37 protein-coding genes are annotated in these 41,203 nt (G+C 39.3%); 9 read left to right on the top strand and 28 right to left on the bottom strand.

Features of this window, described 5'->3' with window-relative positions:
* Positions 1-334: 334 nt before the first annotated feature.
* From G622_RS24880 to G622_RS0116850, 13 genes are all read right to left on the bottom strand, one after another.
* The gene (locus tag G622_RS24880; RefSeq protein ID WP_155831536.1) at positions 335-1,234 is read right to left on the bottom strand and encodes a PrsW family glutamic-type intramembrane protease; all 900 of its coding nucleotides are present in this window, start codon (positions 1,232-1,234) and stop codon (positions 335-337) included.
* A gap of 95 nt (positions 1,235-1,329) precedes the next feature.
* Entirely contained in the window at positions 1,330-2,268 is a 939-nt protein-coding gene (locus G622_RS23425; protein ID WP_049945924.1) for a glycoside hydrolase family 43 protein, read from the bottom strand.
* A 143-nt stretch (positions 2,269-2,411) separates the two neighbouring features.
* A complete protein-coding gene (locus G622_RS23420; protein ID WP_081675382.1) occupies positions 2,412-4,946 on the bottom strand; it encodes a glycoside hydrolase family 2 TIM barrel-domain containing protein in 2,535 nt (844 codons plus the stop codon).
* Positions 4,947-5,120: 174 nt separating this feature from the next.
* Entirely contained in the window at positions 5,121-5,276 is a 156-nt protein-coding gene (locus G622_RS25930; protein WP_155831535.1) for a hypothetical protein, read from the bottom strand.
* Between the two features lie 136 nt (positions 5,277-5,412).
* On the bottom strand, positions 5,413-5,883 hold the full coding sequence (locus tag G622_RS0116890) for a PaaI family thioesterase (RefSeq protein WP_026511685.1): 471 nt from the start codon (positions 5,881-5,883) through the stop codon (positions 5,413-5,415).
* Between the two features lie 108 nt (positions 5,884-5,991).
* On the bottom strand, positions 5,992-6,324 hold the full coding sequence (locus G622_RS0116885) for a hypothetical protein (protein ID WP_026511684.1): 333 nt from the start codon (positions 6,322-6,324) through the stop codon (positions 5,992-5,994).
* Positions 6,325-6,383: 59 nt separating this feature from the next.
* Positions 6,384-6,647, bottom strand: coding sequence for a hypothetical protein (locus G622_RS0116880; RefSeq protein ID WP_044957945.1), 264 nt, complete (start codon positions 6,645-6,647; stop codon positions 6,384-6,386).
* Between the two features lie 10 nt (positions 6,648-6,657).
* Positions 6,658-7,947, bottom strand: a complete 1,290-nt coding sequence (dinB, locus tag G622_RS23415) for a DNA polymerase IV (RefSeq protein WP_044915151.1) — start codon at positions 7,945-7,947, stop codon at positions 6,658-6,660.
* Positions 7,948-8,327: 380 nt separating this feature from the next.
* Complete coding sequence (locus G622_RS0116870) at positions 8,328-9,374, bottom strand: M42 family metallopeptidase (protein ID WP_081675381.1); 1,047 nt, start codon at positions 9,372-9,374, stop codon at positions 8,328-8,330.
* A gap of 174 nt (positions 9,375-9,548) precedes the next feature.
* The gene (locus tag G622_RS0116865) at positions 9,549-10,703 is read right to left on the bottom strand and encodes an MFS transporter (RefSeq protein ID WP_026511681.1); all 1,155 of its coding nucleotides are present in this window, start codon (positions 10,701-10,703) and stop codon (positions 9,549-9,551) included.
* A gap of 13 nt (positions 10,704-10,716) precedes the next feature.
* A complete protein-coding gene (gene sdaAA / locus G622_RS0116860) occupies positions 10,717-11,595 on the bottom strand; it encodes an L-serine ammonia-lyase, iron-sulfur-dependent, subunit alpha (RefSeq protein WP_026511680.1) in 879 nt (292 codons plus the stop codon).
* A gap of 17 nt (positions 11,596-11,612) precedes the next feature.
* The gene (gene sdaAB / locus G622_RS0116855) at positions 11,613-12,281 is read right to left on the bottom strand and encodes an L-serine ammonia-lyase, iron-sulfur-dependent subunit beta (RefSeq protein ID WP_026511679.1); all 669 of its coding nucleotides are present in this window, start codon (positions 12,279-12,281) and stop codon (positions 11,613-11,615) included.
* A 31-nt stretch (positions 12,282-12,312) separates the two neighbouring features.
* Positions 12,313-13,164 carry an alpha/beta hydrolase gene (locus G622_RS0116850; protein WP_026511678.1) on the bottom strand — a complete coding sequence of 284 codons (852 nt, stop codon included), beginning with the start codon at positions 13,162-13,164 and terminating at the stop codon, positions 12,313-12,315.
* 489 nt (positions 13,165-13,653) lie between these two features.
* Between G622_RS0116850 and G622_RS23410 the strand changes: the two genes are divergently transcribed.
* The 7 genes from G622_RS23410 (at position 13,654) to G622_RS0116815 (ending at position 18,521) form a co-directional block, all read left to right on the top strand.
* Positions 13,654-13,971, top strand: coding sequence for a hypothetical protein (locus G622_RS23410; protein ID WP_044915127.1), 318 nt, complete (start codon positions 13,654-13,656; stop codon positions 13,969-13,971).
* 79 nt (positions 13,972-14,050) lie between these two features.
* On the top strand, positions 14,051-15,091 hold the full coding sequence (locus G622_RS0116840) for a metal ABC transporter substrate-binding protein (RefSeq protein WP_026511677.1): 1,041 nt from the start codon (positions 14,051-14,053) through the stop codon (positions 15,089-15,091).
* A 104-nt stretch (positions 15,092-15,195) separates the two neighbouring features.
* Positions 15,196-15,876, top strand: a complete 681-nt coding sequence (locus G622_RS0116835) for a metal ABC transporter ATP-binding protein (RefSeq protein ID WP_026511676.1) — start codon at positions 15,196-15,198, stop codon at positions 15,874-15,876.
* Positions 15,877-16,719 (top strand): metal ABC transporter permease, encoded by an 843-nt coding sequence (locus G622_RS0116830; RefSeq protein WP_026511675.1) that lies wholly within the window; start codon positions 15,877-15,879, stop codon positions 16,717-16,719.
* Positions 16,716-17,303, top strand: coding sequence for a hypothetical protein (locus G622_RS23405; protein WP_049945923.1), 588 nt, complete (start codon positions 16,716-16,718; stop codon positions 17,301-17,303). The genes G622_RS0116830 and G622_RS23405 overlap by 4 nt, the downstream gene beginning before the upstream one ends.
* Positions 17,304-17,451: 148 nt before the next feature.
* A complete protein-coding gene (locus G622_RS0116820; RefSeq protein ID WP_026511674.1) occupies positions 17,452-17,829 on the top strand; it encodes a CidA/LrgA family protein in 378 nt (125 codons plus the stop codon).
* A complete protein-coding gene (locus G622_RS0116815) occupies positions 17,829-18,521 on the top strand; it encodes an LrgB family protein (RefSeq protein WP_026511673.1) in 693 nt (230 codons plus the stop codon). The genes G622_RS0116820 and G622_RS0116815 overlap by 1 nt, the downstream gene beginning before the upstream one ends.
* A 26-nt stretch (positions 18,522-18,547) precedes the next feature.
* On the opposite strand, the gene G622_RS0116810 is transcribed toward G622_RS0116815, so the two are convergent.
* From G622_RS0116810 to G622_RS0116800, 3 genes are all read right to left on the bottom strand, one after another.
* Positions 18,548-19,441: a hypothetical protein gene (locus G622_RS0116810; protein ID WP_026511672.1), complete on the bottom strand. Its 894-nt coding sequence runs from the start codon at positions 19,439-19,441 to the stop codon at positions 18,548-18,550.
* 182 nt (positions 19,442-19,623) lie between these two features.
* Positions 19,624-20,772, bottom strand: a complete 1,149-nt coding sequence (fucO, locus tag G622_RS0116805; protein ID WP_026511671.1) for a lactaldehyde reductase — start codon at positions 20,770-20,772, stop codon at positions 19,624-19,626.
* A gap of 155 nt (positions 20,773-20,927) precedes the next feature.
* Positions 20,928-21,485, bottom strand: a complete 558-nt coding sequence (locus G622_RS0116800) for a TetR/AcrR family transcriptional regulator (protein WP_026511670.1) — start codon at positions 21,483-21,485, stop codon at positions 20,928-20,930.
* A gap of 258 nt (positions 21,486-21,743) precedes the next feature.
* Here G622_RS0116800 and G622_RS23400 point away from each other — a divergent pair, with 258 nt between their 5' ends.
* Positions 21,744-23,138, top strand: coding sequence for an endo-1,4-beta-xylanase (locus G622_RS23400; RefSeq protein WP_049945922.1), 1,395 nt, complete (start codon positions 21,744-21,746; stop codon positions 23,136-23,138).
* 116 nt (positions 23,139-23,254) lie between these two features.
* On the opposite strand, the gene G622_RS0116790 is transcribed toward G622_RS23400, so the two are convergent.
* The 12 genes from G622_RS0116790 to msrB form a co-directional block, all read right to left on the bottom strand.
* Entirely contained in the window at positions 23,255-25,159 is a 1,905-nt protein-coding gene (locus tag G622_RS0116790) for a lysozyme inhibitor LprI family protein (RefSeq protein ID WP_026511669.1), read from the bottom strand.
* Positions 25,160-25,210: 51 nt separating this feature from the next.
* A complete protein-coding gene (locus G622_RS0116785) occupies positions 25,211-26,227 on the bottom strand; it encodes a pyruvate kinase (RefSeq protein WP_044957943.1) in 1,017 nt (338 codons plus the stop codon).
* Between the two features lie 432 nt (positions 26,228-26,659).
* Positions 26,660-27,130 (bottom strand): hypothetical protein, encoded by a 471-nt coding sequence (locus tag G622_RS0116780; RefSeq protein ID WP_026511667.1) that lies wholly within the window; start codon positions 27,128-27,130, stop codon positions 26,660-26,662.
* Positions 27,131-27,374: 244 nt separating this feature from the next.
* The gene (locus G622_RS0116770) at positions 27,375-28,238 is read right to left on the bottom strand and encodes a patatin-like phospholipase family protein (RefSeq protein ID WP_330363629.1); all 864 of its coding nucleotides are present in this window, start codon (positions 28,236-28,238) and stop codon (positions 27,375-27,377) included.
* 191 nt (positions 28,239-28,429) lie between these two features.
* On the bottom strand, positions 28,430-30,415 hold the full coding sequence (locus tag G622_RS0116765) for a glycoside hydrolase family 127 protein (protein WP_026511665.1): 1,986 nt from the start codon (positions 30,413-30,415) through the stop codon (positions 28,430-28,432).
* Positions 30,416-30,423: 8 nt separating this feature from the next.
* Positions 30,424-31,257, bottom strand: a complete 834-nt coding sequence (locus G622_RS0116760; protein ID WP_026511664.1) for a carbohydrate ABC transporter permease — start codon at positions 31,255-31,257, stop codon at positions 30,424-30,426.
* A 1-nt stretch (position 31,258) separates the two neighbouring features.
* On the bottom strand, positions 31,259-32,284 hold the full coding sequence (locus G622_RS0116755; protein ID WP_081675379.1) for a carbohydrate ABC transporter permease: 1,026 nt from the start codon (positions 32,282-32,284) through the stop codon (positions 31,259-31,261).
* 98 nt (positions 32,285-32,382) lie between these two features.
* Positions 32,383-33,693, bottom strand: a complete 1,311-nt coding sequence (locus G622_RS0116750; protein ID WP_026511662.1) for an extracellular solute-binding protein — start codon at positions 33,691-33,693, stop codon at positions 32,383-32,385.
* Between the two features lie 272 nt (positions 33,694-33,965).
* Positions 33,966-35,096, bottom strand: a complete 1,131-nt coding sequence (locus G622_RS0116745) for an ABC transporter substrate-binding protein (RefSeq protein ID WP_196814233.1) — start codon at positions 35,094-35,096, stop codon at positions 33,966-33,968.
* Positions 35,097-35,208: 112 nt separating this feature from the next.
* Positions 35,209-36,681, bottom strand: a complete 1,473-nt coding sequence (locus G622_RS0116740) for a response regulator transcription factor (protein WP_026511660.1) — start codon at positions 36,679-36,681, stop codon at positions 35,209-35,211.
* Positions 36,682-36,798: 117 nt separating this feature from the next.
* Complete coding sequence (locus G622_RS0116735) at positions 36,799-38,604, bottom strand: cache domain-containing sensor histidine kinase (RefSeq protein ID WP_049945921.1); 1,806 nt, start codon at positions 38,602-38,604, stop codon at positions 36,799-36,801.
* Positions 38,605-38,938: 334 nt separating this feature from the next.
* A complete protein-coding gene (gene msrB / locus G622_RS0116730) occupies positions 38,939-39,865 on the bottom strand; it encodes a peptide-methionine (R)-S-oxide reductase MsrB (RefSeq protein ID WP_026511658.1) in 927 nt (308 codons plus the stop codon).
* Positions 39,866-40,397: 532 nt separating this feature from the next.
* Between msrB and trhA the strand changes: the two genes are divergently transcribed.
* Positions 40,398-41,045, top strand: a complete 648-nt coding sequence (gene trhA, locus G622_RS0116725; protein ID WP_026511657.1) for a PAQR family membrane homeostasis protein TrhA — start codon at positions 40,398-40,400, stop codon at positions 41,043-41,045.
* Positions 41,046-41,203: the final 158 nt, after the last annotated feature.

Here is a 41,203-nt window from a genome sequence, read left to right as displayed (position 1 = left end):
TGCTACACTGCTGCAAACGACGGAGAAAATCTGATTGTTCTTGAGTTCTTCGCCGTCGGTGATTAACCGTCAGCAGTTATTTTTTGTGCTGTCAAGGGTGGCGTCCGGCTACCTCAATCTAAATATCTGCATTTTTCAAGGTTCATCTGAGCCTATTTTTTTGACCCAGTTTTTTCATAGATTATTTGACACTATCTTCGTTATGCTGTTCGTGAAACTTACTTTAGCTAAACAAATTATCAGTTTTTTCTACAAAACGATTCTTCGATTTTGTATTTTAAATCACGTTGTCCAACAAATGTCTAACAAATATGAAAAGAAAATATTATCTTCATTATACCGGCTTATCTTCGTGTGCAAATTTTTTAATGTTTTTATATGCATTGACATTAAGTACACACATAATTACCACAAGAGCCAGCAGGCATGAGTACATGAGTAATTCATTACTGCTGTCACTGCAAATCATGGCAACAGAATCATAAATTCCATGAATCATAATGGCTGTAAGAATACCTTTGCGCCTCATTTTTGCTGAGCCTCTAGCATCACCCATAAGTTCAAGACTCTTAGCATGCCCGTAATAGTATCCCATGTATATTCCAAAAATGCAGTGTCCAGGAAAAGCCGACCGCAAATATGCCGTACTGGCATCTGAATCAAAAAGATAGAGCAGGTTTTCAACTACTTCGAATCCAATTGCAACTGTGGTAGAATAGACCACTCCGTCAAAACGGAAATTAAATGCCGGATGCTTCCAGGTAAACTTTTTCAGCACAGCATATTTACATATTTCTTCAGTAAAAGCTGCAACCAAAAACGCATCCAGAATATTGAACATTATAGTTCCCTGGTCAGCTATCACACTCACCCCAGCCTCGATGATATTCTCGATAATGGTTGCTACTATAGGCACTGCCAGGGCTCCCCACAAAAACAGCTTCAAAAGAAGAGAAACCGGCTCCGGTTCGATCCTGTCAAGTCTGTAAATAAAGAAAATCAGGATAATCGCCTGAATGAAGGAAATTCCCATGGCAACCGTCATGCTTCCGGACTCCATGGTAAAAGATGTAATGATAAGTCCCAAAGTCAAAAGCACTATCATTATCATCGGAAGTTTCCTGACATAAAAGGTATCCTTCTGTTCAATATGTTCCCCGGGAACCATCGTTCCGCATTTACCGCAAAATTTCTGTCCCTTTCTTATCACGCTACCACAGTTTGTACAATTCAAAACTCATCCCTCCTCACAATTAAGCATTCTTTCCTTTATCTATAATTAATCGGTGTGGATGTGTCAATATGTATCAATACAAAATTTGCAATTCTTCACTTAACTATATCCAAAGCTCTGAAACTGTCGCATTTATCAATCGTATCAATTGATCCGTCTTCATTGTAGGAAAACTCTGCCACGCATACGCTTCTGTGGAAGAGGCTTCCTCCCGGCAGATCACCGGTGTGATAAAAGAGGTAAGAGTGTCCCTTGAAATCAGCAATACCGGGGTGATTTGTAAAAACTCCACCTTCCTCTGTCATCAGAACACCGCCATATTTCCATGGTCCTGTAGCCGAATCTGATACAGAATATGCAAGATGCTCATTCTGCTTATCAACCCCAAATGCTGCATAAACCATATAATATAACCCATTTCTCTTATAAAACCATGGTCCTTCACCGTAAGAGGTTCCTGTATCATGGCTACCCTTTGCAAAGGACTCCTCTGTCATCGGAACTTTGACTATTCCCACTTCTTTATCATAAGAAATCATATCCTCATTCAAAAGTACATATCTAAGTTCCGGGTTCCCAAAGTACAGGTATGCCTGTCCATCATCATCTATAAATACAGTCGGATCAATATCATTCCAGTCTCCCTCATCCACAAGCGGATAACCAAGATCCTTAAACGGTCCTGCCGGATTGTCAGATATACCAACTGCTATAGCCATCCCTCCGTCTTTTTTGTGCACCGGGCAGTAGAGATAAAATTTCCCGTTTCGCTCCACTGCCTGTGGCGCCCACGCCCTGTCATCGGCCCAGCTTATATCATCAAGTGAAAAAATCACTCCATGATCTTCCCAATGTGCCATATCCTTTGTAGAAAAACATCTCCAGTCCTTCATTGTATAAAAATCATTTATCAGTTCATCCTCGTCATGAGTTGTATATAAATACAATGTATCTCCATATACCATTGGCGCCGGATCAGCTGTATAGATATCTTTTATTATTGGATTTTTTACAAATTTAATTGATTCTTCCATTAGTCTCATCTCCTTAAAATCTGATTATAAAATTATACAAATTAAAAGAGCAGTCTACTCTTCACAAATGAATGTAAACTGCTCAGTTAGTGCTAATCTTGCGAAGTGACACTGATTTTTGATGAAATCATCTACGTGTCAGTTCACTGATCCAAATAAGCCATATTCCCGATAGTGAATTGCGGTATATCGTCACTATCATTTTTATATTGGCTATCCAACTCAAAATCCTCTTGAACACTATCAAGTCCGTCGGCTGATACCTTAAGGATCACCTTTCCTTTGGAGTATCCGGAGCGCAGTATTGCCATTGCACGTCCGCGGAAGCTTTCTGATTCTCCGTCTGTGTAATTATCCTCGGTCTTAGGATTTCCTGAACCAAAACCGGCAAGTACTGCGCATCCTGAGACTTCAGCATTTATTTTAAGTTCTCCGCAAGGCACCACATTGCCTTCATTATCAGTTATTTCAATTCCAACGTAGATAAGGTCATGACCATCAGCTTTAGCTGTCTTCTTTTCAGGAATCAATCTGATCCTGGCAGGCTCTCCGGTTGTTACCAGAATGTCTCTGCTGACCTCTTTACCGCCTGCGTAGCTTACGGCTTCTACCTTTCCTGGTGCATATTCAGTGTCAAAATATGCAGAATTTGGCATCGGACGTTCCATATTAACAGGCTTTCTTCCGATTGACTTACCATTTACAAACACCTCGACTTCTTCTGCTTTTGAGAATACAACCAGGCGAACAGGCTTATTCTCCCATCCTTTATAGTTCCAGGTCGGTGTAATAGCAGGGAATCCCCACATTGTCATGACTTCAATCTTTCCAAAATACTCGGGATGAAGTGTAAAGAGATATGTCTTTTCATTCCCCCAGACCACGCTTCTGTAAGCGCCCTGTGGCATCAGATGTCCCAATATGTCATAGTCCGCATCATTAGCGCATCTCCAGGGATACGGTGATCCTGCACTTGGCATGAGAGCCCATCCGTTGGATTTAACAACAGGATCATTTTCATCTTCTATGTAGGCTGCTTTTCCAATTCCTGCCTCTCCGAGGTAATCCCAGGCTGTCCAGGTGAAATCTCCTATTACATAGGGAAGTCTTTCCACGAGCGGCCATCTGAATCCTATCTCCTTGGGGAAATTCTCAGATCCCAGCATAACTCTCTCCGGGAATAACTCATGGTCTCTTTCATATAATTCTTCCATATAGTTATATCCGACAATATCAAGACCATTGGTAAATGGCTCAGTGATTGTCTCCCAACTGGTATTAATAAGTCCTTCAGATGAGTTCTGCATCTGACTCTGTCCTTTCATAAGCTCATCATCAAGGCCACTCCACAAGGAACATATTCCATTGCTTACCGGTCTTGTTCCATCCAGTTTTTTGATTGTATCTGCAAGTTTGGTGGCTATGGCATATCCATCGTTTAAGCCTCCCCTTTCGGGAATCTCATTACCTGTTGACCAGATGATTACTGACGGATGATTTCTGTCTCTTCTTATAAATGCAGTTAAATCCTTCTCCCAGTCGTTATCAAAAAACTGACTGTAATCTCCTCCGCGCTTAGCAATTCCCCAAGCATCAAAAGCTTCATCAAAAATATACATGCCCAGTCTGTCACAGGCTTCTACAAGCGCTGCTGAAGGCGGGTTGTGAGCTGTTCTTATAGCATTAAAGCCTGTTTCTTTAAGCTTTTTCACTTTTCTTGCTTCAGCTTCATACAATGAAACCGCTCCAAGAAGACCATTGTCATGATGAAGACATCCACCTTTAAGCTTTACTGTCTCACCATTTATTCTAAGACCGCGCAGAGCATCAGCTGTTATAGTACGCACTCCAAAAAGAGTCTCGGAAATATCAAAAGCCTCCGCTTTTTCTGAAATAATGTGCGTGCGATATGTTCCAATACTCTCGACCCTCGCTATAACCTTGTAAAGATTAGGATGTTCAACATCCCATAATTTAGGGTCTTTGAGGTTTATTGCAATATCAGCCTTCTGAACCTTTCCTGCATTTATCTGAATGACACGCCCTGATGAACTAAGAACATCATCCGAACCTTCCTCACAGATTGACACAGTAACCTTGGCAAGCCTGTTCTCCGTCGTAGAATTTCTAATCTCCACTTCCGCCTCCAAAAAGGCATAACCATCTGATACCTCTTTTGTGCGCACAAAAACTCCATCAGGAACTATATTCACTTTGGGACCATGGCAGAGCATCACACCTCTGTATAAGCCTGATCCTGTATACCATCTCGAATTCACATACATACTTGTATTACAGTTAATCGTAATTCTGTTTGTCTCTCCGAAAGTCACATAATCAGTTAAATCAACATAAAATGGTGCATAGCCATAGTGCTGGCTTCCTACCTTGCATCCATTGATATCAACGGTTACGTTCATCATAGCCCCGTCGAACTTAAGACCGACACTTTCATTTTCCCATTCCTTGGGTATATCCACATATTTTGTATAATTTGTAAGTCCTCCGACGAAATATCCACTGTCAGATTTTGCCGGAGCAGCTGCCTCAACCTCAGTACCTATCATCCCATCATGAGGGAGATTTACCTCTACCCCGGGATCTTCATTTAACATCCCAAGAGAATCCACAAATCCTCTTCTGAATATCCACTTGTCATCAATACATATGTTTTCCATAGTTTTTCACCCCTATATATGCTACTTTATATCTGACTCTGTCCAATCGGATACAGATACCGTAAGCGCCCAAAGGACATACGCTACTGGTAACCAACTCCAATATAGATTATATATACAAAAAGAGCAGTCTACTATCCATAAATGAATGTAAACTGCTCATTTCATGCTTTTTTATAAAGTTGCATTCATGCTTCCAAGTCTATAGCCTTTCAGATCCAATGTCACAAACAGAAAACCTATTTTCTTGAATTTCTCATAAATCTTTTCTCTCATCGTATCTTCTGCAAGCTTCATGATATCCCGTGCAGGCACTTCTATTCGCGCCATTTTTCCATGCATTCTCACACGCTCTTCCAAAAAACCGTTGTGTCTTATAATTTATTACTTCTGGACAAAACAGGGAATATCCCGCAATCCCTCTGATTTGCAGGATATTCCCCTTGCGACCATATTCCTGATACGATTATTTGGCAGATGACTGCCCGAATTTCAGATTACCGTCAAGCACAGCAACCTTGCTGGCATAAAATGAGAATTCTCCGCTATCCAACAGATTCCCTTCATCATCCGTTACTCTGATATCGAATACCAAAATATGCTTACCGGTCTTAAGTTTCATACATTCGCAGTAAATGTACTCCGTATTGACAGCAGGGAGCAGGAAATTAAGATTAGCAGACACTGTTGTTACATAGTATCCGCTCATACTTCCCGTTGCACCTGCCATAGCATCGACAAATGAAAGAAGTGCTCCTCCATGAATACTTCCATATGTATTGTGAAGCCTCTCATCACATTTTATCCTTGATTTGCTGTATGTCGGACTAAGCTCCAATACCTCAAAGCCAATAAACTTGTTGTATTCATTTGCATATAATTCAGAGAGCATCTTCTCTCTGATAGCATTTTCTTTCTCTGTTCTTGCCTTTCTCATTGAACAAAAAATCTCCTTTTTAAATACTATTATTTCGCTTTTTTATATACTCTAATGATTGCAAGAGTACATATTATCTGTCCTATATATTAAAATAAGATTCAATGTTCAAATTATACCACCTGCGCACATATTATATGAAAAGATATTGCAAGCCCTGTCATCAATATAGACATCACAGGTAATCTTCCTGGAATTAGATCCGTACTTTTCAACAATCTCCGGCAGATTATCATTAATTGCATCAAAGTTCAGTCCATTTTCTCTGCAGAATTCAATTGCTTTTGCAAGTGGTTCTCCTGCTCTGCAGGTCCAGAGTATCAACTTATCGCCTTCATTTTGTTTCCTTATAAGAAAATCGATAAGCACTTTATTTGCAGGTCCCACTTCCGGCCAGATGCCAAAACTCAACGTACCATCAAAATCTATTGCATATATCATAATCAGCCCTCACTTTCCGGCTTTTATAGCTTTCTAAATTTCTTCAGAAATTCTTAATCCTATGCCTTTGATTCAAGAAACCACTTTGCCCCTGAAGGACAATCCTCAAAATACAGATGAATCTCCTTGCCATCAACTATGCATGTATAAAGAAGACCTGCTCCTCCGGCTCTTCTGCTTGCCCCGGGAACACAGTTTTTAACCCTGGTGATCTCATATCTCGTCCCATCCTCCCATTCTATGGAAAGCGGTCTGACAATGCCTTCATCCGAAAACTCAACTATAGTATCAACATATACTTTATGTCCTATCCTCTTAGCCATAATTTCTTCTTTATCCTTCCTTTTCGCCAAGAACATTATTGCCGTTTTGAAAATATCCCACCGGATGTATCATGTGGTCATCAGCCTTGGCATCAAGCCCTGACAGGACCTTGTCATAGTACATGATTCCCCTCAGCACAGCATCATAACCAAATCTGCGCCTTAGATCTGTCACAGCAATGTCTGCTTTCAAATATTTTTCCCGAATCTCCTCACTTAAGAAAATATCTGTCTGGTGCGGAGATGTATCCGGTACAAGATTTGATACCCTCACGCCAACACTTCGTATCGGATGCTCCCAATTGTAGTTCTCCTTAAACAGTTGCCAGGCATAACCTGCTATTTCCTCTGAAATGTTAGTAGGTATTTTTACTCTGTGCTGCCTTGTGAAACTGTAAAGTCCATTATCCCTGATGCTTATTCCTATGACATCACCTATGAAATGGTTCTCCCTGAGCCTTGCTGCCACACTCTCTGAAAGAAGATATAAAACCATCCTCACATCGTCATCACTAACAAGGTCTCTTGGCGTTGTAGTACTGTTACCGATACTTTTTATCGGTGCATAATCTCCTATTGCTGAAACAGGCGTATGGTCTTCGCCTCTTGCAAATGCAGACAACACATATCCTATTTTTCCAAAAATATCATGAAGAAATTCCGGATCTGCCTGCGCAAGATCACCAATAGTAAGAATCCCGTATTTTCTCAGCTTAAGACTTGTCCGTCTTCCTACATACAGAAGATCGGATGCAGGACTTTTCCAAAGGATGTCTCTGTAGTTGTCCCTTGTTATCGGGGTGATTGCATCAGGCTTTTTATAGTCAGATCCGAACTTGGAAAAGATCTTGTTCCATGAAACTCCGATTGAAACTGTGATTCCAAGCTCTGCCTTTATCCTGTCTGAGATTTCTCTTGCGATGGACATTCCATCAGAAGTCTTTAGCATTTTTGCCGCATCAGTAATGTCAATCCATGATTCATCAAGACCATATGGCTCCACAAGATCTGTGTAATCACTGTATATTTTTCTGGCTTTTCTTGAAAACCTGATATACTCGTCGTAATGCGGAGAGACAAAGACAACATCCCTGCAGGCTTCCCTTGCCTGCCAAAGCGCCATTCCGGTTTTGACTCCGCGCCTTTTTGCTATATAGTTTGCCGTAAGGACAATCCCATGTCTTGCTTCCGGATCTCCTCCAACTGCCATAGGAACGTCCCTCAACCCGGGATTATGCAGCATTTCCACGGCAGCGTAGAAACAATTGCAGTCCGAATGAAGTATAATCCTCTCTTCCACATAATCACCACTTTCTATCTCATATCTAAAGGACTGGCAGTCAAAATCTGTTTGCAAACATATGTTCTTTGTGCTTTACATTATAAGAACGTTTGTTCTAAAATGCAACCACTAGATATTGTTATGTACATTTTATTGGACATTAAATCTCAAATCCCTTTTTGCAGTTGGGCTTATGGCATCTTCATTTATACATATCCCGAACATTCATTCGCTAGATGTTGTGTGATTAATTTTTCTCCTATATTATTGATATACTTTGCTTAATCACTATATTAAATTCATATATCAGCGTTTTCCAAAGAAGCTCTATTTAAACATGAAAAAAACTGACAACCCGTTACAAGTTGCCAGCTTCTTAGTATGCAAAGCTATCATCATTATATTGCGTATTGAATCAGGAGTCTGAGCACATTCTCAGCACCGTCTCTATGACTTCTTTCATATCCGTGAGAAGCATATACTCCTGCACCTATAAGACCATGCTTAAGATCACTTCCTGCGGAAAGTGTTGCCTCAACATCACTTCCGTAATGCGGATAAATATCTATAGCATAATCAGCCCCACTGTCTCTTGCTGCCTGAACAAGCCCCTGAACCACAGGATAGCTGTAAGGGCCGCCGCTGTCCTTTGCGCAGATGGAAACCTGCTTTTCAGTACAGGTAAGTCCGTCTCCAACACAGCCCATATCCACTGATATTGCTTCTGTACATCCCTCCGGAACATTGCCGCAACCGCCGTGTCCAACTTCCTCAAAAACGGTGATATGTGCATATAATGCTCTTTTAGGAGTTAATTTCTTATCCTTTATATACTTTGCAAGCCCAAGTAATATACCTACACTAAGCTTATCATCCAAAAATCTTGACTTGATATAACCGCTTTTGGTAACTCTTACATTCGGTTCAAAGCAGACTATATCTCCCACTGATATTCCAAGCTTTTCGGTATCTTCCTTTGATTTAACATCCTCATCAAGTACTACTTCGCAGTTTTCCCATGTTCTTTTTGTGTCGTTGTATTCACCATTTACATGGATTGAAGCATTGTTTAACTGGAACGTTCCTTCATATATTCCGTCAAATTTAGTAACGACTCTTACATTTTCTGTTTCTGCATTGTTGGGATTCATTCCGCCCAAATTGGTAAGCTGAAGTCTTCCGTTATCCTTAATTGTTGCAACCATTCCTCCAAGAGTATCGGTATGAGCCTCTAATAATAAGCCGTTATCTTTATCCTTTCCGGTAAGGTTTACAACTACGCCGCCCTTATTTGTAAGAACCGCTTCATATCCAAGCGCCTCAAATTCCTTCTTAACCCATGCAGCCGCTTCCTCAGTGTAGCCCGTGGGAGAATCGATATTCAGAAGCCTGGTTGTTTCATCAACAATAAAGTCCGTGTATTTTGTCAGATTTTCTTTTTTCATTTTGCTTTCCTTCTTTCATGGTCCTAATGGGTACCGCTTGCGGTGGATCCCTTAGGACAGTTCACAATTTTCATAACTTACTTTACACTACCCAAATAAAATATATAACAGGACACGCCCCTCGTTTAGTCCGATACGCTTTCCGTTTTCCTAAGAAAAATGGAAATTCACCAATTAACTAATATGCTTACTTCCTCTTTCAGTCATAAGTATCATCAATACCACAAAGGTACACAGATAGAATGGATACATGAACATACCAATGTAATCACTGATAAGCCCAAAGATCTTAGGCGCAAAGGTCGAGCCCATATAAGCTGCAGCCATTTGAATGCCAACCAGTGACTGAGAATTTTCTTTGCCGAATCTGTCAGGTGTCGAGTGAATTATACTCGGATAAACCGGTGCACAACCAAGTCCAACTAATACCAGAGAAAACTTGGACGCGGTGAGATTGTTTGAAAACATAAGGATTATTACACCTATGACAATGATAAATTCGCCAATCCTTATCATGTTCTGATCACCCATTCTGTTGGATATAAATCCGCTTATAGCCCTTCCGATGGTAATACCAAGATAAAAAAGCGCTCCAAGTCCGGCTGCTTCTGTGGCGCTTATGCCTTTCTCCGTAACGAGCCAGCTGGGAGCCCACAGACCGGTTGCCATTTCCAGAGAGCAATAACAGAAAAAGGCCACAAGTATTGTTTTTGCTCCCGGCAGCGCGATGGCTTTTCGCAAACTTAGAACATTTCGTTTTTCCTCATCACTTTCCGCATGGGATTCTGTTTTCCACATGGGAATCGATATAATAAGAATAACAGTCAGTATCACCTGCAAAAGGCTGATTGTTCTGTATCCGCTGGGCCATCTGAGTCCGTTTGTAAGACATAATGACATTATCCACGGTCCGACTGATGCACCAACTCCCCACATACAATGAAGCCAGGACATATGCCTTGAACTGTAATGAAGCGCCACATAATTATTAAGAGCCGAATCAACTGCGCCTGCTCCCAATCCGTAGGGGATACACCATGCTGCCATCATAAGATAACTTGTGCACGTTGAAAATCCAAACAGCGCAATAGCAGTCATGGCAACAGAAAAAGCTGTCACCTTTGCCGTTCCGAATTTGTGAATCACCTTATCTGCCATAAGACTTGATATGATAGTACATCCGCTTATTAGCATTGCCAGAGTTCCTGCACCTGTAATTGTAGATCCCAGGTCAGAATACATGCTTGGCCAGGTACTTCCAAGAAGTGAATCCGGTAATCCAAGCGATATAAATGAAAGATAAATAATAAAAATTAAAAGAAATGCCATAATACCCCCAGTCTCACACCCTCAATACTTTCTTTTTGAGCTTTAAGCCTGTGGGCGTAGTTGCAAGTCCGCCTCCTGCAGTCTCCTTGAGGGAACTTGGAAGCGCATCCCCGACTTCACGCATGGCATCTATGCACTCATCAACAGGAATTTTAGCTTTAATCCCTGAAAGAGCCATATCTGCACTGGAAAACGCAATCATAAGTCCTGACGCATTCCTCTTGATACAAGGAATTTCCACGAGTCCTGCAACAGGATCACACACAAGTCCCATCTGGCTTGTCAGCGCCATAGCGCAGGCATGTCCGCACATAGCGGGAGTTCCTCCCATTACCTCTACAAGTGACGCAGCTGCCATACCTGCCGCACTTCCGCATTCGGCCTGGCAACCGCCCTGCGCACCGGCTATACTCGCCCTTTGTGCTATAACAAGTCCGAAGGCTCCTGCCGTAAACATAGACATTATTATATCCTTCAAATCAAAGCCCCTGTCCTCATATAAAGACACAAGGCATCCCGGTAATATACCACAACTTCCTGCAGTTGGCGCAGCCACTATCTTACCCATTGAAGCGTTACACCCTGCAACAGCCAGTGCTCTGGAGATAGCTCTTGACATGAAGGGTCCGCAGAGACTCTCTCTTTTGTCCGCGTACTCTTTCATCTTATAGCCTTCACCACCGGTAAGCCCGGACATGGATCTCTGGTCCTTTTTCTGCCCTTCTTTTACAGCATCGCTCATTATGAAAAAATCCATTTCCATTTTTTCATATAACTCTGTTTCACTTTTTTCCATGCTGATGGCATGGTCCTTAAGAACTATCTCACTGATCTTTTTATTCTCTGCCTCCGCTGCCTGTATAAGCTCAGCGATTGAATCGTATTTAAGCATTTTTTCTCCAAAATATATTAAAGTCTTCTGATAAGAAGAGCGTTTGAAACATTCTCCAGCTCTCTGATATCTTCTATAAGGGTCTCCGGAGGAAGCGAATCTATTTCTATTGTCATGATCGCATTTCCGCCCTTTTCTTCCCTTGACAGATGAAAATTTGAAATATTCAGCTCTGCATACTTCCAGTGCATCACATTCGTAACACTTGCTATTACACCGGGTTTGTCCTCATGCATCACGAGAATAGTATTATTATCCCCGTTAAAATCGACGTTCATTCCGTTTATCTGATTAACAAGTATATTCCCGCCACCTACACTGGCTCCCTGCATGAAACCTATAGTTCCATCATTAAGCTCATAATGAATAACAGCTGTATTTGGATGTGCGCCTTTTATGTTCTCTTTTTTAAAGCTGTAATTAATGCCTCTATCGCTTGCTATCTTCAAAGCATCTCTTATCTCCGGAGAATAGCTGTGATAACCCATAATTCCTGCAAGAAGTGCCCTGTCAGTCCCATGTCCCATGTAAGTCTGGGCAAAAGACCCGGAAAGTGTAATCTCCACTTCCTTTGGAATATTGCCATCCATTAATTTATTAACAACCCTGCCAAGTCTCACAGCTCCCGCTGTATGAGAACTTGAAGGACCTATCATAACAGGTCCGATAATGTCAAAGACATTCATATTAAATGTCAGTCCTCCGAATAACTAAAAATCATTCCTTGAAAAAAATCTGTAAAGCATGATACAGATGCAACTGCCACGCTTTTATGTCGTGGACACCTCCGGGAATTATATAAAAATCATAGTTCTTTCCCGGAACAAGAAGATCTGTCTTGCTAACAGCTTTTTCCATTATATCCTTGTGTTCTTCGAATGCAATGTCCTTATCCCCATTGCAGCAGAACATAAATCCAAGTTCATATCCCTTGGATTTTCCATCCTTTAATGTATTGCAGATTCTTTCAACTTCTATATCATGATCTCCGAAGGGTCCGCAACAACCTGAAAACGGTCCATACCATGCAAAAAGATTAAAGTTGTTATAAAATGCCGCGCGATATGTTGTCATAGAGCCAAGAGAAAGTCCTGCGAAAGCGCGATGGTTTCTGGTTTTTATAAGATTGTCTTCAGATACGTCACCGTCTGTATAGCATGCATATTTGCTCTCTATAGCCGGAATAAGGTCATTTTTCAGTTCATGCATAAAGTTCTCACATCTTGACTCATCATGAACATGCTGATCCTCTTCGTCATGATAAAAAGTCGGAGTAACTATAATGCATGGATCACAAATCTTTTTCTCAATCATATTATCCAGGATAGTTACTGTATCAGGAAAATCCTTGAACCAATAATTGTGATTGCATCCACCCCCATGAAGAAGATATAAAACATTATATTTCGCAGATTTATCATATCCGTAAGGAAGATATACCAGCGCCGTTTTACGAAGTGGTCTCTCATCCTTATCATAAGTCTGTGAATCATATTCTATCGGTTCGACATGTCCCCTTTTGTTAGTCTCTGCCAACATTTCTGCCGGCATTTCATAAATGTAATTCATGCCATTCCTCCTCTTTGTGTATTGGCACGATTACTTCGTAATCCTGCCCTATCGGTCGGAACCATTCCGAATCATGACTTCGTCATGATGGTTCCTCCTCGTTGTGTATTGGCACGATTACTTCGTAATCCTGCCCTATCGGTCGGAACCATTCCGAATCATGACTTCGTCATGATGGTTCCTCCTATAAATGTTACATTCAGAAATTTTTTCAAAACCTTTTTCATTCAATTATTATACAGAAAAGAGCCGCATTTTGCCTACAATTACGTATAGAAAATTGAATTTCTTCAGAAATTCGATTCTCATATTGAACCAGGTCCTCGCAAAGCGAGGGACGTATCCTGCCGAAGGCATGATTCTTGAACGCTTTCTCCTTATTGCGTTCAAGAAATCATGAAATTATTGTAACAATAAATAACTTTAATAATTGACATTTACAAACTACTCGCTATATAATGGTCGCAATTTTGAAAGGGAAAGCACTGCATGCAAACAATTAGTGGAAAACATAATTTCATTGTTAATTTCCTCGTTGCCATACTGGGTATGACAATGGTTTTTGTTGTGCTTTTTTCTGCTATCTTTGTGGCGACTGAGTCGCTTCATGATTGTACAGGCGATGAGTGTCCTGTCTGTGCAATACTTCATCAGTGTGAAAACAATCTCAATCAGTTAGGCGATGGCATAATCGCTCTGGCTGTAGCTTTGATTGTCATAACACTTCCTGTTGCCGTGATTTCTGAGATCGGCAACCATCGTATTTATTCCACTCCTGTCTCCGAAATGGTGCGATTAAATAATTAAAACTGCAGGGAATTTCTGCCCTTTGGCGGAATCTTTATGCACTTTTTTAATCACTAACCATATCGGGAGGATTTATTAAATGAAAAGAATAATATCTGTTATTGCAATATCATCGATATTGCTTACTTTTACTGCCTGCGGTTCTAAGAATATTGACGCTGCAGCTTCTGAAACCAAAAACACCGTGACATCTGAAAATATAGAATCTTCAGATAAAAAAGCAAAAATTGTGACCACTATTTTCCCTGAGTATGACTGGGTCAACGCCATTCTTGGTGACAAAAAAGATGACGCTGAGGTATATATGCTTCTTGATAACGGAGTTGACCTTCACAGCTATCAGCCCACAGCCATGGATATAGCCAATATAGCCGATTGCGACTTATTTATATATGTTGGCGGCGAGTCCGATGAGTGGGTTGAGGATGCACTTAAGGAAAGTCTCAATGAAGATATGATCGTAATAAATCTGCTTGATACTCTTGGCAGCTCCATTAAAGAAGAGGAATTGGTGGAAGGTATGGAAGCCGAGGAAGAAGAAAGCGAAGAAGCTGAAGGTGAAGAAGAAGGTCCTGAATATGACGAACATGTATGGCTTTCTCTGAAAAATGCCAAGGCCATTTGCGAAAGTATCGAAGGTGCTTTGGAAACCATAGATCCGGAAAACGCATCATATTATCGTGCCAATACCGATGATTATTCAAAAAAACTTGACAATCTCGACTCAAAATATGCGGATGCTGTTTCCTCTGCTGCTACGAAAACCGTTCTTTTTGGAGACCGCTTCCCCTTCAGATACATGACTGATGACTATGGCCTTGATTACTATGCTGCTTTTGTCGGATGCTCTGCAGAAACTGAGGCAAGCTTTGAAACAATCGCTTTTCTTGCCGGAAAGGTAGACGAACTGGGACTCTCCTCTGTGCTGACTATTGAGGGTGCAGGCCATAAAATTGCTGAAACCATTGTCCAAAATACTGCCACAAAAGATCAACAGATTCTGACATTGGATTCAATGCAAAGCACGACAGCAAAAGATGTTGAAAACGGAGCCTCTTACCTGTCTATCATGGAAAATAATCTGGAGGTTCTAAAAGAAGCTCTGTCCTCAAATCGTTAACAACACAAAAGTAACTCCCCGTGCATAGCCAGGTGAAAATACAATCATGTCCACCCGACTCGTGCATTTGCGTTAATAAAAGTAGTTTTTAAAAGGATTTTGTAATGGCTCTACTTACTGTGAAAGACCTGGTTCTCGGATATGATTCCCAGGCAATTATAAGCGGGATTAATTTTACCGTGAATGAAGGAAACTATCTTTGTATCATTGGTGAAAACGGATCCGGCAAAACAACTCTTATGAAAACCATACTTGGATTATCCAATCCACTTGATGGAGAAGTATTATTCGGCGATGGCCTTAAGAAAAATGAAATAGGATATCTTCCCCAGCAGACAGTGGTACAAAAAGATTTTCCTGCATCAGTGGAAGAGATAGTTCTCTCAGGATGCCAGTCAAAGACTGGTTTTAACCCTTTTTACAGCGCAAAGCAAAAACAGCTTGCAAAGGAAAACATGGAGAAAATGGGCATAACAGACCTTGCCAAAAGATGCTATAGAGATCTTTCAGGCGGACAGCAGCAACGAGTACTTCTTTCCAGAGCATTATGCGCAGCCAAAAAGGTATTGCTTCTCGATGAACCTGTTGCCGGACTTGATCCTATAGTAACAAAAGAGATGTATTCTCTTATAAATAATCTGAATCATAGCGGCATGAGCATCATTATGATATCTCATGATATTCATGCCGCCCTGGAATACGCCAGTCATATTCTTTTTGTAGGAGATGATCTCTTTTTCGGCACAAAAGAGGAATACTTACAGCTTTCAAAGGAGACCCTTTAAATGAAAATATTATTTGAATACATGCAATATCCTTTCGTAAGATATGCCCTTATTGTCGGAACTCTTGTGGCATTATGCTCTTCTTTGTTAGGAGTAACATTAGTTCTCAAAAGATTTTCCTTCATAGGGGATGGCCTTTCACATGTAGCTTTCGGAGCAATTGCAATAGCAAGTGTTTTTAATCTTACAAACAAGATGGTGCTGGTATTGCCTATTACAATTATCAGCGCCATCCTCCTTCTTAGAACAGGACAAAATACCAAAATCAAAGGTGATGCAGCAATAGCTATGATTTCTGTTGGTGCCCTTGCCTTTGGTTATCTTTTGATGAACATATTCGGCACCTCCAGTAATCTCTCAGGAGATGTGTGCTCAACACTTTTTGGCTCAACCTCAATCCTGACACTTACCAGGTTTGAGATGTGGCTCAGCATAGTACTATCTGCGCTGGTAGTGATACTTTTTATTCTATTCTATAACAAGCTTTTTGCCATAACCTTTGATGAAAACTTCTCAAGAGCTATCGGAACAAATGTAAATGCATACAACCTGCTTATTGCAACTGTTATTGCCATAATAATTGTCCTTGCCATGAATCTGGTAGGTTCTCTTCTTATATCAGCGCTTATCATTTTTCCGGCTCTTACAGCCATGAGATTATTTGGAAGCTTTAAAAAGGTTACGATTTTTTCAGCATTCATCTCTGTCATATGTGCTGTGGCAGGAATCCTTGTCTCTATCCTTGCAGGAACTCCTGTGGGATCAACAATTGTGGCAACACAGGTCGTTGCATTCGCTGTTTGTTATCTGATCAGCGGATTTTTAGGAGGCGTAAGAACATGAAAAAAATATTACTATTACCATGTCTGATTCTTCTTATGTTAATACCGATATCTGCCTGCAAAAGCAACGCTGATAAATCACTAATCTCAAAATCAGTCGCTGTTCAATCAGCCCCTTCTGTGAAGCAGGTTTTAGAGGAGAAGACAAGTCAGAGCACTGCCGCTTCAACCAATGAAGAATCTGAAAATGAAAATAATACAAATGCGACTAACGAAGATAACACAGAATCAGTTGAACTCAAGCCGGATCCTTCAGTGGATGTTGATATTACAGTATTATCTGCAACTATGGTCTACTCTGAAGTTTATCAAATGATGTATTATCCTGAGAACTATATTGGAAAAACCATTAAAATGGACGGTCTTTATGATCATTATCATGATGATAACAGCGGAAATGATTATTACGCATGCATAATCCAGGATGCAACAGCCTGCTGCGCCCAAGGCATCGAATTCCAGTTGTCCGATGGTAATTATCCGGCGGATACCGAGGATTTTGTAACAGTCATTGGAACCTTTAAGACCTACGAAGAGAATGGAACAACCTACTGCACACTTGCAGATGCAAAATTAGTCAAATAATTGACTAAATACATAGTAGTTTCAGTAATTAATATTCAAAAAATCCTCTATAAAAATAGATTGAGCACGTTTAAATATTACCGACTTGATTCTTAATTCTATTCTTGTATAATGTGTGGGATATTTTTCTAAATAGAGGTAAAAATCAATGAAGTACTTAAAGCAGTTTTTATTAATCCTTTTAGTTTCCCTAGTGGGAGAAATTCTTAAAGCAATCCTTCCACTTCCGATACCTTCAAGCATCTATGGAATGGTTCTTATGTTTGTTTTACTCCTCACTGGAATAATCAAACTGGATCAGGTTAAGGAGACCGGAAAATTCCTCATCGAAATAATGCCGGTCATGTTCATCCCCGCCGGTGTAGGGCTGATGTCATCATGGAACGTACTCCAGCCTGTTCTTGTTCCTGTATCAATTATTACTGTTATCACAATCTTTACAGTAATGGCTGCAACCGGATCTGTTTCACAGATTATTATCCATAAGGATCAGAATGATCATAAAGATCTGAAGGAGGCAGCGTAATGACAGAATTTATGCAAAACAGCGCCTATGCTGGTGTTACGATCAGCCTTGCTTCCTACGGATTAGGTGTATGGTTAAAAAAGAAATTTGGGTTCGGATTTTTCAATCCTTTACTTATATCAATAATAGTAACTATTCTGTTTTTATTTACATGTGGAATTGACTACGACACATATAACGAGGGAGCAAAGTATCTAAGCTGGCTTCTTACCCCTGCCACGGTATGCCTCGCCATCCCCTTGTATGAGGAATGGGAACTTCTTAAAAATAACGCTAAGGCTGTCATTTTGGGCATCACATCCGGCGTCCTTACAAGCCTTGTCACTGTATTTGTTTTAGCAAAGCTCATGGGACTTTCCCATAAAAGCTACGTTACACTTCTTCCCAAGTCCATCACAACAGCCATAGGAATGGGTGTATCAGAAGAGCTGGGCGGATATGTGACTATCACTGTTGCGGTCATCGTTATCACCGGAGTTCTTGGAAATATTTTGGGAGAGTTTATTTGCAAAATATTCAGAATCCATGAGCCAATTTCAAAAGGTCTCGCACTTGGAACTGCAGCACATGCGATTGGAACTGCAAAGGCAATGGAAATCGGAGAAATTGAAGGTGCCATGAGCTCACTGTCAATCGCCGTTGCCGGTATTCTTACTGTAATATTCGCAACAGTATTTGCAGGGCTTATATAATCTCATATACAAACCTGATTCTTCTATTAAAACAGATCCAGCATACTGTCCAGATATATTTCTTCCCTGACAGACAGGACGTATTCCGGTTTTGTCATATAGTAGAGCAAAAACTCTAAAACCATGGCACTTCCGAGGCTTCGTCCTTCTATTTTAAAGTTATCAAATCCCATAGGAGCATAGATGTTTTTTATATCATCTACTCCTATGAAACCCGGATTTTTCATGGCCTCTGAAAATCTATAACCATTTTGGGCACCGGGTGCCTTACAGATATGATCTTCGCAATCTTCCCCAAGACTTTTTCTGCTGACATTTTCATAGCATTTTTTTCTTTCAGTGCATCCATATGGACAACATTCATTGCATAGAAATTCCACCTTATGCTTTTGTATTTCATTTAAACCCTGCAATCTGTCATACTTTTTATTGAGTCTGAAATCCGGCACAACAAACCTGAAATCCTCACGATTTAATTCTTTTTCAAATTCATCAAAATCCGTGAGAACCTTCGTTGTTGATGAAACAAAGTACAATTCTGGATATTTTTCTTTAATATATTCCATCAGTATATCTGAACAAATAATTATTCCATTCTCAGTTTCACCGGAATTTTCAAATAATTCGCATAACAGGTTACACTTTTTATCAGATAAATGATCTTCCCGAAGAAGAGAATTGCTGAAGGTAAGCCTTGCAGATATATTGTATTCCTTCATCAGTGCTGCAACATTCTCAGGCTTTTCATCACCATATCCTACTCTGCCGCCTCCCCAGAGGCAGTCATCCGGTGCTCCATATATTGATCCTATATCGCACCAATCGTAGAAATATTCCCTATGTTCACGAAAGAGCTTAAGAAAAATCCTATAAAGCTCATAAAATTCAAATAGTCCCGGCAGATGATAATATATTCGCATTTTTACACCTTTATTTCGTATTTATAATTATTCTGAATTGGTCCAGAATACCATTATAGCAATCCCGGCCACCCCGGAAAATACCCGGGACTTGTATGGTAAGCTCATGAAACCTTTGTTCAAAAAAAGATGCCAGGATATTATAATCCTGACACCTTTAATAATTTCAAAATAATTTTCGATTATGCCATAAGCATTCTGAACATTTCGATAACCTGTTCTTTTGTAGCTTCACGGGGATTTCCGGGATAGCATGCGTCATTAAGAGCATCCGTAGCAAGCTGATCCAAATCCTCTTCCTTGATCTTATCAAGAGTCTTCGGAATACCTACATCCTCAGAAAGCTTCTTAACTGCTGCTATAGCAGCATCACGGTATTCTTCCTGTGACATATTATCCACACCTTCTACGCCCATAGCTCTTGCAACTTCACGTAATCTCTCACCTGTGTATTCACGGTTGAATTCCATGGAAATAGGAAGGAACATAGCACATGCAACTCCGTGAGGAGTATCATAATGAGCTGAAAGTGTATGAGCCATAGCATGGTCAATTCCAAGACCTACATTTGAGAATCCCATCCCGGCAATGTACTGACCAAGAGCCATGCCCTCACGTCCTTCCTTCTTATTCTCTACTGCATCACGCAGATTCTTTGAAATAAGACGGATAGCTTCGAGATGGAACATATCTGTCATCTCCCATGCAGCCTTAGTTGTATAACCTTCAATTGCATGAGTAAGCGCATCCATACCAGTTGCTGCAGTAAGGCCCTTGGGCATTGAAGCCATCATCTCAGGATCAACAACTGCAACTATAGGCATATCGTGTGTATCAACGCATACGAACTTTCTCTCCTTTTCAACATCAGTGATTACGTAATTGATAGTAACCTCAGCTGCTGTACCTGCTGTAGTAGGAACCGCAATAATAGGCACGCAGGGATTCTTTGTATCTGCAACACCTTCAAGGGAACGAACATCAGCAAACTCAGGATTGGTTATGATGATACCTATTGCCTTGGATGTATCCATAGAAGATCCACCACCGATTGCTACGATGCAATCAGCATCTGACTTCTTGAAAGCCTCAACACCATTCTTTACATTTTCAATAGTAGGATTGGGTTTAATATCTGAATAAATCTCGTAAGGAATATTAGCCTTATCAAGTAATTCTGTAACCTTGCCTGTAACCCCAAACTTGATGAGATCCGGGTCAGAAGCTACAAATGCCTTCTTGAAACCATGTGCATTGATCTCATTAACTACTTCCTGGATTGCACCAGCACCATGATAGGATGTTGGATTAAGAGAAATTCTGTTAGCCATTATTATTCACTCCTTTTTGCTAAATCATTTATGTGTTAATTCGTTAACACACCCCATATTTAATATTCTATCATCAGGCCAACTACAAATATAAGTTACAAATAGATACATGTGTAACATTAATCAAAATTTCCCAAAGCCACAGTTTTAGCGGACTATTCAACTAATCCTATACTCTTAAACAACGTGTGTAACGCCCCCGGCATGGCATCTATCATTAAATCCGCCAGTTCCTCTTCTTTTTCCTTCATACCTTTCATGAGCCATTGAACTGTCATATAAATTGATGACTGGCAATACATTTCTAGAAGCTTTCTTGTATGCTTATCAAGATTTTCGCCAGTCTTTTTACGGATCAGATCACAATAAAATTCATATATCATTATGAAGTCATGCTCTTTTAGATTATTCTGATCATCACCTTTAAAACCCGCTGTGAAAAACAGTCTCTCCTGCTTGATATATTCAAACTTTTTAATCAGCCCTTCACGAATGGTCTCTCCACTTCCCATCTCCTTGAAGGATTGCTCCAGCAGGCGATCAAAATACCAGTTAATCAAATCGTATTTATCTATGAAATTACGGTAAAAGCTCTGTCTTGAAACTCCACATTCCTCCACAATCTGTTTAACTGTGATATTTTCCACAGTAGTGGTTTTCATGCATATTTTCATAGCTTCTGCCAGCTTATATTTAATATCTGACTTTTTCATTTATACTATCGTGTCCTTTTTTATAATTGCCACCCACCAGTAATATCGCCCAAGGCTCTATAGTTAGCGGCAGATATATCTATTATATCGATATTAACAGTCTGATGTCACCTTTATATCATGAGTAATTTCCCATGATTCCTGTTGTGATTTAGCAACATTATATATGTGAATCACAAATAATGATTAGATTGGTCTTTATATAACGTCTATACTATCAACAGAATGGAGAAAATCATAAAGGGGAGGTATATTTTCATGATCATGAGAAAGAAAACCTTGATAGCACTGGCTTTAACTATGGGGCTTTTAGCCGGTTGCGGAAACAGCAATACAAATGCTGCAAGCGCTGAAAGTAGCTCATCCGCATCGGCTCAATCAGCATCTACTATAGAGAATACCGGAGTTCCGGGTAGTTCTGAAGCAGAAAGCGATGCGGCAAACAACGATGTAGCAGATGACATCGAAGAGGCTATTGATGCATCAGATGACAACGATGCTTCAGATAATAATGGTTCGTCTGAAAATGATGAGTCCTCGGATGAACAAACGAAAGAAACAATTGAAGATTCATTAAATGCGGCTTCACTGAAGGATTTATATGCAGATAATTTCATGCTTGGTGTCGGCATTAATGGAAGTACTCTGGAAAATCAGACTCTTAATCTTCCGGAATACATGGAACTGTCTAAAAAACATTTTAATAGCTGCACTATGACGAACCTTATGAAAAGCGGCTACATACTTGATCAGCAAGGATCCATTGAGAGCCTGAAAACAGGTGATGGAACTCCTGCTCTTTTCTTTGGTTCAATTGATCCTACTCTTGAATGGTGCAAAGAAAATGGTATGAAGATGCGCGGCCACACGCTTGTATGGCACACTCAGACACCTGGATGGTTCTTCAGAGAAGGTTACACAGACGATGGCGAATATGTAGATAAGGATACCATGCTCATGCGCATGGAGAGCTATATCAAGCAGCTCATAACCCATGTTCAGGAGGAATATCCGGGCGTAATCTATTGCTGGGATGTTGTAAACGAGGCTGTTGAACCTGACAGCTATGACCCTGATAGTGATTTCATGTGCAGAACCAAATGCGGTGAGGATCCAAATCCCTGGTATGATACCATAGGTCCTGATTATGTGGAGGCAGCTTTTACCTATGCCAGAAAATATGCCGACAGTGACGTTAAGCTCTTTTACAATGACTACAATACCTATCAGCCGGTTAAAACAAATGCCATTTATACACTTTGTGAATCACTTAAGGAAAAAGGTCTTATTGATGGCATTGGAATGCAGGGCTATTGGGGAATTGATTACCCTTCTGATCAGATGATTGAAACTGCTATACGAAAGTTTGCCGAACTTGGACTTGAAATTCACATCACTGAACTTTCTATCGGGGTCGATGAAGAAACAGATGAACAGTTTGAGAAACAGGGTAAAAGATACGGTGATGTGTTCTCACTTCTTTTATCACTTGATGATGAAAATGGCGGACCTGCCAATATCACAAGTGTTACACTATTTGGTCTTATTGACCATTACAGAGAGGGAGACACTACAAATACCCGAATCTTCTATAGTGACTACTCTCCCAAACCTGCTTTCCACAAAATTGAAGATCTTATGAAAAATAATTGAATACTGTTACAGAAAGAGAGGCTGCAGATTTACAGCCTCTCTTTTACTTAATTTCAAACCTTTTAGAATCTATTAGGAAAATCTTATTTCCCCGTTAAATACAAAAATCCAAACAGTTAATCAGTAAGATAATCCCTGGCATTAAACTTTTCTCCGGTCATCTGCTCCTCATCAATTATTCCCGGTACTAACTCTGTGACATATGTATCCCCGGTAGTTGGATTGACATAATAACGGGTCTGAGCTGCTGTATACGAGCGATACAGTACAACTATCTCTCCTTCTTCGTTTGTTGAAACATCCCAGTACTCCGTGTATCCTTCCTTGTTAGGTTCAGTTGTAAAATTCGGATTATTTGATTTACAGTAGTTTATTACAGCATTATATGCCTGATCCTCTGAAATTTTATTCTCTGTATTTTCAGCTTCATTATCAGATACCTTAACGGCTTTATCTTCTGTATCTACATCCTTATAGCTTTCTTCAACTTCTGAAGGAATTACAAAATCCTCACCTCTTACATTAGCAAGAACAGACGCCAGATAATAAACTCGCTTTCTAGTATATGACCAGGCCATTCCGTTTTCGAGTTGAGGCTGAAGGCTTCCTCCTTCTGCTTCTTTTCCGGCCGCTTTAACCGCCGCCTCTTTTCTATTTATCCAGGCTCTTTGATCTGAAAGAAGCTCTTCCTTCTTCTCAGGAGCTACTTCCTCCATAAGGTTGTTCCATATAGAATTAAGCTCCTTATCCCATAGATCATACATCTCACCTGTAGTGATATTAAGCTCAACCTGAGGCATTGCGCCCCAATCAAGATTCTCATATTCCTGATGCTTTGCTTCAGTCATTGCAATTTCACTTTGCACTGTTCCATCATCAACAATTTGAGCTGGCTCATTTTTTTTCTGTGCTTCATTCTCAGTATCCTTTGATTTAGTATCGGCATCAGTCGAATCTATATTTTCAAAAGAGGGACCCATCGCATTTTTTATATCATCAGTAATCCCTATTGATTTGAGCTTGTCTTCTTTTGCTTGCTCATATTCATCCATGGAAACAATATTATAATCCTTGAAGCAATCCATGATTTTCTTATATTCACTGTCCGTATAGAGATCCTGAACATCCATCTTTTCATAAGAATCTTTATCAAATACTTCGTAAGTATAATAATCAAAGTCAGTGTTTACATCCTGAGATTGCTCAAGTCTTAAGGAATACGTGCCTATCGTTCCGTTAAGAGATGATATATCATAGTCATCATGGTTCTTAAAATCAGCAAAACTGTCAAAATCAAGCTCCTGCTCCTCGTAATATCCAAATTTGCATACTCCGTCAGAATCAATGTATGACATATGTGAACAGTGGTTAGAAGCTCCATTGCTGCCATCACCGGATATAACTCCATTGTTGTTTATTTCGGTAAAACTTCGCGACCATATAACAAACCCGTATATGAGCTGAGCTTTTCCATCCATTTCCTTGAATATCAAAGTAACCTCACTCTCAGGTTCGACAAATGGTCCGACAAATCTAAGGGCAAGTTCAGGTACATTATCTGCACCGCAATCAAGGTACGCAAACTCAGTAGCTGTCACATCTCCTTCAGAAAAATAATTATTCTCATCATGTACAATCTCATTTAACTTCTCCACCAATTCAGATATTGTGTATTCCTCATCGGCAGGAATAAGTCCTAATAACTCATCTATATAGGCATCATCTGATTTACCCATAACGTTATCGGTATAGTATTTAAGGCTTATTTTTCCATTCCCTGAAACCACATCGTTAAGAGCACCCTTTTCGTTGCTTACTCCCTCTTCCGTACTATCACTGGCAGTTTCTTTTGAAGTGGTTTCATCTGTTGAATTTGCAGTGGTTTCATCTGTTGAATTTGCAGCGTTTTCCTCAGACTTCGCCTCAAACAGGTTCTCTGAACTACTTTGTGCAGGTGGCGTACACCCGGCTATGAGAATACAAATCCCCAAATTCATAAGAAATAATTTTGACTTTTTCAACTATCTACCCTCCTAATAAACATAACTTATAAAAATTATAAAATACGTTGTCTAACAAATGTCCATCAAATCTTTATACTTCCTTAAATTAACTGATTGCAGTGCTTCTTGTGAAGTATTATACAGATATTTGATAACTTCTACAGGATTTACCCCTATTGCAGTCTCTCCCGTTACCATCACAGATGCAGCTCCGTCAAGAACAGCATTATAAATATCACTTACTTCAGCCCTGGTCGGAACTGCACTCTTTTCCATTGATGCAAGCATTTGTGTTACTACCATGAAAGGCTTTTTATTATCGTTACATACCTTAGAAATCTCTTTTTGTACGCGAGGAAGCTCCCATAGAGGCATACTGTTACCCAGATCACCTCTGGCAATTATTATCTCATCACATAAATCCATAAAATCTGTAATATTCCGGATTCCCAGTCTATTCTCTATCTTTCCATAAATCCTAAGGTCACTGCATCCACAAGTTTCAAGCGCATCCTTCACCTGCAAAAGGTCGGTCCTGCTTCTTACAAAAGGCTGCATTATTCCGGTTACCCCAAGCCCTTTGGCAATCTTTAAATTCTCCATGTCATCATCGGTAATGGCCGGAAGAATAATGTCCTTTCCTTTTATCAGTATGCTCTTTCTTTGAGTAAGTCTGCCGCCGCGCTGCACCTTCATTTCGGCGCAGCCCTCTGATATTGAAGTTACTATCCCCATTATCTTTCCATCATCTAACAGAATCTCATCATTTTCCTGCATACCGGCAATTACTTTATCACTTAGCGGTATTCCCTCTTTACCAAGTTGTATCAGATCATCCTCTTCTAAGCTGATCTCGCCTTCAAATCTCCCTATTCTTAGCTCTGGCCCCTGCATATCAATGAGAATAAGCGGAACAATCCCGATATCTTTTGCAGCATCATGAATCCTATCTATGCTCTCAATGCAATCTGACAACATGACATGTGACAGATTGATTCTGATTCCGGTCATACCGTATGCAAACATATCCTTTAAAATTATTCTGCTATTACAGGCTGGTCCCAATGTACCAAATACATTAATCATTTCATTCGCCTTCTTAAATATAATATATTTTATATTTATTTAATTTATCTTATTTTCAAAAAATCATGTCATAAACAGCCCCATTATCCTAAGCCCACGGGAATATATAAACAAAACTTATTGGTGTAATGCTCCTTGTAGCAGCTGTCCCTCTTATTATAGCAATTATCTTGCAGGATCCGCTAACGGACTTAAAGAAATTGCTAATAATCTGAACGAAGAAATGAAATTCTTTAAGTCATAACCTGAACCTATTACGTTTTCATCATTTGTCGATGAACTATATATCCAAAAAGTCGTTCCGGTTAACACACATTCCGGAACGACTTTTTCTTGCCATTTGCCTATTAGACATTACAGCTTATTACTGATTTAATCTGCCAACATATATATCAGTTTAAACTCTCTGCCATACTATTTATGAAAAACCGATTATTTTACCATTTCCATCAGTTTTTCTGCTTCATCACCTTTCTCAAGCTTATCTTTTGCAGCCTGAGCCATCTTATCCTTCATTACAGCCTGCATGATGAGCCCCTGATCTTTAGATGAAAACATACCAATGCTCATCAGAAGTTCATCAACATTTTCCCTGTTCACAAGAAGACTTCCACCCTTTGATAGCTTCACACGAATGCAGTTACTTTCATTAGAGCAATCCCCCAGTTCTAATGTATTATTTTCTTTATTGCAGACAAATGTTGCCCTATTGCATTGAATTATTCCATCTTTGCCAGCCAGGTCAAAATACTCGCAGGGTCTGTTGTCCTTCACATATTCCTGTGCAGCATTGTTAAACATTTCAAGAAATGTAGATTTGGATCGCATATTTTCACTTGGCTTCAGACTATGGGTATAAATATGTCCCTGACCTGTTAGTTCCTTTATTTTGTTCATATACATCGAAACACCTCCATACTTAAACAAGTGGACTTGCTCAAACAAAAAGCCAGACCCTGGCGGAATCATTCCACCAACGTCCGGCAATCCATTGCTATATGTATATCGGAAAATTCCAAATAAAATTAATAGTCTCAATCAAGCAAATAATCATTTTTGCATTTTGGGCTTTAAATCTTATTGGACTCATGTATAAAAACGTTATAAACAAACTATTTTGATTCTTCATTACCTGTTTTCTCCAGGCTTACCCCTTTAAAAAATCGATAACCTCCTGAAGCCGCTTTTTACCTTCTATGCGGCCTACCTGATATACCCACTCAAGCTCTGATGGATCATTTTCTGTACGGCTGATTCCAAGCGGTTCCGGTGGACGGATCACAAGACATTGTCCACTATTTTCCCTATCCATGATTTCTTCCATCTGATGATTGTAAATCTTAGGGCGCCTAATCATAGCTTCAGCAACTTTAGGGTATTTTCTCAGAAGCATCTTTATCAAAGCAGAATTGTGATGATTTTTCTTCTGATATCCTTTGGGCTGTGTCAATATAATTACATTTCGGTTATATCCAAGCTTCTCCATGTGTCTGAAAGGAACAGGATCTGTTATGCCACCATCAAGATATAATCTCCCATCAATCTTCACCGGTCTTGATACAAATGGCATGGATGCCGAAGCCCGCATCCACTCTATGTCTTTTGCTCTTCCATCAAGACAATTGTGAAAAGCGATTCTTCCGGTTGCTACATCCGTCGCTCCCACATGGAATTCCATTGGGCTGTTTTCATAAGTTTCACGATCAAAAATATCCAGTTTTTCCGGTACAGTATGATAACAGAACTCAACACCATACAAATCCCCGGTTTTAATTAGCGATCTTATGCTGCAATATCTGGGATCCCTGCCATACTTTTTGTTGTATCTGATTGTTCGGCCTATCTGATGAGATTTATAGTTACATCCAAAAATCGCACCTGCTGATATTCCAGCTGCCCCATCAAACTCGATGCCGTTTTCCATGAAAACATCAGTGACTCCGGCGGTAAACATTCCACGCATAGCACCGCCTTCCATTATAAGGCCTTTCTTAATAGTTTCTTTTTCCATACTTTCCCTCTTATTTTTGCAAGCAATAACAATTTAATCGTTTTAATATTATCTCCCATTTTATTGAAACTCCGCCAAAATTACAAATGTGAAAGTGCACAAAATCCATATACTCATCGAAACGTAAATGCTCTGCTCAAAAAAATAACGAGTCTTATCTTCATAAGACCCGCCGTAAACTAACTGCATCATTAAACAATATGGTTAATTTCCTTAATCCATACGATCATTTCACGATTATGCTGCCGATTCCCCCAGTAAGCATAAGGAATTGCAGTCAGTTTTACTTTATCGAAATGAGGACTCCTTTTCCCATATAGAGTTCTGCTATCCCATCCTTCTTCACTCAATTTGAAGCCATCGAAGGATAGTTTAGCACTTCCTCCAAATGTACTTGTATCGAATTCTTCGCCAATTTCCGCATCAGATTTGATAAATACAGAAGCAAGATTCTCAAAATTATCCTGTTCCTCCAGACAGTATACAAGAGGTCCTTTCATGATTGCGACTTTACCGCTATCAGCACGTACCAGCGGATTTGCATGAACAAATGATGCCTTCATATCAAATTTCATAGTAACAGTATAGCTTTTTCCCTTTAAAGTTAGCGGAATATATCCATGACTTATCTCATATTCAGCTCCATCTATATCCATATTATCAGCCTTCATGCCTACAACACAGTTTTCAGCATAATATGGCACGCGAATATATATTTCCCCTGCTAATTCGTCATTCTCATCAATTGATTCTATCTGAATCTTCACATCTCCTTCCCATGGAATCCTGCTGTCTATGCGTATGATCACAGGCTTATCGCATATTGTTGCCTTTGTTTCAGAGGAGATAAAAAGATTGATATCTATTCCATCCTCTCTGCTGCAAAATATATACTGCCCCAGGGAAGCAAGGGTTCTTGCTATATTGGGCGGACAGCATGCTACTCCAAACCACTTTTGCCTCTCGCTTTTTACATGGGCTCTGGATGTATGTTCCATACATGCATCCGGCCATACTTCCAATGGATTAACATAGAAAAATCCCTTACCATCCATTGCAATACCAGATAAAACAGTATTATAAAGCGCTCTCTCTACATCATCAAAATATGTTGCATCATGTGTGAGCTCTGCCATCCTTTTTCCGAACATTGCAAGACCTATAGATGCACAGGATTCCGAATAATTACAGTCATTGGGTAAATCATAATCCGTGGTGAATCGCTCCAGAAAGCCTGAGGAACCAATGCTTCCTGTTATATACATTCTTTTGTGAACTATGTTATCCCACAGATTTATGCAGCATTCAGTAAGCTCATCATCCCCATATTCAGCCGCCAGATCAGCCATTGCACTGTAGAGATAAACAGCCCTTACAGCATGTCCTTCCGCTGTTTTCTGCTCCCTCACAGGTTTATGCGATTGAGAATATGCCGGATCATAGTCATTGAAATCCGGGAATATTCGCTCAAAATCCGCTTTCTTTTCCTCTTCAAGAAAATAGTTTTCGCCTACGCCTCTTGCATTTACAAAAAATCTGGCAAGCTCTAAATATTTCTTTTCTCCGGTAATTCTATACAATTTTATAAGACCTACTTCGACCTCAGGATGACCCGGATATCCCTTACATTTTCCATCTTCATCTCCGAAGGTCTTAACCAGAAGATCTGCCAGTTTTCTCACTACATTCAGGAATTTTTCTTTTCCGGTCGCCTCATAATATGCTACAGCAGCTTCCATCATATGCCCTGCGGTATATAATTCATGCCCCTCCTGAAGATTTTTCCACTTCTTATCAGGAGCGCATATTATAAAATATGTATCAAGATATCCGTCAGGCTGCTGTGCTTTTTCTATAAGATCAATAGCATCATCTGCCAGCTTCTCCAGTTTTTCGTCTCTTCCATAGGATGACAGGTAAAATCCCACAGCCTCAAGCCATTTTGCCAGATCTGTGTCCTGAAAAACTGCACCCTGAAAAGAACCGTTTGATAGCCCGGCAGCAATTTTGAAATTCTCGATGCAGTGGCTTGTTTCAACATCCTCAAGTCTGTCATTAAGAACATCCCATTGATAAGGTATGATCACTTTCCCCACAAGATCTCTGTATTTGTTAAAATAACCATCATTTATCTTTATGTCTGAAAGCGGTATCGTTGAATTTGCTTTGTATTTCATTTTGCCTCCTATGCCTTAACCGCACCATTAGTCAGTCCGCTTACAATATATTTCTGCATGAATATGAAAATTATAACGATAGGGAAAATAGCAACTATTCCAAATGCCATGGTTGCATTCCATAAAGTCTGATATTGCTGTACATAGTTATAAATATTTGAAGTTATCGGACGTTTATTGGGATCTGTCATAAAGGTAATTCCATAAATAAGATCGCCCCAGGCATATACAAATGAAAATACAGCTGCCACTATAACTCCCGGCTTTGCTATTGGAAGCATAATTTTTATAAAGGATGCAACAGGACTGCACCCATCTATAGCAGCCGCTTCATCAAGCTCTTTGGGAATAGACAAAAAGTATGTGCGCAGAATTATTATTGAAAAAGGAATTCCCAAGGTAGCATCTGCTATTATCGGAGCAAGGTAATTATTCAAAAGCCCCATTTTTGAAAACATTATATAAAGTGGTGTCAGAATAAGTGTTGATGGTAACATCTGCATCATCAGGAAAAATAAGATAAGGAGCTTCTTTGATCTGAATCTGAATCTTGCAAGGCCATATGCAGCAGGGATGGATAATACAGTGGATATAAGCATTGCTGAAAATGCAATTAAAAAACTGTTCCTAAATCCCTTTATAGTATCACTTGACCTTGAAAACTGGCTTATAAATGCTTCAAATGTAAGATTCCTTGGCCAGATCGGTGTCGGTACTTCGAATATCTCAACCTGAGTCTTTAGTGCAGTTACAACCATCCAATAGAGAGGAAACATCAGGATAATAAATATCAGGAGTCCTGCTCCGAAGCTTAAGGTAGTTTCTTTTTTACTATCCCTCATATCACATTACCTCCTCTTCAGAATTAATAAGCTTTATATAAAACATTCCGACAATAAAGAGTATCAGGAAAAGAATATTGGCAGAGGCCGCACCTTTACTGAATTCAAACTGGTCAAAGGATAATTTATACGCATAGGTACTTACAAGCTCAGTTGCATTTATAGGTCCGCCCTTGGTCATAACCCAGACAAGGTCAAATACTTTAAATGTGTATACAAAGCCAAGAGTAAGAACAGACATTATAGCAGGCTTTATCACCGGAATAGTTATCATAAACAAAGTCTGAAGTTTTCCTGCTCCATCTATTTTGGCACTCTCATAAATATCCGCCGGAACTGTTGTTAAACCGGTGAGCAGAAGCATCATATTGAACGGAATACCGATCCAGATGTTGGCAACCACAATAGCAATCATTGCGGTATTACCATTTAAGAGCCAGTCGACAGGGGCATTTATGATATGAAGCTGCATCAGTAACTGATTGGCAATTCCTCCTGATGTAGCAAAGATGAATTTGAATAATAGTCCGGCTACAGTTACCGGGAGAAGCCATGATATCATAGTTGCACCGCGGAAAAATGACGATCCCACAAACTTCTTACTGAATAAAAGAGCAAGTACAAATCCAATAATAAATTGGAAAAAAATCGATGATACCGTGAATACCAGAGTGTTACCTATAGCAGTCCCCATAACTGAATTCGCATCAGTAAAAAGTTCTATATAGTTAGAGATTCCTATAAATTCCTGAGCTTCAGGCCTGGAAAAATTGTAAACATTCACATTTTTAAGACTAAGTATGAAATTGGAGACAGTAGGATATCCCACAAAAACAATCATATAAACAAAAGCCGGAAGTGAAAACAAAAATCCCATTTTCCCCTGACTTGACAGTTTTCTTCTTATAATATGGCGATTATCTGTGTTCTCTCTTTCAGGAAAAACCACAAGTTCACCACTGTTTATTTCTTTTACAATGCTTCCGGATTCTTTAAACAGGCTAATTTTCTTATTTTCAGCAAGCATTTTTCCCTTCCTTTCTAAAAAGATTGCGGGAGAACAGTTGCCCTCCCGCATTTTTTGTTTATAGCAAGCAGCCAATGCTTTTGGCGCTTACTTTAGCATTACTTAACTGCATCAACCGCTGCCTGTGTATCCTTGGCTGCTTTATCGGGATCCTTTGAAAGAGTGAGAACTTCCTGGAAACCGGTCTGGATAGCATTTGAATATGAAGGCCATATTGCTGAAGGTCCTCTTGGTATTGAAGTTGATAGCTGTGTAATGAACTCTGACATAATAGGATCATTTGTCCAGTATGTATCTTTAGCTGCTTCTGTCTTGGGAGGGAATGAACCATACTGCTTCATAGCCTGAACCATAACCTCTGTCTTGTTATAGTATTCAAGGAATGCCTTAGCGCCATCCATATTATCCTTTTTAACAGCGCCCATGTTTTCTCCACCAAGTATGGATGTTGCCTGTCCTGCTGATGCATCTTTTTTAGGAAGTACTGTCACGCCATAGTTAATATCAGGTGCATCCTTGGCAATTCCGGGTACTTGCCATGGTCCGTTCTGCATCATTGCAATGTTTCCTGCTTCCCAGTTATAGCATACATCTGACTGTGCCCAGTTTACGCATTCCTTAGACCATGAACCATCTTTTATCATATCCTGCATAAGTACATATGCATCTTTACCATTTTCAATGTCTGTGTATGAACCACCTGCGGTATATAGCCACTGCAGACACTGGAATGTTCCCTCATCAGTTCCGATAGCAGCATTACCAAATCCGGTTACACCATAATCTGTAAGCTTCTTTGCCATTTCATGGAATTCTTCCCAGGTAGTATTCTCATCCGGATAAGCAACTCCTGCTGCATCAAGTATATCTTTGTTGTAAAACAGTGCCGTACAGTTTGTTGCAAAAGGAAGGCCATAATGTTTTCCATCCATCATCGTGGAATTCATAGGTCCTTCGATATATTCAGACCAGTCAATATCCGCATCTGAAATATCACCAAAAAGATCCATAGAGATAAATGACGCCATATCGCAACCATCAAGAATTACCACATCCGGAAGCTCGCCTGATGCTATACCGAGGGTAAGCTGTTTTTCATAATCAGCAAACGGTACATATGTGTGAGTAGCTTCATACTTATCCTGTGATGAATTAAAGCCTGTGAGCAGTGTATCCATCATTTCTTTTTGTGCATCGGTCTCAAAATAGTCCCAGATAACTACCTCTTCTTTTCCTGATGCCGACTTGGCTGTTTCAGAATCACTGATCTGAGTAGTTTCGGTTTTTTCTGCAGCAGGATCATTCGTTGCAGCGCCTTCAGGAGCGGAACTTGAACCACCACAAGCGGTAAGGACAGATGCTGTCATTGCCATTGTTGCCATGACTGATACTAGTTTTTTGTAACCCATAAAAATACCTCCCTTTAGTTTGCCTGTTACACATCATTTTGATGTACCGGAGATGCTCTCATCTCCTTCTAACAAGTATTCTAAGAGAGGTTTTAATATTAAAAAATTCCAATTATTTAAAAAAGGTGGAAATAATTCATATAAGTTATTCCCTATTTCATATAGGCTTGCCTAATTATTCTGTAGGATGCGCTCCTCATTTCGCGAGGGCCTGGTCCGATACGATTCCCGTTTTTCTGAAGAAAAACAGGAATCTATAGCGTTTCTAGTTTTTAATAGATTAGTCTTGCAGCTTCTTCACATGTCATCTCACCTGTAATAACCTTTAAAAAACCTTCTGTCAGACTATTAGAAATATTACTCCATCCATCTATATCAGTCCTCGCAACAGCACTATCCATCTGAGCCATAACGATTTCAAGTTCAGGCTTCTTTGAAATCAGATTTTTAGCTGATTCAATCCTGCTGGGTAATAAATCCGCTATCTCACAAAAATCCTCTATGCCACCTTTTTCAGCACAATATTTTATAAACTCTATTGCTCCTTCTGTATTTTTTCCCTTAATTATCCCGAGATTCTCTCCCCCAAGAACCACGCTGTTTCTTTTATTTGCAGGCATAGGAACCATCTCATATTCGACTCCGGCGGCATCCAGCATAGAATATATCCATGGTCCGTTCTCCATCATGGCAATATCTCCATCGATGAATCTTCTTGCAACATCTGTCTGAGAATAATTTATACAATCTGCCGGCATACATCCGTCAAATACAAGTCCCGATAGAAGTTCATATGTTCTTTCAACCGCTTCCTCTGTAATAAGGCCTTTCTTATCTGTTGCTGACAATATCCAGTTCCCAAGCTGAAAAGCTCCCTGCTCAGCATCAATTGCGCTCATGAGGAATCCGTAGTTTCCATCTTTTGACAATACATGAGCAGCTCTATCAAATTCCTCCCATGTTGATGGAGGCCTAATCTTTGCCTTTTTCAAAAGATCAGGCCTGTATATCAAACACACATTGTTACTGTTAAATGGTACTCCGTAATATTTATCCTCATATTTTATAGTTCCCACAGCTGTTGGAAAATAATTCTTCTCCAAATCCAGTTTGTCTGCATACTCTGTGATATCCTCAAACATCCCAAGCTGAATAAAACGCTGCATGTCAGGATTATCTATTATCACAAGATCAGGTAATTCCTGCTCTGTATAAGCTCTCGATATCATCCTGACAAATTCTGTGGTGGGAACATGTTCCCACTTTATCTCATATCTATCCTGATTTTCATTGAAGGATTTCGTAACCTTATCCAGCCCCTCTTTTTGTGCATCAGTCTCGTAATATGACCATAATAGCAATTCCTCTTTCTGGGTTATTTCCTCCATATTCTCTTTATTCAACTGATCAAAATGACATCCTGCTAATAAAACCACACAGAAAAAGGACATAAATAGCCCAATAAATTTCCAACGTTTACGTTTTTGCCGTACTCCCCACATATTTCCCCCATTTTTACGTCATCCTGAATTCCTTTGGTGATACTCCTTCAATATCCTTGAATACCCTGTTGAAATATTTAGTATCAGAGAATCCTACTTCTTCAGCTACTTCATATATCTTTTTATCAGTACTTCTAAGCAACCGTTTCGCATGACTTACCCTGAATTTATTTACAAAGGATGGGAAATTAACATTCATCTCCCTGTGGAATAATGTACTTAAATACTCCGGAGTGATTGAAAGATAACTTGCTACTTCCTCCTGTGATATCCTTTCACTGTAATGCTCACGAATGTATGAAATAGCCTTTAGAAGTGTATAATTGCGTATATTTTCTCTTTCCTCACCCCTTGCAAGAAGCAGATTTCCCTGCTCATTTATCGCTTTTATTATTTCCTTTACACTGCAAGCCTTACTTATTTTTGAAAGGGTATCACACTCTGTCAGCTGTCTCATTTTACTCGGCCACATTTTTGAAGCGAGCTGAACAATATTATTGGATATACTTTGAACGGCCACTTTTACGGAAAATGGATCATATTTACCCTGGCTTATAGTTCTCTCCATATCCAGACATAAACTATTCCAATCTTCTTGTAACCCTTCAACCAGTATCCTTTCTATTTTTTTATCTGTTTCTTGCGAATACTGGTAAACAGGAAAATCTTTTCCTTCATAATCATCCCTTGTGATAATTCTGCTCCCATTTATCGCCATATTATAGATAATATTCTTACGTAGTTTGTCTCCAACTTTGCCCAATTCCCTTACACTAAATTCTTTCTCAAAAATCCATGAGCATTCAATATTAACAATAGATGTCCTACGCTGTATGAGTGCCTTCATTTCGTCATCATTTTCAATCGTATTATAGAGAAGAAACACTCTTTTATTATCATCTAAATACACAAAGGAAATTGAATCATTAAACCTTTCCTCAATCAGTTCACAGTCAATAGCATCCTCAAATCCGGCATATACAAGATATAACGGTTTTCCCTCTTCAACCTGAAGTACATTTCTGGCTTTATCAATGTTTTCATCTGTCAGCTCAAATGCTCCGGAAAGTATCGCCTTAAGATACACAGACGGGTCAGCACTCATTTGAGTAGCTTCTACCTTTATCTTTTCATTTACCACAGAGATCACTCTGTTAACATCATCTACTGTAATAGGTTTTAAAAGATAATCATCTGCTCCATAGCTTATTGCTCTTTTAGCGTAATCAAACTCAGCATAACCAGTCAAAATAATGCTGTGACACTTTATCCCTTCATTTTTAATGGCCTCAAGCATATCAAGGCCATCCATCTCAGGCATTTGAATATCTGTAATTACCAAGTCAGGTTTTTGTGCTTCGACCATAGAAAGTCCTTCATTCCCATTCCGGGCCTTTCCTATAACCTCAATCCCCTTTTGTTCAGACAAAAGTTTAGCCAAACCATTTCTTATCTTGATCTCATCTTCGACAATGATTACTCTCATCTTCTCCCTCAATCAGTAAATATGTGAACTATAAATCTCCCTTAATCAGTTCCATGCGCAAATTATAAGTCTCAACTGATTAGTCAGATACGCAAATCATAAGTCTCTATTAATCTGTCAAATACACAAATCATATGGAATATAAAGCACTATCTCTGTACCTATATCTTCAACACTATTTATAGTCCAGTGTGCATCATTCCCATAGTATATAACCAATCTGGAAAAAGCATTCTTTAGGCCTATTCCCTTTTTACCGTCAAATTCTCCGTTCAATATCCACTCTCGATCCAACAATTTTCCAAGTAGTTCTTCTGAGAATCCTTTTCCGTTGTCCTCTATACTAATCTGCAAATAGTCAAAGCTCTCTGACACATCGAAGTGCACCGTTAGCTCACCGCCATACTCCATTCCCTCAAATCCATGAATAATTGCATTCTCCACAAAAGGCTGTATAAGGAGTTTATGAAGCTTCAAGCGCTCTGTTTCGTGACCTACTATCACACTATAACTAAATGCATCCTCATATCTGATACTTTGAAGTTCAAGATAACGTCTTAAAAAATCAGCCTCAATGGCTATAGTCGTCTCTGCATCAGTTTTACTGACTGAATGCCTTAGAATCAATCCAAGATTACTAACTGCTTTGCTGATCTCATTCTCCCCATGGTCAATTGCCATCCAGTTAATTGAATCAAGTGTATTATAGAGAAAATGTGGATTGATCTGCGCTTCAAGCGCTCTTATCTCAGCATGTCTCTGCTTATCCTTAGCATCAGAAACCTCGTTTAAAAGTTGTTCGATCCTCTCTGTCATCAGATTAAAGTTATTGCCGATAATTCCAAATTCATCTTTACTTTCAAGTGATATTCTTTCCTTAAGATCTCCATTCTGTACTTTTTTCATTCCGGAAACAATTGTCTGAACAGATCCGTTGAGATTCCTTATCGTATAAATTATGATCACGCCAACCATTGCAAGAATCATCAAACTTATCAAAATCATATATACCTGACTTTTTCTAAGATCTTTAAGCATATAATCTTCATCATAAGCATTAATAAACTTCCATCCGGTTGCTTCGTCCTCATATTCATTAATTGCTATTCGTTTACTGTTTTTCAGATATCCGCTTTCTGCGATAAGAGACTTAAAATCGTCAACAGATGTGGCAATATATTCTTTACTGGGATAAGAGATTACTTTTCCGTCTTCTGAGGTTATGAATGATACTCTGTGATGAAGATCGTCCTCTTTACTGCTGCATATAATATCCAGCGCCTTTTCATCTATTGTCATTACTACCGTTGCAATGCTTCCCTTATCCAGCTTATCAAAATCAAACATTCTTTTCGAAACATGATAATAATAACTGTTTCTGTCATCCTCATGAAATTTCATGGTAGGAGTGATAACCATTCCCGGACTGTTTTCAACGTCCTTGTACGGCGGTGCTATACGCATATCAGAAAACTTATCCCAAAGATTATGAAGAGAGGAGTCTGTGCTTATATCATAAATAACTGTCTCACCATTTGCACAAATAATACTGATACATCTCACATATTCCATCGTGCTTATATACTGCTTAAGTCTTTCCCTTATGACATTTTTAGCAAAAGCCTTTCTGGTCTCTGTCCCATTAAAAAGAACATTGGTCTGCTTAATGATCTCTTCATCAATATATATCTGATATAAAAGGTTTGTATAATTTTCCAGGCTAAGATTTGTCTGTTGTGAAATACCAACAAGATCATTGAGAATAATTTTATTGATCTGCTCTGTCATGTTCTTTCTTGTCTGAGCAAAATGAGCAATCTGTAAAAGAATAATAGGGATAATAGATATAATTAAAAATATAAGAATCAGTTTATGACCAATTTTCAGATCATTGTATTTTTTAGCAATTCGCCGCACCAACATATTTTCCCCAATCCCCATAAACGAAATAATCTAAAATAATTTTAAATCCCTGTTACGTCATCGTAAAGTAGTCTTTATTCAACTTTCGGTAAATACATTGTTACTGTTCACACCTTACGGTGCTCACAGCAACTGGATTTGCCCATTCCAGTTGCCTTCGGCAAAGGGGCAAATCCTATATTCAAGACGTAGAACATTCTCACGCTCAGCGCAGCAAGTGCGCAGAGCTGTCTGAACAGTAACAATACATTACTTCTAACAGGAAAAAGTTTTTGCTACAAAATCCTCTTATCAAAACAAAAAGCAGCGTACCGTAATGGTATGCTGCTTAATATTATTCAACAGAATCCTTGTATTCTCCGTATCCTTCTTTATCCATATCATCATATGGAATAAACTTAAGAGAAGCTGAATTTATACAATATCTTAATCCACCTTCTGCAACAGGTCCGTCATTAAACACATGCCCAAGATGTGAACCGGCTTCACTGCTCCTTACTTCAGTCCTCATCATTCCAAGTGATAAATCAACACTTTCAGATACTACATCATCATCAATAGGTTTCGTAAATGCAGGCCATCCGCATCCTGAATCATACTTATCACTTGAAGAAAATAAAGGTTGTCCGCTAACTATATCTACATAAATCCCTTTTTCAAAGAAATTATCATATTCTCCTGTAAATGCTCTCTCAGTAGCAGCATTTTGAGTAACCTCATATGACAGCTCTCCGATTCTGTTCCTTAATTCCTTCTTAGTCTCCTTTTTTCGCTCTTTTTCAAGCTTGAACATTTTCTGCGGAATATGACAATATCCACCAGGATTTTTCTCAAGATAATCCTGATGATATTCCTCTGCAATATAAAAATTCTTAAGTGGCTCAACTTCTACAGCAAGTTTTTGTCCTATTTTCTGCTCCTGTTCATCGTAGACTGCAGTGATTTCACCTACTTGATTATCATCTGTATAGTAAATCCCTGTCCTATACTGAATCCCCTTATCATTCCCCTGCTTATTTACTGATAAAGGATCTATGACCATAAAATAATAGTTTAAAAGCTCTGAAAGAGACATTCTGCTTTCATCATAGGTTACCTTTACTGTTTCGGCGTGTCCACTACCATTACATACATCCTGATAACTTACATTTGTATCCGGACCATTCGCATAACCAACTTCAGTATCTATGACTCCATCAAACTGATCAAAATATTTTTCGACGCCCCAAAAGCATCCTCCGGCTAAATAAATTACACGCATATCTTCCTCCGAATAAGTTATTGTTTCCCTATTTTCCTGCACTTCTGCCGTACATCCACTTAACAATGAAAATACTGATGTCATCAAAAGAGCAGCTAATCCTTTTTTACCTAATTTACTCTTCATACATATTATCCTGATTATATAATAGTTGATCACAGTTAATAATATCCAAACCGTTACACATTTTGTGCTATTACATTTAATGCAATCTATAATACTTCAAGTTTATCCCTTTGTCCATATTTAATATCAATTACTAAACAACTGATCTTTTAGTTCTAGTGCTACTGTCATCAAATAAATCGACTTTATTACTTGTCTAAATTGTCTTCTGATGCGTTGTCGTCAATCGCCGTACCGCCCGGTACGACTCATTCCTCCGCCTTGCAGAAGAACAATTTATACTTCGTAAAAAGTCGAGGTATTTAATGACAGCAGCACTAGCACATCATGTTGACATCATTTCTTAGATGATGTAGTATTTATATCACAGCACATAGTTTTTATTACTACATCTAAAGGAGTCAATATGCAGATATCATTAAGAGAACCCGGCAGTTCACTTACACATTTAGCCGCAATGTTTCTGACGGCTGGAGCAGGTTTACCGTTATTATTGAAGGCCGCTGATTTTGGTAAGATATATGTACTTGCAATGCTTATTTTTGTAGTAAGCATGATTCTTCTTTATGGAGCCAGTGCCTTTTATCACGCTATAACCTTATCTCCACAAATAATACGCATATTTAGAAAAATCGATCATTCAATGATCTTCATTTTGATTGCTGGTTCCTATACCCCTGTATGCATTATTATTCTTAATCCAACCATTGGAATGTCACTTTTAATTGCAGTTTGGACTCTGGCATTTTTAGGTATTCTACTTAAGCTTGCATGGATCAATTGCCCCCGTTGGCTATCATCTACTATATATATCGCCCTTGGATGGAGTGCTATTCTTGTTATGAAACCAATCTATACAACTATTAGCCATCAAGCCTTTATATGGTTACTTACAGGAGGTATTATCTATACTCTTGGTGGTATTATCTATGCTCTGAAACTAGAAAACTTTAATAAGAAGCATCCTTATTTCAGCTCACATGTCATCTTCCATCTATTTGTTATGGCGGGAAGTTTCTGCCACTTTATTTTCATGTATCAATATCTACTTTAATGCCTGTGAAAATGGATGTCTGAAATCCAACTAAATCTCATACATGACAAAAAAGAAGCTAACGAAATATATCTCATTAGCTTCTTTGAATCTCATATAATAAATGAACTTTTATCTGTACCTTCAAAACCGAACACTGAATACTTCATCTTTGATCC

It is taken from the genome of Butyrivibrio sp. LC3010 (assembly GCF_000424385.1).
In the GTDB taxonomy this organism is placed as follows: Bacteria; Bacillota; Clostridia; order Lachnospirales; family Lachnospiraceae; genus Butyrivibrio.
The sequence above is the reverse complement of the archived record's forward strand: the minus strand, read 5'-3'. Positions and strand labels throughout refer to the sequence as shown.

Coding starts and splice junctions, on each gene's coding strand:
- G622_RS0116850 (WP_026511678.1), bottom strand. CDS start 13,164: ATGAATTACATTTATGAAATGCCGGCAGAAATGTTGGCAGAGACTAAC.
- G622_RS25930 (WP_155831535.1), bottom strand. CDS start 5,276: ATGGCGCGAATAGAAGTGCCTGCACGGGATATCATGAAGCTTGCAGAA.
- G622_RS0116785 (WP_044957943.1), bottom strand. CDS start 26,227: ATGATTAATGTATTTGGTACATTGGGACCAGCCTGTAATAGCAGAATA.
- G622_RS0116770 (WP_330363629.1), bottom strand. CDS start 28,238: ATGGAAAAAGAAACTATTAAGAAAGGCCTTATAATGGAAGGCGGTGCT.
- G622_RS0116880 (WP_044957945.1), bottom strand. CDS start 6,647: ATGGCTAAGAGGATAGGACATAAAGTATATGTTGATACTATAGTTGAG.
- G622_RS23410 (WP_044915127.1), top strand. CDS start 13,654: ATGCAAACAATTAGTGGAAAACATAATTTCATTGTTAATTTCCTCGTT.
- G622_RS0116755 (WP_081675379.1), bottom strand. CDS start 32,284: ATGCTTGCTGAAAATAAGAAAATTAGCCTGTTTAAAGAATCCGGAAGC.
- G622_RS0116820 (WP_026511674.1), top strand. CDS start 17,452: ATGAAGTACTTAAAGCAGTTTTTATTAATCCTTTTAGTTTCCCTAGTG.
- G622_RS0116840 (WP_026511677.1), top strand. CDS start 14,051: ATGAAAAGAATAATATCTGTTATTGCAATATCATCGATATTGCTTACT.
- trhA (WP_026511657.1), top strand. CDS start 40,398: ATGCAGATATCATTAAGAGAACCCGGCAGTTCACTTACACATTTAGCC.
- G622_RS0116835 (WP_026511676.1), top strand. CDS start 15,196: ATGGCTCTACTTACTGTGAAAGACCTGGTTCTCGGATATGATTCCCAG.
- G622_RS0116830 (WP_026511675.1), top strand. CDS start 15,877: ATGAAAATATTATTTGAATACATGCAATATCCTTTCGTAAGATATGCC.
- sdaAA (WP_026511680.1), bottom strand. CDS start 11,595: ATGCTTAAATACGATTCAATCGCTGAGCTTATACAGGCAGCGGAGGCA.
- fucO (WP_026511671.1), bottom strand. CDS start 20,772: ATGGCTAACAGAATTTCTCTTAATCCAACATCCTATCATGGTGCTGGT.
- G622_RS23420 (WP_081675382.1), bottom strand. CDS start 4,946: ATGGAAAACATATGTATTGATGACAAGTGGATATTCAGAAGAGGATTT.
- G622_RS0116890 (WP_026511685.1), bottom strand. CDS start 5,883: ATGAGAAAGGCAAGAACAGAGAAAGAAAATGCTATCAGAGAGAAGATG.
- G622_RS0116740 (WP_026511660.1), bottom strand. CDS start 36,681: ATGAGAGTAATCATTGTCGAAGATGAGATCAAGATAAGAAATGGTTTG.
- G622_RS0116810 (WP_026511672.1), bottom strand. CDS start 19,441: ATGCGAATATATTATCATCTGCCGGGACTATTTGAATTTTATGAGCTT.
- G622_RS0116865 (WP_026511681.1), bottom strand. CDS start 10,703: ATGGCATTTCTTTTAATTTTTATTATTTATCTTTCATTTATATCGCTT.
- G622_RS23405 (WP_049945923.1), top strand. CDS start 16,716: ATGAAAAAAATATTACTATTACCATGTCTGATTCTTCTTATGTTAATA.
- G622_RS0116760 (WP_026511664.1), bottom strand. CDS start 31,257: ATGAGGGATAGTAAAAAAGAAACTACCTTAAGCTTCGGAGCAGGACTC.
- G622_RS0116780 (WP_026511667.1), bottom strand. CDS start 27,130: ATGTATATGAACAAAATAAAGGAACTAACAGGTCAGGGACATATTTAT.
- G622_RS0116735 (WP_049945921.1), bottom strand. CDS start 38,604: ATGTTGGTGCGGCGAATTGCTAAAAAATACAATGATCTGAAAATTGGT.
- G622_RS0116870 (WP_081675381.1), bottom strand. CDS start 9,374: ATGAAAAAAGAAAATCTGACAAAATACACGGACTTTATTGTTGATGAA.
- G622_RS23425 (WP_049945924.1), bottom strand. CDS start 2,268: ATGGAAGAATCAATTAAATTTGTAAAAAATCCAATAATAAAAGATATC.
- sdaAB (WP_026511679.1), bottom strand. CDS start 12,281: ATGAATGTCTTTGACATTATCGGACCTGTTATGATAGGTCCTTCAAGT.
- G622_RS0116885 (WP_026511684.1), bottom strand. CDS start 6,324: ATGATATATGCAATAGATTTTGATGGTACGTTGAGTTTTGGCATCTGG.
- G622_RS23400 (WP_049945922.1), top strand. CDS start 21,744: ATGATCATGAGAAAGAAAACCTTGATAGCACTGGCTTTAACTATGGGG.
- G622_RS0116800 (WP_026511670.1), bottom strand. CDS start 21,485: ATGAAAAAGTCAGATATTAAATATAAGCTGGCAGAAGCTATGAAAATA.
- msrB (WP_026511658.1), bottom strand. CDS start 39,865: ATGCGTGTAATTTATTTAGCCGGAGGATGCTTTTGGGGCGTCGAAAAA.
- G622_RS0116750 (WP_026511662.1), bottom strand. CDS start 33,693: ATGGGTTACAAAAAACTAGTATCAGTCATGGCAACAATGGCAATGACA.
- G622_RS0116765 (WP_026511665.1), bottom strand. CDS start 30,415: ATGAAATACAAAGCAAATTCAACGATACCGCTTTCAGACATAAAGATA.
- G622_RS0116815 (WP_026511673.1), top strand. CDS start 17,829: ATGACAGAATTTATGCAAAACAGCGCCTATGCTGGTGTTACGATCAGC.